This is a genomic window from Rubrobacter marinus (assembly GCF_011492965.1).
In the GTDB taxonomy this organism is placed as follows: Bacteria; Actinomycetota; Rubrobacteria; order Rubrobacterales; family Rubrobacteraceae; genus Rubrobacter_F; species Rubrobacter_F marinus.
On record NZ_CP045121.1, the window covers coordinates 165,214 to 222,106 of the forward strand.

At 71.1% G+C, this 56,893-nt stretch carries 55 protein-coding genes (2 of these 55 running past the window's edge); 32 read left to right on the forward strand and 23 right to left on the reverse strand.

The annotated features are described in order from the left end of the window. The 4 genes from GBA65_RS00950 to GBA65_RS00965 form a co-directional block, all read left to right on the forward strand. Window positions 1-469: the 3' portion of a hypothetical protein gene (locus GBA65_RS00950; protein WP_166394980.1), read on the forward strand. 89 nt of this gene lie to the left of the window's left edge; the window shows 469 of its 558 coding nt (coding positions 90-558); the start codon falls outside the window, past its left edge; it ends in the stop codon at window positions 467-469. A 264-nt stretch (window positions 470-733) separates the two neighbouring features. Further along, on the forward strand, window positions 734-1,444 hold the full coding sequence (locus GBA65_RS00955) for an AzlC family ABC transporter permease (RefSeq protein ID WP_166394982.1): 711 nt from the start codon (window positions 734-736) through the stop codon (window positions 1,442-1,444). Then, the gene (locus GBA65_RS00960; RefSeq protein ID WP_166394984.1) at window positions 1,441-1,749 is read left to right on the forward strand and encodes an AzlD domain-containing protein; all 309 of its coding nucleotides are present in this window, start codon (window positions 1,441-1,443) and stop codon (window positions 1,747-1,749) included. The genes GBA65_RS00955 and GBA65_RS00960 overlap by 4 nt, the downstream gene beginning before the upstream one ends. A 132-nt stretch (window positions 1,750-1,881) precedes the next feature. Next, entirely contained in the window at window positions 1,882-3,120 is a 1,239-nt protein-coding gene (locus GBA65_RS00965; RefSeq protein WP_166394985.1) for a cysteine desulfurase-like protein, read from the forward strand. A 55-nt stretch (window positions 3,121-3,175) separates the two neighbouring features. On the opposite strand, the gene GBA65_RS00970 is transcribed toward GBA65_RS00965, so the two are convergent. The 8 genes from GBA65_RS00970 to GBA65_RS01005 all read right to left on the reverse strand — a co-directional run bounded on the left by GBA65_RS00970 (window position 3,176) and on the right by GBA65_RS01005 (window position 9,094). Continuing rightward, a complete protein-coding gene (locus tag GBA65_RS00970) occupies window positions 3,176-4,057 on the reverse strand; it encodes a carbohydrate kinase family protein (RefSeq protein ID WP_166394986.1) in 882 nt (293 codons plus the stop codon). A 19-nt stretch (window positions 4,058-4,076) separates the two neighbouring features. After that, a complete protein-coding gene (locus tag GBA65_RS00975; RefSeq protein ID WP_166394988.1) occupies window positions 4,077-4,988 on the reverse strand; it encodes a pseudouridine-5'-phosphate glycosidase in 912 nt (303 codons plus the stop codon). 13 nt (window positions 4,989-5,001) lie between these two features. Beyond that, window positions 5,002-5,271, reverse strand: coding sequence for a hypothetical protein (locus tag GBA65_RS00980; protein WP_166394989.1), 270 nt, complete (start codon window positions 5,269-5,271; stop codon window positions 5,002-5,004). A gap of 85 nt (window positions 5,272-5,356) precedes the next feature. Then, window positions 5,357-6,295, reverse strand: coding sequence for an NAD-dependent epimerase/dehydratase family protein (locus GBA65_RS00985; protein WP_166394990.1), 939 nt, complete (start codon window positions 6,293-6,295; stop codon window positions 5,357-5,359). Then, complete coding sequence (locus GBA65_RS00990; protein WP_166394991.1) at window positions 6,292-6,873, reverse strand: cupin domain-containing protein; 582 nt, start codon at window positions 6,871-6,873, stop codon at window positions 6,292-6,294. Before GBA65_RS00990 ends, GBA65_RS00985 begins: the two co-directional genes overlap by 4 nt. Further along, on the reverse strand, window positions 6,870-7,667 hold the full coding sequence (locus tag GBA65_RS00995; protein WP_166394992.1) for a DUF4386 family protein: 798 nt from the start codon (window positions 7,665-7,667) through the stop codon (window positions 6,870-6,872). The genes GBA65_RS00990 and GBA65_RS00995 overlap by 4 nt, the downstream gene beginning before the upstream one ends. A gap of 11 nt (window positions 7,668-7,678) precedes the next feature. Further along, window positions 7,679-8,020 (reverse strand): hypothetical protein, encoded by a 342-nt coding sequence (locus tag GBA65_RS01000; protein ID WP_166394993.1) that lies wholly within the window; start codon window positions 8,018-8,020, stop codon window positions 7,679-7,681. 219 nt (window positions 8,021-8,239) lie between these two features. Continuing rightward, window positions 8,240-9,094: a MerR family transcriptional regulator gene (locus GBA65_RS01005; RefSeq protein WP_166394994.1), complete on the reverse strand. Its 855-nt coding sequence runs from the start codon at window positions 9,092-9,094 to the stop codon at window positions 8,240-8,242. Window positions 9,095-9,216: 122 nt separating this feature from the next. On the opposite strand from GBA65_RS01005, the gene mutS reads away from it, so the two are divergent. The 4 genes from mutS (at window position 9,217) to mutL (ending at window position 13,838) form a co-directional block, all read left to right on the forward strand. Continuing rightward, window positions 9,217-11,577, forward strand: a complete 2,361-nt coding sequence (mutS, locus tag GBA65_RS01010) for a DNA mismatch repair protein MutS (RefSeq protein WP_166394995.1) — start codon at window positions 9,217-9,219, stop codon at window positions 11,575-11,577. A gap of 66 nt (window positions 11,578-11,643) precedes the next feature. After that, window positions 11,644-11,796, forward strand: coding sequence for a hypothetical protein (locus GBA65_RS01015; protein ID WP_166394996.1), 153 nt, complete (start codon window positions 11,644-11,646; stop codon window positions 11,794-11,796). A 6-nt stretch (window positions 11,797-11,802) separates the two neighbouring features. Continuing rightward, window positions 11,803-12,237, forward strand: a complete 435-nt coding sequence (locus GBA65_RS01020; protein ID WP_166394997.1) for a type II toxin-antitoxin system VapC family toxin — start codon at window positions 11,803-11,805, stop codon at window positions 12,235-12,237. Continuing rightward, window positions 12,234-13,838, forward strand: coding sequence for a DNA mismatch repair endonuclease MutL (mutL, locus tag GBA65_RS01025; RefSeq protein ID WP_166394998.1), 1,605 nt, complete (start codon window positions 12,234-12,236; stop codon window positions 13,836-13,838). The genes GBA65_RS01020 and mutL overlap by 4 nt, the downstream gene beginning before the upstream one ends. On the opposite strand, the gene GBA65_RS01030 is transcribed toward mutL, so the two are convergent. Next, window positions 13,835-13,993 carry a hypothetical protein gene (locus GBA65_RS01030; RefSeq protein ID WP_166394999.1) on the reverse strand — a complete coding sequence of 53 codons (159 nt, stop codon included), beginning with the start codon at window positions 13,991-13,993 and terminating at the stop codon, window positions 13,835-13,837. The genes mutL and GBA65_RS01030 overlap by 4 nt on opposite strands. Before the next feature lie 85 nt (window positions 13,994-14,078). On the opposite strand from GBA65_RS01030, the gene ggt reads away from it, so the two are divergent. From ggt to GBA65_RS01045, 3 genes are all read left to right on the forward strand, one after another. Continuing rightward, window positions 14,079-15,707, forward strand: a complete 1,629-nt coding sequence (ggt, locus tag GBA65_RS01035; RefSeq protein ID WP_166395000.1) for a gamma-glutamyltransferase — start codon at window positions 14,079-14,081, stop codon at window positions 15,705-15,707. A gap of 130 nt (window positions 15,708-15,837) precedes the next feature. Continuing rightward, complete coding sequence (locus tag GBA65_RS01040; protein ID WP_166395001.1) at window positions 15,838-16,221, forward strand: calcium-binding protein; 384 nt, start codon at window positions 15,838-15,840, stop codon at window positions 16,219-16,221. A 337-nt stretch (window positions 16,222-16,558) separates the two neighbouring features. Beyond that, the gene (locus GBA65_RS01045) at window positions 16,559-16,741 is read left to right on the forward strand and encodes a hypothetical protein (protein ID WP_166395002.1); all 183 of its coding nucleotides are present in this window, start codon (window positions 16,559-16,561) and stop codon (window positions 16,739-16,741) included. Window positions 16,742-16,750: 9 nt separating this feature from the next. Here the strand turns inward: GBA65_RS01045 and GBA65_RS01050 are convergent, their stop codons facing one another. Then, window positions 16,751-17,410 (reverse strand): adenylate kinase family protein, encoded by a 660-nt coding sequence (locus GBA65_RS01050; protein ID WP_166395003.1) that lies wholly within the window; start codon window positions 17,408-17,410, stop codon window positions 16,751-16,753. Between the two features lie 259 nt (window positions 17,411-17,669). Between GBA65_RS01050 and queF the strand changes: the two genes are divergently transcribed. Both queF and GBA65_RS01060 read left to right on the forward strand, forming a co-directional pair. Beyond that, the gene (gene queF / locus GBA65_RS01055) at window positions 17,670-17,981 is read left to right on the forward strand and encodes a preQ(1) synthase (RefSeq protein ID WP_166395004.1); all 312 of its coding nucleotides are present in this window, start codon (window positions 17,670-17,672) and stop codon (window positions 17,979-17,981) included. Between the two features lie 86 nt (window positions 17,982-18,067). After that, the gene (locus GBA65_RS01060) at window positions 18,068-18,715 is read left to right on the forward strand and encodes a LysE family translocator (RefSeq protein ID WP_207956031.1); all 648 of its coding nucleotides are present in this window, start codon (window positions 18,068-18,070) and stop codon (window positions 18,713-18,715) included. A gap of 55 nt (window positions 18,716-18,770) precedes the next feature. Here the strand turns inward: GBA65_RS01060 and GBA65_RS01065 are convergent, their stop codons facing one another. Next, entirely contained in the window at window positions 18,771-19,460 is a 690-nt protein-coding gene (locus tag GBA65_RS01065) for a PRC-barrel domain-containing protein (RefSeq protein ID WP_166395005.1), read from the reverse strand. Between the two features lie 365 nt (window positions 19,461-19,825). On the opposite strand from GBA65_RS01065, the gene GBA65_RS01070 reads away from it, so the two are divergent. Both GBA65_RS01070 and GBA65_RS01075 read left to right on the forward strand, forming a co-directional pair. Next, window positions 19,826-22,408, forward strand: a complete 2,583-nt coding sequence (locus GBA65_RS01070; RefSeq protein WP_166398263.1) for an ATP-dependent Clp protease ATP-binding subunit — start codon at window positions 19,826-19,828, stop codon at window positions 22,406-22,408. 287 nt (window positions 22,409-22,695) lie between these two features. Beyond that, a complete protein-coding gene (locus tag GBA65_RS01075; RefSeq protein ID WP_166395006.1) occupies window positions 22,696-23,640 on the forward strand; it encodes a DoxX protein in 945 nt (314 codons plus the stop codon). A gap of 17 nt (window positions 23,641-23,657) precedes the next feature. Here the strand turns inward: GBA65_RS01075 and GBA65_RS01080 are convergent, their stop codons facing one another. Next, window positions 23,658-24,125 carry a MarR family winged helix-turn-helix transcriptional regulator gene (locus tag GBA65_RS01080; RefSeq protein WP_166395007.1) on the reverse strand — a complete coding sequence of 156 codons (468 nt, stop codon included), beginning with the start codon at window positions 24,123-24,125 and terminating at the stop codon, window positions 23,658-23,660. 73 nt (window positions 24,126-24,198) lie between these two features. Here GBA65_RS01080 and GBA65_RS01085 point away from each other — a divergent pair, with 73 nt between their 5' ends. Then, entirely contained in the window at window positions 24,199-25,167 is a 969-nt protein-coding gene (locus tag GBA65_RS01085) for a DNA-3-methyladenine glycosylase family protein (protein ID WP_207956032.1), read from the forward strand. Between the two features lie 171 nt (window positions 25,168-25,338). Here GBA65_RS01085 and glgP read toward each other — a convergent pair whose 3' ends face one another. From glgP to GBA65_RS01105, 4 genes are all read right to left on the reverse strand, one after another. Continuing rightward, complete coding sequence (glgP, locus tag GBA65_RS01090) at window positions 25,339-27,438, reverse strand: alpha-glucan family phosphorylase (RefSeq protein WP_166395008.1); 2,100 nt, start codon at window positions 27,436-27,438, stop codon at window positions 25,339-25,341. A gap of 108 nt (window positions 27,439-27,546) precedes the next feature. After that, a complete protein-coding gene (locus GBA65_RS01095) occupies window positions 27,547-28,290 on the reverse strand; it encodes a hypothetical protein (protein WP_166395009.1) in 744 nt (247 codons plus the stop codon). A 73-nt stretch (window positions 28,291-28,363) separates the two neighbouring features. Beyond that, entirely contained in the window at window positions 28,364-28,753 is a 390-nt protein-coding gene (locus tag GBA65_RS23845; RefSeq protein ID WP_228282033.1) for a J domain-containing protein, read from the reverse strand. A gap of 427 nt (window positions 28,754-29,180) precedes the next feature. Next, window positions 29,181-31,340 (reverse strand): PhoX family protein, encoded by a 2,160-nt coding sequence (locus GBA65_RS01105; RefSeq protein ID WP_207956034.1) that lies wholly within the window; start codon window positions 31,338-31,340, stop codon window positions 29,181-29,183. Window positions 31,341-31,631: 291 nt separating this feature from the next. On the opposite strand from GBA65_RS01105, the gene GBA65_RS01110 reads away from it, so the two are divergent. Genes GBA65_RS01110 through GBA65_RS01120 form a run of 3 tightly spaced genes read left to right on the forward strand, consistent with a single transcriptional unit; the run spans window position 31,632 to window position 34,002 of the window. Continuing rightward, window positions 31,632-32,051, forward strand: coding sequence for a calcium-binding protein (locus tag GBA65_RS01110; RefSeq protein ID WP_166395011.1), 420 nt, complete (start codon window positions 31,632-31,634; stop codon window positions 32,049-32,051). Then, entirely contained in the window at window positions 32,048-32,503 is a 456-nt protein-coding gene (locus GBA65_RS01115) for a hypothetical protein (RefSeq protein ID WP_166395012.1), read from the forward strand. Before GBA65_RS01110 ends, GBA65_RS01115 begins: the two co-directional genes overlap by 4 nt. 59 nt (window positions 32,504-32,562) lie before the next feature. Beyond that, window positions 32,563-34,002: an MFS transporter gene (locus tag GBA65_RS01120; RefSeq protein WP_166395013.1), complete on the forward strand. Its 1,440-nt coding sequence runs from the start codon at window positions 32,563-32,565 to the stop codon at window positions 34,000-34,002. Here the strand turns inward: GBA65_RS01120 and GBA65_RS01125 are convergent. Beyond that, the gene (locus GBA65_RS01125; RefSeq protein WP_166395014.1) at window positions 33,999-35,414 is read right to left on the reverse strand and encodes an MFS transporter; all 1,416 of its coding nucleotides are present in this window, start codon (window positions 35,412-35,414) and stop codon (window positions 33,999-34,001) included. The two genes, GBA65_RS01120 and GBA65_RS01125, sit on opposite strands and share 4 nt — an antisense overlap. A 163-nt stretch (window positions 35,415-35,577) precedes the next feature. On the opposite strand from GBA65_RS01125, the gene GBA65_RS01130 reads away from it, so the two are divergent. Genes GBA65_RS01130 through GBA65_RS01150 form a run of 5 tightly spaced genes read left to right on the forward strand, consistent with a single transcriptional unit; the run spans window position 35,578 to window position 39,080 of the window. Next, the gene (locus GBA65_RS01130; RefSeq protein WP_166395015.1) at window positions 35,578-35,988 is read left to right on the forward strand and encodes a PaaI family thioesterase; all 411 of its coding nucleotides are present in this window, start codon (window positions 35,578-35,580) and stop codon (window positions 35,986-35,988) included. A 10-nt stretch (window positions 35,989-35,998) separates the two neighbouring features. Further along, a complete protein-coding gene (locus GBA65_RS01135) occupies window positions 35,999-36,625 on the forward strand; it encodes a TetR/AcrR family transcriptional regulator (RefSeq protein WP_166395016.1) in 627 nt (208 codons plus the stop codon). Continuing rightward, the gene (locus GBA65_RS01140; protein WP_207956035.1) at window positions 36,626-37,183 is read left to right on the forward strand and encodes a PaaI family thioesterase; all 558 of its coding nucleotides are present in this window, start codon (window positions 36,626-36,628) and stop codon (window positions 37,181-37,183) included. Further along, window positions 37,180-38,181 (forward strand): quinone oxidoreductase family protein, encoded by a 1,002-nt coding sequence (locus tag GBA65_RS01145; protein ID WP_207956036.1) that lies wholly within the window; start codon window positions 37,180-37,182, stop codon window positions 38,179-38,181. The genes GBA65_RS01140 and GBA65_RS01145 overlap by 4 nt, the downstream gene beginning before the upstream one ends. Then, the gene (locus GBA65_RS01150) at window positions 38,178-39,080 is read left to right on the forward strand and encodes an alpha/beta fold hydrolase (protein ID WP_207956037.1); all 903 of its coding nucleotides are present in this window, start codon (window positions 38,178-38,180) and stop codon (window positions 39,078-39,080) included. Before GBA65_RS01145 ends, GBA65_RS01150 begins: the two co-directional genes overlap by 4 nt. Window positions 39,081-39,094: 14 nt before the next feature. On the opposite strand, the gene GBA65_RS01155 is transcribed toward GBA65_RS01150, so the two are convergent. Then, a complete protein-coding gene (locus GBA65_RS01155) occupies window positions 39,095-40,312 on the reverse strand; it encodes a lactate racemase domain-containing protein (RefSeq protein WP_207956038.1) in 1,218 nt (405 codons plus the stop codon). Window positions 40,313-40,526: 214 nt separating this feature from the next. Here GBA65_RS01155 and GBA65_RS01160 point away from each other — a divergent pair, with 214 nt between their 5' ends. The 3 genes from GBA65_RS01160 (at window position 40,527) to GBA65_RS01170 (ending at window position 43,579) form a co-directional block, all read left to right on the forward strand. Continuing rightward, on the forward strand, window positions 40,527-41,834 hold the full coding sequence (locus GBA65_RS01160; RefSeq protein WP_207956039.1) for an MFS transporter: 1,308 nt from the start codon (window positions 40,527-40,529) through the stop codon (window positions 41,832-41,834). Window positions 41,835-41,936: 102 nt separating this feature from the next. Beyond that, the gene (locus GBA65_RS01165; RefSeq protein WP_166395017.1) at window positions 41,937-42,665 is read left to right on the forward strand and encodes a lipoyl protein ligase domain-containing protein; all 729 of its coding nucleotides are present in this window, start codon (window positions 41,937-41,939) and stop codon (window positions 42,663-42,665) included. Beyond that, window positions 42,662-43,579 (forward strand): EamA family transporter, encoded by a 918-nt coding sequence (locus tag GBA65_RS01170; RefSeq protein WP_166395018.1) that lies wholly within the window; start codon window positions 42,662-42,664, stop codon window positions 43,577-43,579. The genes GBA65_RS01165 and GBA65_RS01170 overlap by 4 nt, the downstream gene beginning before the upstream one ends. 110 nt (window positions 43,580-43,689) lie before the next feature. Here GBA65_RS01170 and GBA65_RS01175 read toward each other — a convergent pair whose 3' ends face one another. The 4 genes from GBA65_RS01175 to GBA65_RS01190 form a co-directional block, all read right to left on the reverse strand. Continuing rightward, the gene (locus GBA65_RS01175; protein ID WP_166395019.1) at window positions 43,690-44,976 is read right to left on the reverse strand and encodes an esterase/lipase family protein; all 1,287 of its coding nucleotides are present in this window, start codon (window positions 44,974-44,976) and stop codon (window positions 43,690-43,692) included. Between the two features lie 32 nt (window positions 44,977-45,008). Continuing rightward, window positions 45,009-46,088: an alpha/beta fold hydrolase gene (locus tag GBA65_RS01180; RefSeq protein ID WP_166395020.1), complete on the reverse strand. Its 1,080-nt coding sequence runs from the start codon at window positions 46,086-46,088 to the stop codon at window positions 45,009-45,011. 381 nt (window positions 46,089-46,469) lie between these two features. Then, window positions 46,470-47,348, reverse strand: a complete 879-nt coding sequence (locus GBA65_RS01185; protein WP_166395021.1) for a M23 family metallopeptidase — start codon at window positions 47,346-47,348, stop codon at window positions 46,470-46,472. 85 nt (window positions 47,349-47,433) lie between these two features. Next, window positions 47,434-48,285 carry an alpha/beta fold hydrolase gene (locus GBA65_RS01190; protein WP_166395022.1) on the reverse strand — a complete coding sequence of 284 codons (852 nt, stop codon included), beginning with the start codon at window positions 48,283-48,285 and terminating at the stop codon, window positions 47,434-47,436. 296 nt (window positions 48,286-48,581) lie between these two features. Here GBA65_RS01190 and GBA65_RS01195 point away from each other — a divergent pair, with 296 nt between their 5' ends. From GBA65_RS01195 to GBA65_RS01210, 4 genes are all read left to right on the forward strand, one after another. Continuing rightward, window positions 48,582-49,070, forward strand: a complete 489-nt coding sequence (locus GBA65_RS01195) for a MarR family winged helix-turn-helix transcriptional regulator (RefSeq protein ID WP_166395023.1) — start codon at window positions 48,582-48,584, stop codon at window positions 49,068-49,070. After that, window positions 49,054-52,002, forward strand: a complete 2,949-nt coding sequence (locus GBA65_RS01200) for an efflux RND transporter permease subunit (RefSeq protein ID WP_166395024.1) — start codon at window positions 49,054-49,056, stop codon at window positions 52,000-52,002. Before GBA65_RS01195 ends, GBA65_RS01200 begins: the two co-directional genes overlap by 17 nt. Continuing rightward, on the forward strand, window positions 51,905-52,585 hold the full coding sequence (locus GBA65_RS01205; RefSeq protein WP_166394796.1) for an efflux RND transporter permease subunit: 681 nt from the start codon (window positions 51,905-51,907) through the stop codon (window positions 52,583-52,585). The genes GBA65_RS01200 and GBA65_RS01205 overlap by 98 nt, the downstream gene beginning before the upstream one ends. Before the next feature lie 63 nt (window positions 52,586-52,648). Beyond that, window positions 52,649-53,800, forward strand: coding sequence for an MFS transporter (locus GBA65_RS01210; RefSeq protein ID WP_166395025.1), 1,152 nt, complete (start codon window positions 52,649-52,651; stop codon window positions 53,798-53,800). 9 nt (window positions 53,801-53,809) lie between these two features. Here the strand turns inward: GBA65_RS01210 and GBA65_RS01215 are convergent, their stop codons facing one another. Next, window positions 53,810-55,474, reverse strand: coding sequence for a M14 family metallopeptidase (locus tag GBA65_RS01215; protein ID WP_166395026.1), 1,665 nt, complete (start codon window positions 55,472-55,474; stop codon window positions 53,810-53,812). Between the two features lie 177 nt (window positions 55,475-55,651). On the opposite strand from GBA65_RS01215, the gene GBA65_RS01220 reads away from it, so the two are divergent. Then, on the forward strand, window positions 55,652-56,893 hold the 5' portion of the coding sequence (locus GBA65_RS01220) for a protein kinase domain-containing protein (RefSeq protein ID WP_166395027.1). 186 nt of this gene lie beyond the right edge of the window; 1,242 of the gene's 1,428 nt are visible here — the first part of the coding sequence; its start codon is at window positions 55,652-55,654; its stop codon lies off the right edge, out of view.

The window sequence follows — 56,893 nt, forward strand, 5'->3', positions numbered from 1 at the left end:
TTTCACGACGGCCGGGTGGAGGGCGGAGGGTGCTGAAGGGTTGGGGATCGGCTCGGGGGTTGAGCGGTTGAGCGACGGGGCGATGAAGTGGGTTGTTGTCAGGCGGGCGGACGAGGGGCGTCCCGAGTTCGAGAGCTTCCTGACGGTCGACGTAAAGCACAGCAAGGCCTTGTGCGTCTTCGAGTCTATGGCGGCCGCCGAGGCGTTCCTGCTGCACGCCGGGATCCCGGGCGAAGGGTGGCGGACGATCGAGCAGGCGCCCGAGGACGTGGCCGGCCTGGTCGAGAGGCTCACGGACTGGGCCGACATGGGATACGTGGTCGTCAACCCGCTCCCCCGCAGGTTCGGACCGAGGTCCTTCAACCCCCCCGGCGGGGCATCTTCGGGGGAGCGGCGCAAGGCCGTACGGCCCACCCAGGGTGACGTGGAGACCGCCTGGGATTTCGCGAGCTTCTTGAGGGGACGGTAGGCCCGAAAGCAGCGACGATCGGGGGCGAACACCTCCCGATGGGTCGACGCGAAGATCGGTCGCGCGGCGCACCTCGGCGGCTCTGGTGCCCGCGAAGCCGATGCCGTTCGAGGGACCTGACGCATCGTCGTCCTGCCTGAACTGCACGCCGGCGCCCTCCAAGCCCGCCCGAAGGGGCGCGGAGGGCGCGGCCGCTCACGAGGCGCGTCGCTCTTCGACGGATGGCATCATATCGGGGAGGGTTATCCGACGGGAGGGGGAGGCATGGCCGAGGGTGCCGGTCGAGGCGAGGGTGCGGGGGCCGGACCGGCGGGGGATCACCGACCGTACAGGGCCGGGGCGCGGGCCGCGCTCCCGTTCGCGCTGGCGACCTTCGTGCTCGGGATCTCCTTCGGGGTGCTCGCCCGCTCTTTGGGTTGGGGCGTGGTGGCCCCGATAGTCTTCTCGGTGATCGCGTTCTCGGGGTCCGCCCAGTTCGCGGTCGCCGCGGTCCTGGGCGCGGGGGGCGGGGCGGTCGCGGCGACCCTGGCCGCCGTGTTGCTCAACGCGCGTTTCGGACCGATGGGGGTGGCCGTGGCCCCGTACCTGAAGGGCGGGCCGCTCCGGCGCGCGCTCGAGGGGCAGGCGGTGGTCGACGCGTCGTGGGCGCTCGCCAGCAGGGGAGGGGGCCGCTTCGACCGCGAGTTCATGATCGGCGCCGCACTGCCCCAGCTCGCGGCCTGGGTCGTCGGCACGGCCGCCGGGGTGCTGGGCGGGGACCTCATCGGGGACCCCGAGAAGCTGGGGCTCGACGTCGTCTTCCCCGCCTTCTTTCTGGCCCTGCTCGCGAGCGAGCTACGCGGCGGACGGATGGCGGTCGGCGTGGCCCTCGTCGCGGCGGTCCTTGCCCTCGTCCTGCTGCCGTTCGTGCCGCCGGGCGTGCCGGTGATCGCAGCGTGCGCGACGGCCCTGCTCGGTCTGAGGACGGCGCGTTGACGACGCTCTGGATCTCGATAATCTCCGTCGCCCTGGCCAGCGCCGCCATAAAGGCCGCCGGGCCGGTGCTTGTCGGCGGACGGGAGCCCTCCCCGGGCTTTCTGGCGGTCATCAAGCTGCTGGCGCCCGCCCTGCTCGCGGCCCTGGTCGTCACCGAGACCTTCGGCGACGACCGGCACCTGGTCCTGGACGCGAGGGCTATCGGCGTGGCCGTCGCCGCCGTCGCGCTCGCGCTTCGCGCCCCCGTTCTGCTCGCCGTATTCCTCGCGGCGGCCGCCACCGCTTTGGCCAGGGCGCTCGCCTGAGGGACCGGAACAAGCGGCGATCCTCCGCGTAGGGGTGCCGGTGGCGAAAAGCCCATCACCGGTCCGGGATGTAGACTGCTCCCGCAGACCCGTCTCGGGAAGACGAGGGGGTCATGGGACAGGGGGTGTTCTTTGGTTCTGGGCAGGAGGACGTTCGACGTCGAGGCGGTACGGGAGGAGTTTCCGGCGCTCGGGCGCAGGTACAACGGCCGCCGCGTGGCGTACCTCGACGGGCCCGGGGGCTCGCAGGTCGTGCGCGGGGCGATCGAGGCCGTCGCCGGGTACATGACGCGCGGCGGGGCGAACCTGCACGGCGCCTTCGTCACGAGCAGGGAGACGGAGGAGATCATCGCCGGCGCCCGCGCCGCCTCGGCCGCGTTCCTCGGGGCCGAGCCCGACGAGGTCGCCTTCGGCCACAATATGACCACGCTGACCCTCGCGATCTCCCGCGCCCTCTCGAAGGGATGGGACGGGAACACCGAGGTCGTGGTCACGGAGATCGACCACCGCGCCAACGTCGACCCCTGGACCCTCGCCGCCGCCGACAGGGGCACGAGCGTCCGCTGGATCCCCGTGGACGCCGAGACGCTGACCCTCGATCTCACGAACCTCGACGAGCTCGTAAACGAGCGCACGAAGCTCGTCGCCGTCAACCTCGCCTCGAACGCCGTCGGCACCGTCAACGACGTGGCCAGAATCTCCGAACGCGCCCGCGAGGTCGGGGCCGTCGTGGCGGTGGACGCCGTCCACGCCGCCGCGCACATCCCCATCGACCGCGACGCCTTGGGCGCCGACGTCCTGACCTGCTCGGCCTACAAATTCTTCGGCCCGCACGTCGGCGTAACGGCCATCCGGCGCGACCTCTTCGAGACGCTCGCCCCCTACAAGCTCGCCCCCGGCCCGAGCCACGCCCCGGACAAGCTCGAGACGGGCACCCAGAACCACGAGGGCCTCGCCGGGGTGGAGGCCGCCATCTCCTTCGTCTCGAGCCTGGGCGGCGGTACGACGCTGCGCGAGGGGATCGTGAGCGGGATGGAGGCCGTAGAAGCTTACGAGGCCGAGCTTGCGGCATCGGCGCGCGCCAGGCTTCGGGAGATGCCCGGCGTTACCCTCTACGCCTCCCCGGACGGCGTCCGAAAAACGCCGACGATCGCCCTCCGGCTGGAGGGCCGGAGCCCCCTGGAGGTCTGCGAGCACATGTCCGAGCGGGGCATCTTTGTAGCCGGCGGCGACTTCTACGCGACCACCCTCGCCGGCAAGCTCGGCCTCGACGGTAGCGGCGGCTTCGTCCGCGCCGGCCTCGCCCCGTACAACACCGCCGAGGAGGTGGACGCCTTCCTCGACGCCCTCGAGGAGCTTGCGGTCCCCTAGCCGCCCCGCCGCTCGGTGGCGTCGCCTCCGCCGTGCGGGACGCGCGGCACGGAGCTTATCGACCGGCCGGTCGCCCGCCTACCTTCCCGACCACCTCCGCCGCGAGCTCGACGCCCCCTCGCAGGGCCTCCTCCGGGCCCTTCCCCCGCAGCCAGGCCGCGAGGAAGCCCGCGCAGGCCGCGTCGCCCGCCCCGGTGGTGTCCACCACGCGCGCCGGAGATGCGGGGACGCGAACCCGCTCGCCGCCGGCCCCGGCGTATGCCGCGCCCCCCGCTCCGAGCTTGAGGACCACGTTCGCGTAGTGGCGGAGCAGCGTATTCAAGATTTGGTCCTCCTCCGTCGTCCCCGCGAGCACGGCGCCCTCGGCCCGGTTCGGGAACGCGAGATCCACGCCCGTGGTCCACCCGAGAAACTCCTCCGGGCCCAGGGCTTCGAGGAGCGTCGTGGAGGAGGGGTCCACGGAGGTTGTCATGCCGTTCGCGCGCGCCCGTTCGAGGGCGGCGAGGGCCGCCTCCCTGCGGGCGCCGCCGGAGAAGAGGTAGCCCGAGAGGTGGAGGTGTCCGCCGGGGCCGAACAGGTCTTCCGGCAGGTCCTCGGGGGACAGGTTCTCGCCCGCGCCCCTGTACGTGATCAGGGTCCGCTCCCCGTCCCCGTCGACGAGCGCGACCACCTTCCCCGTTTCTACCCCCTTATCCCGCGCCAGGCGGGCGACGACGCCGTCCCGCGCGAGCTCCTCGGCGAGCAGCCGCCCCAGCGGGTCGTCCCCGACGCGGGCGACGAAGGCGGTCTCCGCGCCGAGGCGGGCGAGCCAGGCCGCGGTGTTCGCCCCCGAGCCGCCGGGCTGGGCGTGGACCGGGGCGAAGAAGTCCGTGCCGAAGGCGAGGGGGCCGTCGAAGCGCGCGAGCACGTCGTAGATCAGGTCGCCCACGACCACCACCTGGGGCGCTCTCAGGACCCTACCCGCCTTCGAGCGCCGCCAGGGCAGCGGCTATGCGGGCGGCGAGACGGGCGTTGTTCAGGATGATCCTCTTGTTGACCTCCAGGCTCTCCCCGCCGGTCTCCTCGCGGAACCTGCTGAGAAGGAACGGCGTGACCTCCTTGCCGCGCACGCCTCCTTCGCGGAGGCCTTCGAGCCCGGAGCGCAGGGCCTTCTCGTGCAGGACCGGGTCGAGCTGCTCCGCCTCCGGGAGGGGGTTCGCGACGAGCATCCCGCCCGTCCCCAGGTCTCCGAGGGCCCGAACGGCCCGGGCGGCCTCCTCCTCGCTCTCCAGGGACCAGTCGAGAGGGCAGCCGGAGTTCGTCAGGTAGAAGCCGGGGAAGCGCGTGGTGCGAAAGCCCGCTACCGGCACGCCGAGCGTCTCCAGCGCCTCCAGCGTCGCCGGCACGTCGAGGATGGACTTGACCCCCGCGCAGACGACGGCGACCGGCGTCCGGGCCAGTTCGGCGAGGTCGGCCGAGACGTCCCACGAGTCGCGCGCCCCGCGGTGCACCCCGCCGAGGCCCCCGGTGGCGAAGATCCTCACGCCGGCCCTCGCGGCCAGGAACGCCGTCGCGGCGACCGTCGTCGCGCCGTGGCTCCCCTTCGCGGAGGCGAACGGCAGGTCCCGCGTCGAGAGCTTCGGGATGTCGTCCTCGTAGGCCAAGGTCTCCAGGTCCCCCTCGCCGAGACCGACCCTCGGGACGCCCCCGATCACGCCGACCGTCGCGGGGACCGCGCCCTCCTCGCGGACGATCCCCTCGGCCTCGAGGGCGAGCGCGAGGTTGTCCGGGCGGGGGAGGCCGTGCGAGATCAGGGTGGACTCCAGCGCCACCACCGCCCCGCCCCGCGCGAGCGCGCCCGCGACCTCCTCCCGGACCTCCACGCCCAAGCCGCCCCTACCTCTAACGGTTCGGTGAGATCTGGATCTTCACGCGCTCGACGCTCGACCAGGGGAGGAACTCGTACCCCCCCGGATCCCCGCTCGGGTCGCGAACGTCCAGCAGGATCCCGGCCGCGTCCCGGTCGCAGACGTAGCCCGAGACGTCGTAGCCGCTCCTGACGGTCACCGAGACGAAGCCGCCGCGCCCGAAGGCCTCCCCCAGCTCCGGGCTCCCGCTCCGCAGCCCTTGAGCATCGCCCCTGGAGCTCTCCTTGAACGTCTCCCTGTCCAACGCGCCTCTCCTCTTCGGTCGTCGTCCCCCGGCACAGCCCGGAGCCCCCGCAATACTACCCCGGATTCCGCCCCCGACGCGCCGCCTAGCGCCCCCTGAACCAGGCGACGGTGCGGGCGACGGCCTCCTCGTGCGGGGTCGCCTCGAAGGGGCCGAAGACGCGCCGGTACTTGGAGGCGTCGGCGGCGAAGGGCTCCTCGAACTGGTACGCGGTCTCGACGAGCTCGCGGAGGAAGGGCGAGAAGACGCCGAGAAAGCGCAGGACCGTCGTCGAGGTCACGCTCGTCTTCGCCGGTCTGCCTGCCTCGGCGAAGACGAGCTCCAGAAAGCGACGGCCCGTGATCGGGGCTTCGGCCGGCAAATGCCAGACCTCGCCGTCGGCCTCCTCGCTCTCCCCCAGGGTGACGAGCGCCCGGGCCATGTCGGGCAGGTAGTTGAACTGGTGGGGCACGTCGAGGGAGGCGGGCCACCGCACCGTCTTCCCGTTCAGAGCCGCCGCGAAGACGGTCTCGCCGGCGATGGTACCCGTCCCCCCGGGGCCGTAGTAGTCCGAAGAGCGGCCGATGGCGGCGCGCACCCTGCCGGAGCGGTGGGCGTCGAGCAGCCCTTCGGCCATTATGGCGCGGACCCTGCCCTTCTTGCCGCTCGCCCGCTGCGGGGTCTTCTCCGTCATGGGTTGGGGGCTGCCGGCGCCGTACATGTAGAGGTTGTCGGCGAAGACGAGCTTGGCCCCCGCCCGCGCGGCGCCCTCGATCACGGCGTCGGTCATGGGGGGAAACTCCTCGCGCCACCGCGTGTAGGCGGGCTGGGCGGCGTGGTAGACGACTGCGGCCCCCGCCGAAGCGGCCCGGGCGCCCTCCGGGGTCGAGACGTCGGCCCGGAAGCCTTCGGCGCCATCGGGGGCACCGCCTCCGCGGCTGACGGCTCGCACCCGACGACCGCGCCCCACAAGCTCCGAGACGATGGCCGAGCCCGTGCCGCCGCTCGCGCCGAGGACGACGTGCAGCCCTTCGTGGTCGGTCATGCCGGCCCCCTTCCGTCGTTCGTTGGTCCGTCGCCGTAATCGGGGTAACTGGCCCGGTAGCCGAGCAGGCGGCCGAGGAGCGCCAGCGGCGGCAGGAGCAGCTTCTGCAAGGGGATCGGGGGACCGGCGAGCCAGTTCTCGTACTCGACCGCTATGGGGGCCATCATGAGGGGGCTGGGGACGCGGTCCCGGACGAGGAGGCCGTCCCGCTGCAGGCCGAAGACCGTCTCGAAGAACCCCTCCGAGTTCAGGGCCGGCCGGAGCTCGACCACGTGGTGCAGCACCTCGCCCGTCCGGGTTGCGTTCCAGAACGTGTGGGGCGTGCCGGGCGGCACCACGACCTCCTCGCCCGCCTCCAGGACTCCCTCCTCTTCGCCCGACCGGACGCCCATCCTCCCGGAGAGGACCACGAACCGCTCCTCCTGGCGGCCGTGGACGTGGGCCGGGACCGGTGCGTGGTCCGGCCGGACGAACTGCTCGAAGCGCAAGAGCTCGCCGTTCGTGTCGGCCGCCGTCTGCAAGAAGACGAGCTTCGTGTCGGGGCTCTCGATCTCCTTGCCGGCGTGGGCCACGGTCACGCCCCCCGGCGGATGCGACGGAGGCGGAGCCCGAGTACGACGGCGAGGGCGAGCATCCAGATCAGGAGCACGTTCCCGCCGACGACCGCGAACAGCGACCCTACCTCCAGCCCGGCCACCGAGACGAGACCCGGGAGCAGCAGGGCGGCGGCCAGTAGACCAAGCCACCCCAGCCACCGCGGGAAGCGCCCCGAGCGCAGCATCGCCACCGAGGTCAGGCCCACCCACGCCGCACCCGTCAGCGCCACCCCCAGAAGCTCGCCGACCCCGCCGGCGTACTCGTTGAACGACGTGTAGGCCACCTCCACGGCCTCGCGGGTAGCGCCGCTCGTGGCGGGGTCGAGATAGACCTCCGCGAGCACCGGCATCAGGAAGAGCCAACGCACGATGCCGAGCGCCCTCGCGAGGGCGCTGATCGCGCCCACCGCCGCCGCCACCGCCAGCAGCGGCGAGGAGGCCCCGCGCCGCCCGAGCGCGAAGTACAGCAGCACCGAGAGCGGGAGGATGAGCAGCGAGTACTCCAGGTAGGCGCCGTAGCCCAGTACCATCGCGCCCCTCTGCTCGGCCACGAGGGGCAGGTTCACGCTCGCCGGCTCGTCCAGCGACGACGGCCAGTTTATGGAGGAGCTCAGCACGAAGAACGCCGCGTACATCAACAGGGGCTCGAGGACGAGCAGTGCCACCGTCCACCGCAGCAGGCCGTTCCCCCTCCCCCCGGTCTCCTCACCCGCCCGGCTCGCCTCCGTCATCACCGTCATCCCGATGCTCCTCTCCCGCCGATCTTCGCCGTCCACGCGCCGGTCCCTCAGAACTCGGGTCGGAAGCCCGCCCGTTCGCACGCCTGGGCGGGCTCGTGGACCACGAGTGCCCGTCCCGAGAGCTCCCGCCAGTCCCACCGCTGCTGAAACACCTCGAAGCCGACCATCCCGGTCGTGCAGTTCACGTACAGGTCGACCACGTAGCCGTCCTTGAAGAAGCCCTCTTCGGTTACGTGGGCCGCCCCCCAGTCGATGGGTTCGCCGGTGTAGTCGGTGTAGGGCGGCTCGTCTCCGCCGCTCGTCCGGTCGAAGGAGAGCCCGTCGGCGACGAGCCCAGCCGCCAGCGCCGCCAGCAGCACGAACCCCGCCACCGCCAGCGCCCGGACCACCCACCTGCCGAACCTCGTGAACCGACCCCCTCGCTCACCTTGCCCGCCCTCGCCGTAACCGCCACCGCCAAGCTCCCTTCTCCCGCCTCCGACGATCCATTCTCCTCGCACCACAAAGCATCGACCCTCACGCAGCGTGAGGGTCAAGGGGTGAGGGAAATTTTTTGGAAACGCTTTCTAGGGCGCCGCGTTCGGTGTCTGGGGCCGGGGTCTCGCTCCCTAGATCCCCTGGACCGGCAGCTGGATCTCGACGAGGACCGAGCCGACGTTGGAGGGGTCGGCGCGGAAGAGTTCGTTCTCGCGCCCGTAGAGGTGCAGCTCGCGGTACGGCCCGGCCGGCGCGTAGCCGTTGGCCCCGACCCAGGAGAAGAGCGCGGTGACCGCCTGCGGGATCTCCCACGCGCTGCCCCGGTGCACGACGCTCGCCATCTCCGGGACGGCGGGCAACTCGCGGAAGGTCAGCCCGTCCGCGCCGGGGGGCGTTTCGGGGGATGTGTCCACGGCCACGGCCGCCTCCATGTCTATGTCCCGGTCGAGGTACTCGACGGCATGGTAGAGGGCGTACTCCGGGTCCTTCGGCTGGATGCGGAGCCGCTCCAGCCCGTCGTAGAGCTCGTCGTAGAGGTCGCAGCGGCAGGCCGGCATGTCGTCGAGCGTCGGCACCGTCGCGCGGGTAGAAGCCACCGTCCGGGGCGCGGTCTTCTTCAGCACGACCTCGTAGGGTGACGGACGGCCTTCCCGCTCGATCTGCTTCAGGCGCGCCTCGACCCGCATCAGGCGCGTCCGTCCCTCCGTGAGCTGGCGCTCGATCTCGGCCTGCTTGAGCATGAGCATCCCGCGCAGCTTCTCGGCGGGCACTTCGTCGGCGAGAACCTGCGAGATCTGGTCGAGCGAGAAGCCCAGGTCCTTCAGGGCCAGGATGCGGTTGAGGCGCGGCAGCTGCTCGACGGAGTAGAAGCGGTAGCCGGTCCAGTCGTCGATCCTGGCGGGCTTCAAGAGCCCACGCTCGTCGTAGTGGTGCAGCGTCCGCACCGACACCTGGCCGAGCTGCGAGAAGTCCCCGATCTTGAACACCAGCCACCTCCCGGCCGCAAGCCACTCTGTGTGCCGGACCCGACGTTGCACCCGCGTCTACGCACGGCGACGCCGGATGTTTCGGGGCTGACGGGTCGGGGATCGGGCCGTAGAATACCCGTATGCTCGGACGCCACGCGGAACTCAAGGCCCAGTTGCCGCCCGGAACGATCCTCTTCTACCAGGTCGGCACGTTCTTCGAGACGTTCGAGGAGGACGCCAAGAAGATCTCTCAGGCCCTCTCCATCCGCCTCACGAGCCGCGAGGCGTCGGGCTACGCCGGGGGCCGCGTCCCGCTCGCGGGCGTCCCCGCCCACGCCCTCCAGGAGCACCTCGCGACCCTCATCCGCAAGGGTCACTCCGTCGCGGTCGCCGAGCAGCGCCAGCACCCGACGAAGCCCAAGCAGTTCACGCGCGAGGTCACCCGCATCCTGACCCCCGGCACGGTGATCGAGGACAACGTCCTCCCCGCCGGGGAGTCCAACTACCTCGCGGCGGTCCTGGTGCGCGACGGGACCGCGGGCCTCGCCGTCGTGGAGGCCTCGACGGGCGAGTTCACGGGGACGGAGGTCCCCGAGGAGGAGCTCGCCGCCGAGCTCGAGCGGTGGTCCCCGCGCGAGATGGTCGTCCCCGAGCGGACCGCCGCCGAGGACCTGCCCAAGATCCGGGCGACCTTCAGCCCGGCCCCGCGGTGGACCTTCGAGCCCTCCGCCGGCGAGCAGGCCGTGAAGCGCCACTTCGGAGTCTCGAGCCTGAAGGGGTACGGCCTCGACGGCAGGCCCGCGCTCGTCGGGGCGGCGGGGGCGCTGTTGCAGTACCTCGCGTCTTTACGCGGCGGGAGCCCGCCCGAGCAGATCGTGACCTTCAGGCCCTACTCGCCCGGATCGTCGATGGTCCTCGACGCCGCGACGAGGCGCAACCTCGGGCTGGAGGAGCTTATAGGGGCGATAGACCGGACCAGGACACCGATGGGGCAGCGGGCGTTGAGGCGCTGGATCGAGCGACCCCTGTTGGAGGTCGAGCGCATCGAGCAGCGCCTGGAGGCCGTCGACGCCCTGGCGGCCGACTATATGCTCCGCGAAGAGGCCCGCGAGAGCCTCTCGCGCATCCCCGACGTCGAGCGGATCGCGACCAGGATAGTGCGCCTCTCCGCCTCCCCGAACGATCTGCTCTCCCTGAGGGGCGCCCTCGACGCCATCGGCCCCCTGAAGGAGACGCTCGGGCCCGCCGCGGGGGAGGGCGGGCTGCTGGCGCGGGTGCTCGGGGCGATGGAGGAGCCGCCGGGGGTGAGGGAGCTCATTACGGCCGCGATCTCCGAGGAGGAGGGCGAGATCATCCGCGCCGGCTACTCCCAAGGGCTCGACGAGGCCCGCGAGTTCCGCGACGGCGCCCACGACTGGCTGACACGCTTTGAGGCCGACGAGCGCCTCAAGACCGGCCTGAAGAGCTTGAAGGTCGGCTACCGCGACGGCGAGGGCTACTTTATAGAGATCGCGGGGAGGGAGGCCGGGTCGGTCCCGGAGCACTACCAGCACCGCAAGGCTCTCAAGAACAACGCCCGCTACGTCACCACCGAGCTCAAGGAGCACGAATCCAGGATGCTCGGGGCGCGCGACGAGGTCGAGCGGTTGGAGAAGGCGATCCTCGCGGAGGTCCGGTCGGCCGTCAAGGAGGCCGCCCCCGGGCTCCAGCGCGTGGCCAGGGCCGTCGCCGTCGTCGACGTCGTCGCCTCCTTCGCGTCGAGCGCCTCCGAGCTCCGGTACTGCCGCCCGACCCTCACCCGCGAGCGGGGCCTGCGCGTCGTCGACGGGCGCCATCCCGTCGTAGAGCACGGCCTCGAGACGCCGTTCGTCCCCAACGACTCCGAGATAGACGGGGACTCGCGGCTCCAGATCATCACCGGCCCCAACATGGCCGGAAAGTCCGTCTACCTCAGGCAGGTCGCGATCATCGCCCTCCTGGCCCAGGTCGGCTCCTACGTCCCCGCCGACGAGGCGACGCTGGGGGTGGTCGACAGGATCTTTACGAGAGTAGGGGCCGAGGACCGGCTCGCGAGCGGGGAGTCGACGTTCATGGTCGAGATGACGGAGGCCGCGAGCATCCTCAACTCGGCGACGGAGCGGAGCCTCGTGATCCTGGACGAGGTAGGGCGCGGCACCTCGACCTACGACGGGATGAGCCTCGCCTGGGCGATCGCCGAGTTTCTCCACGACGACGTCCAATCTCTCACCCTCTTCGCGACCCACTACCACGAGCTCACGCGCCTCGCCGAGCTCCTCCCCGGCTGCAAAAACTACAAGGCGGCGGTCGAGGAGGTCGGGGACGAGATCGTCTTCCTCCACCGCATAGAGCCTGGCGCGGAGTCCTCCTCCTACGGCGTCCACGTCGCCCGCCTCGCCGGTCTCCCCAAGGGCGTCACCGACCGCGCCACAGAGATACTGACCCGCCTGGAGGCCGAAGGGGTACAGAACTTCGCCGGTTAGGAGACTACCCACGGGTGTTAGGATTGATGCATGGAGATGCCGAAGACGCGCGGAGAGCGCCGAAAGTTGATCAAGAAGCTCGCCAGCTCGGGGAAACCGGAGGACATCAGGCCGGGCACCGGCAAGATCCCGGACGAGTTCTGGACGATGCCCCGTCCGAAGGACCCGGAGGGGTTGTTGCTAAAGGCCCTTCTGGAGGATCGAAGAGAAGGCCGCTAGCGCTCCTTGAAGTTCTGGGATGGCTCGGCGACGGTGCCGCTACTCTCGCAGGAGACGCCCTCATCTACCGTAACGGCCCTGCTGCGAGCCGACGGCGGCGTTGTCGCGTGGCGGGGTACGTGGACGGAGTGCGCCGTAGCCATCAGCCGCTTGAGGCGCGAGGGTACGTTGAGTCCGGAGGGTGAAGAGGGGGCGCGAGCGGTACTGGACCTTCTCGCCGGCACCTGGATCGAGGTCGAACCTGCCAGAGACCTACGCTTGCTCGCCTCCCTGCTCTCGCGCGACTACCCTTTGAAAGCCGCTGATGCCCTTCAACTTGCCGCGGCTCTACGCTGGTGCGAAGGGAACACGATCGGCGCAGAGTTCGTGTGTTTGGACAAGCAGTTACGCCGCGCGGCCTTGGAGGAGGGCTTCGACGTGCTGCCCGAGGAGACCGTTTGAAGCTCTTCCCGCGCGTCGTCTCCGAGGCCGAAGCTCCTTACGGTGCTCCCACGAGCAAGGTCCGCGTCCTGCCGCCGGAGGTGGCGCACAGGATCGCCGCGGGCGAGGTCATAGAGCGTCCGGCCTCGGCGGTGAAGGAGCTCGTGGAGAACGCCCTGGACGCGGGGGCGACGCGGGTGGAGGTCGAGATCGAGGGGGGAGGGACGCGGCTTTTGCGCGTCCGCGACGACGGCTCGGGGATGACACCTGAGGACGCCGAGCGCGCCGTCGCCCGGCACGCGACGAGCAAGATCGAAACGGCCGAGGACCTCGCCGTGGTCGCCTCCCTGGGCTTCCGGGGCGAGGCCCTGCACGCCATCTCCGCCGTCTCCTCCCTTACCCTCACGACGGGCCGGCCGGGCGCCCCCCACGGCACCCGGGTACGCGTGGTCGCGGGCGGACCGGCTAGCTCCTCCTCGGCCTCCCACCCCGCCGGCACGACGGTGGAGGCGCGCGACCTGTTCTTGAACCTGCCGGTGCGCCGGGGCTTCCTCGGGACGGAGAGGGCCGAGGCGAACGCGGTCGCCTCCGTCGTCGAGGCCCTGGCCGTGAGCCGTCCTGAGGTGGGCTTCTTTCTCCGGTCGGAGGGGCGGGGGCTCCTGGCGCTGCCCGCCGCCGCGGATCTGCGGGAGAGGGTGGCGCAGGTGCACGGGCTAGCGCTCGCGCGGGGCCTCGTCGCGCTCGGTGGGCCGGGCGAGCTCGTGTGGGGGCTGGTCAGCCCGCTCTCCGTGAGCTTCCCGACGCGCCGCTACCTGCACGTCGCGGTGAACGGCCGGGTGGTGGACACGGACTCCTTCGCTCCGGCGGTCTCCAAGGCCTACGCGGACCTGCTGCCCAAGGGGCGCCACCCCGCCGCGTTCCTGCGCCTCGATCTCGGCCCCGGCGAGGTGGACGTGAACGTGCATCCGGCGAAGAGCGCGGTGCGCCTGAGGGGCGGGCGCTCGGCCTACCCGCTGGTCGTCGGCGCCATCCGCGCCGCCGTCTCCCCGGAGCGCGAGGGGGGAGGGGACGCCCCGCCGGAGGAGAGGGCCGGGGGCCTCGCCCCGATCGGACAGTTCGCGGGCCGGTGCATCGTCGCCGAGGAGGGCGACGAGCTTATCGTCCTGGACCAGCACGGGGCCCACGAGCGCATCCTCTACGAGAAGCTGCAGGGGACCCTGCGCGGCACCCCGAAGGAGCTTCCTTCTCCGGTCGTCGTCCGGCTCTCGCCGGAGCTCGCCCCCGAGGTGTGGAACTTCGAGGCCGAGCTCGAGGCCCTGGGGTTCGCCGTCGAGCCGTTCGGGTCCGGCGCGGTGCGCGTGCTGGCGCTGCCGGAGGGGATGGGCGATGCGGAGGGGGCCCTGCTCGGCGCGGTCGAGGCGCTCGCGGGCGGGGAGGACCTCGCCAAGGCCCTCGCCTGCCGCGGCTCCACGAAGTTCGGGGAGAACCTCTCGCGGGCGGAGATGGAGGCGCTCCTCGAAGAGTGGGCGGCCTGCGAGTTCAGGGAGATCTGCCCCCACGGCCGCCCGATCGTCAAGCGCGTCACGCTCGCGGAGCTTCTCCGCGAGTTCGGCCGGGTCTAGTCCTCGTCGACGAGGGTCTGGCCCAGGTTCAGGATCGTCGGGGCCCAGAGGCCGACAAAGATCGCCAGGTTCTGGCGCCCGCTCCGGTAGAACGAGATCGAGACCAGGATCGAGGCGAGCGTGGCCCCGATGTAGATTGCCTTGCCCGTACCCATGCTTTTTCCTCCTTCGGTTTCTTCCACCGTCGATCCCTATACTAGGCACCCGCCAAGCCTGCAAACCGTAAGAGGGGTGACAAACGTGTTCCCAGGAGAAGGCGCCTCCGTCCCGACCACCCGTCGCCCCGACGGCGGCGGACGCTCGACGGTCTTCGGCATCCGGGGCGCGGTCGCCTGCGAGCACCCCCGGGCCGCCCTCGCCGGCATAAGGGCCCTCGACGCTGGGGGGAACGCCGCCGACGCGTGCGTCGCGATGGCCGCGTGCCTCGCCGTCCTCGCCCCCATGACCACCGGGATGGGCGGCGACGCCTTCCTGCTCTTCTACGAAGCCCGGAAGGATGGCCCGGGCCGGGTCCTCGGCGCGTCCGGCGCGGGGGGTGCCCCGCGCGCGGCGACGATCGAGGGGCTCCGCGACCTCGGGCTGAGCGAGATGCCCGTGCGCGGCGGCCCGACCGTCACCGTCCCCGGGGCCGTCCGGCTCTGGGAGGACGCCGCGAACCGCCTGGGCAGGATGCCGCTCGCGGCGCTGCTCGAGCCGGCGCGCGAGCTCTCCGAGTCCGGATTCCCGGTCTCCGAGGTCGTCGCCCGCTACTGGGAGGCCGGCGAGGGGCTGATGAGCGGGAGCGAGGCCGCGGCGTCCGCCTTCCTGCCGGAGGGCCGGGCCCCGAGGACCGGGGAGATCTTCCGGCAGCCGGACCTCGCCCGGACGATCGCCGCGGTCATCGAGGGCGGGGCCGACGCCTTCTACGGCGGCGAGGTCGCCCGCAGCATCGCGCGCTCCGTCGGGGAGGCGGGCGGCCTGCTCTCCGAGGCGGACCTCGCGGTCCACGAGACTCTCTGGGTCGAGCCCATCTCCACGGACTACCGGGGCACGAGGGTGTACGAGATCCCGCCGCCCGGCCAGGGGATAGCGGCGCTCCAGATCCTCAACGTCCTTGAGGGCTTCGACATGCGCTCCCTCGACCCGTTGGGGGCGGAGCGCGCCCACCTCGAGGTCGAGGCGAAGAAGCTCGCCTTCCGGGACCTCCACGAGAAGATCGGCGACCCCGCTCTCGCCGAGGTGCCGACCGGCGAGCTCCTCTCCGAGGGGTACGCGGCCGGCCTGCGGGCCCGCATCGACCCCTCCCGCGCCGGCCCCTCCGTCTCGCCCGCCCTCGGGGACGACACGGCGTACCTCTGCGCCGTGGACGAGGAGGGCAACGCCTGCTCGTTTATCAACAGCTTGTACATGGGCTTCGGGAGCGGCGTCGTCGCCGGGGGGACCGGCGTCGCGCTCCAGAACAGGGGCACCTCGTTCCGGCTGGACGAGGGCCACCCGAACGCCCTCGCCCCCGGTAAGCGTCCCCTGCACACGATCATCCCGGGCCTGATGACGCGCGACGGGGACCTCTGTGCCGTCTTCGGCAACATGGGCGGCCCGATGCAGCCGCAGGGCCACGCCCGGATCGTCGGCAACCTCGTCGACCACGGCATGGACCCCCAGGAGGCCGTGGACCACCCGCGCCACTTCCACAACGACGGCGTGCTCCTCCTGGAGGGACGCTTCCCGCGGGAGGAGGTCGAGGCCCTGCGGGGGCTCGGCCACGACGTGGCGGTCGGGCCGGACTACGCCGTCGCGACCGGCGGCGCCCAGCTTATCCGCGTCCTCGAGAACGGCGTGCGCGCCTGCGGCAGCGACCCGCGCAAGGACGGCTGCGCCCTGGCGCAGTAGAGGGACCTTCCGGCGCCCCGGAGCGCCTTCGGCAATTGTTTCGCGAATGGTGCGCGCGAGCTGTATGCAAGCCTTGCTTCTTCGGATATGTTCGAGGGGAAGCGTTCCGGGTCGAAAGGAAGGAGTGGGCGTGAGGAAGACCGTTTTGCTGCTGATGATCGTGGGAGCGATGCTTGCCCTCACGGCGAGCGTGGCGTTCGCCGTGGCGAAGGAGGGCGGGAACGGCGACGATACCCTGAGGGGAACCTCGGGGCGCGACGCGCTAGCCGGAGGGCCCGGTGACGACGTCCTGAGGGGCCTCGGGGGCCGCGACGCGCTCGCCGGAGGCTCCGGCGCGGACGACCTCTTCGGGGGCAGCGGCCGCGACGCGCTGGCCGGCGGCAGGGGCAACGACTTCATCGACGACGGCAACGACGGTGTCGCGGACGCCATCGCGTGCGGCCCCGGGATCGACACGGTCAGGGCCGACGGCGTGGACGAGCTCGAGGACTGCGAGAGGGTTACCCGCCGGTAGCGTCTCACGCTCCGCGAGCATCGCGGCGGGGCCGGGGTCCTTCGGGGCCCCGGCCCTCGTTCGTTGCGTTGAGGGGTGGGGGTCGGCGACCGGGGAGAGAACGGACTGGCCGTGTCCGAACGCCAGGCGTTCGGGGCCACCGTGCGACTTCCCTCCGTGGTCGAGCGCCGGGGTAGAATGCGCGCGAACCAGCGAACGGGGGTAGGCGTGGCGAAGGAGAAGAAGGACAAGGGCAAGAAGAAGGGCCGCGAGGGGGCAAGAAGGAGGAGGTCGCGCAGAACGGATCGGTTGAGGCTGCGGCCCAGGAGCGGCGGGAGCCGGGGCGCCGGAGGCCTGGGTGGGCCGCGGGGTCAAGCTCCGGCACCCGGTCAACCTGAACAGCTCCTTCGCCGTCGGCTCCTCGGCCGGGACGCTCGAGGAGGCGGGCGAGAGGGGCGTGGTCCTGCTGAAGAGGGACCAGCGGTACTTCTACCCCTGGAGCTCCATCTTCTTTATCTCGCTCGACGAGCGGGCGGGGTAGGAGCGGGGGCTACTCCGTCGTCTGCTGCGGCGGGTTGTTGATGGCGTCGAAGATGTCTTCCGTCACCTTCTCGATGGGCTGGCGGGCGTCGATCAGGGCGAGGACACCCCTCTTGCTGTAGTGCTCCTTGAGTTCGTCGGCCTCCTTGCGGTAGGCCGCGATGCGCCGCCTCAGTACGTCCTCCTTGTCGTCCGGGAGACGGACGAACGGGCCGGGGTCCGTCTGCTGCTCGGGGCCCGGCGGCGGGGCGTACTTCTCGTGATAGGTGTAGTTGGTGGTCTTGCTGACGAGGCGTCCGCCGAGGACGCGCTCGACGAGCTCGTCGTCGGTGGGGCCGTCGAGCATGAGCACGCGGCTCGGGCCGCCGTGGCGCTCCTCGAAGGCCGCGTCGAGGGCGCGGGCCTGCGTCATGTTGAGCGGGCAACCGTCCAGGATGAAGCCGCCACCCGGGAAGAGCAGGGGCACCACCAAGCGCATGATGATGTTGTCCGGGACGGGCTCGCCCCGGTCTAGCAGGTCCTTCATCTGCTTGCCCAGCGGCGAGCCCGCCTCGACGTGGTCCCGGATCAGGTCCCCCGTCGAATGGCGGCTGTAGTGCAGACGCCACGAAATGGCCTGGGCCTGCGTCCCCTTGCCCGAGCCGACCGGGCCGATTATTACCAGCTTCATCTCGTCTCCCTCTCTTAAACCTCTGCATGATAACGCCTCGCGCCCCCGCAACCGCCCGGGGGCAAAGTACGTCACCCGATTCTGTCTCTACCCGGGTCGGGCCCCGCGTAAGCCTCCCGAGCACGCCCCACCCGTCGGTTAACATCTGTCGGGTCGTTGCACCGGAGGTCGGAAGGAGCCGTGATGCGGCAGGACGAGAAGGGATTGCTCGGGCGCGAGACCCGGGGGCCGATAGGGCGGAGAGCCTGGAGACGGTGCCGTGGAGCCACCCGGCGCGGACGCGACCGTGGAGTTCACGACGGACGAGCTCACGGCGATCTGCCCGGTCACGGGGCAGCCCGACTTCTACGACCTGAAGCTGAGCTACCGCCCGCGCCTGAAGCTCCTGGAATCCAAGGCGATGAAGCTCTACCTCTGGGGCTTCCGGGACAGGGGCGCCTTCGCCGAGGACCTCGCGGCCACGCTCCTCGAAGATCTCGTCGCCGCCTGCGACCCCGAGGAGATGACCGTCGACCTGACGCAGCAGGTCCGCGGCGGGCTGAAGATCCGTGCCGTGGTCCGGCACGGCTAGCACCCGGCGGAGGAGGGCTCACCGGGCCGCGCACGACCCGCCCCCCGTACCTACAATGTGATGGGCAAGCAGCCGAGCACGCCGAGATGGGAGATCTGATGCCCGACGCCACTACCCTCGTCCTGTTCTTCGTCGCCGCGTCCGTCGTCGCCGTCACGCCGGGCCCGGGCATCTTCTACGTGCTTACGCGCAGCTTGAAGGGCGGACGCGGCGAGGGGATCGCCTCCAGCCTCGGCAACTCGGCCGGCGGGCTCGTCCACGTCGCCGCGGCCTCCCTCGGCCTGTCGGCCGTCTTGATGGCCTCGGCCACGGCGTTCACCGCCGTGAAGATAGCGGGCGGCATCTACCTCGTCTACCTGGGCGTCCGCACGCTGCTGGACCGCGCCGACCACGGGGATGCGCCCGAACCGGCCGCCCCGGCCCGGCGGCACGGAGACGCCTTCCGCCAGGGGGTCGTGGTGGAGGCGTTGAACCCGAAGACTGCCCTGTTCCTCCTCGCCTTCCTGCCGCAATTCGTGGACCCGCAAGGCAACGTCGCCGCCCAGATCCTGCTGCTCGGCTGCCTAAGCGTCTCGCTGAACACGGCGGCGGACCTCGTCGTCGCGTACTTCGCGGGTCCGCTGGGCAGGAGATTGAGGGAGAGCGCCCGCTCGAGGCGCCGGCAACGCCGCTTCACCGGCTGCGCCCTCATAGGGCTGGGCGCTTACGTCGCGGTGGCCGGCGACGAGGGGTAGCGAAACCCGCCTCCACGACGCCTTTCCGCCAGGGGCCTGACAGGCTCGACGCTACCTACCCGACGGTCACGTCCGTCGAATCCACGTCGAGGACGCCGTCGAGGCCCATGATCTCCGCTACCGATTCGTCGAGGTCGTCCTGCGTCGCCGCCCTCCCCGTGAGCTCGACGACGCCGTCTTTCGCGGCGCGAACGTCGAGCTCCGTGCCGTTGACGAGGTCCTCGACGTCGTCCTTCAGGGTCTCGTTGTCTTCGAGGGCGGGGTCGGTCTCCTCCTCGCCGGTCTCCGGGTTTATGTACACGTCGTTGCGCGGGTAGCCGGACTCCGGGGTGGTGGAGCCCTCGTCCTCGTAGCCCGACGCCTCCGACGCCTCCGTGGAGGCCTCCTGCGTGGGGTCGGCGGCCTCGTGAGCGTCGGTCGGGGAGGTCACGAACTGGCCCTCGTGCTCGGCGTCGTCGACGTCGGACTGGCTCGGCGCGTAGCCCTGCGGCTCGACGTCGTCGCCGGCGTGGTCTCCGGGCTCGTCGTCGGAGGCGTCGGCGTCGAAGGCAGCGAAGTCCGCGTCCGGATCGAGCGTAATCTCCGAGATCGGGACCTCCGTCCCCTCCTCCCCGTCGCGCTCGACGAGGACGTGCGTCACCTCTCCCGTCTCCTCGTCGGTGATGACCTCGGAGATCCTGCCCAAGACCTCGGTCCCGTCCGAAGATCTCGCCTCGAGCCCTACAAGCCCCTGCTGCTCTTCCACTCCGCAACCTCCAACCGCGCTCGTAATCGTCCAGAACGTGCTCACGCCACAGGTTACCGCAACACCCCGAGGTCCACGTCGGTCGCCTTGATCTAACGGACAGAGGGTATAAAATATGAGCGTTCCAGACTTAGATGTTCGTGGTTAGGGCATTCGGGGTTACGGGAACAAAACGTGGGAGATTTTTATACGTTTGGGAGGCTTTGAACCCATTGATTTGCGAGAACTGCAATATCAGACCGGCGGGCGTGCAGGTGACGCAGCAGCAGGGTGGCCAGCGGGCCAGCCTTTATTTGTGCATGCAGTGCGCGCGGGAGCTCGGCATGGTCGGGGGCGGCGGTCTCGGCGGGGGCAACCCGTTCGAGATGCTCCAGAACCTCATACAGCAGCAGAGCGGCCAGGGACCGGGGAACTTCTTCGAGGCCCTGAGCGGCGAGGCGCGGGAGGCCGTGATGCGGGCGCGCGAGGCCTCGGCCGGGACGACTCGGACGAACGCCATCGGGACGGACCACCTCCTCGCCGGGATCGTGACCGGCGACAACGTCGCGACGGAGGCCCTCGGGCGGGCCGGCGCGAACGTGGAGGGGATGCGGACCACCTTCGGCGAGCAGCGCGGGGACCCGGGCGACGCCGTCTACACGTTCACGCCCAGCGCGAAGCACGCCCTGCAGCTCGCCTTCCAGGCCGCGAGGCAGATGGGGAGCGGCCAGATCGGCAGCGAGCATCTGCTCCTCGGCCTGCTCGGCGAGGGCGACGGCAACGCGTACCAGATTCTCGCCCGCAACGGCGCCAACGACGCGGAGGCGCTGAGGCGTGAGATCGCGCGGCTCCTCCAGCAGCGCGGCGGCGCGGTCCCCGGCGCCGGCGGCCCGGCCGGTGGCGGCTTCGGCGGCCAGGGCGGCGGCTTCGGCGGGGGCAACTTCGGCGGTGGCGGCGGCGGCTTCGGCGGCCAGGGCGCAGGACAGCCCGGCCAGCAGAGCTCGACGCCGACCCTGGATCAGGTCACCCGCGACCTCACCGAGGCGGCGAGCAACGGCGAGCTCGACCCGGTGATGGGCCGCGCCGAGGAGATAGGGCGCGTCATCCGCATCCTGAGCCGCAGGACAAAGAACAACCCGGTCCTGATCGGCGAGCCGGGGGTCGGCAAGACCGCCATCGCCGAGGGCCTCGCGCAGCGCATCCTCTCGGAGGACGTGCCGGAGAGCCTCAAGGGCAAGCGCGTCCTCGCGCTCGATACCGGCTCGCTCGTCGCGGGCACCCGCTTCCGCGGGGACTTCGAGGAGCGGATGACCCAGATGATCCGGGAGCTCCAGAACGAGGAGAAGAACATCGTCCTGTTCATCGACGAGCTGCACACGATCGTCGGGGCCGGCGGTGCGGACGGCGCGGTCAACGCCTCGAACATGCTCAAGCCGGCGCTCGCGCGCGGCGAGCTGCAGGTCGTCGGCGCGACCACGCTCGACGAGTACCGCAAGCACGTCGAGAAGGACCCCGCGCTCGAGCGCAGGTTCCAGCCCGTGCTCGTGAGCGAGCCGACCGTGGACGAGTCGATCGGGATCCTCTTCGGCCTCAGGGACCGCTACGAGGCGCACCACCGCGTGCACATCTCGGACGACGCGATCATCGCGGCCGCACAGCTCTCCGACCGCTACATCACCGACCGCTACCTGCCGGACAAGGCCATCGACCTCCTCGACGAGGCCGCGGCCGAGGTGAGGCTCCGCGCGACGGTGCCGCCGGTGGACGTGAGGCGCATCGAGGAGGAGATCTCGCAGCTCGAGCGCGAGAAGGACGACGCCGTACGCAGCGAGGACTACGAGAAGGCCGCCGGCTTCAAGCAGCGCATAGAGCAGCTCCGGCAGGAGCTCGACCAGCAGCAGCAGGGCTGGGCCGGCTCCCGCGAGACGAACGCCCCCGAGGTAGACCGCGAGGACATCGCGCGCATCCTAGAGGAGTGGACGGGCGTCCCCGCGACGAACATCGTGCAGGAGGAGGCCGAGCGGCTCCTGAACCTCGAGGCCGTGCTCCACGAGCGCGTCATCGGGCAGGACAAGGCCGTAAGCGCCGTCGCCGAGGCGATCCGCAGGGCACGCGCCGGGATCAAGGACCCCAACCGACCGGTCGGCTCCTTCATCTTCCTCGGGCCCACGGGCGTCGGTAAGACCGAGCTCGCCCGAACGCTCGCCGAGTACCTCTTCGGCGAGGAGGACGCGATGATCCGGATCGACATGAGCGAGTTCCAGGAGCGGCACACCGTCTCCAGGCTCGTCGGGGCGCCTCCGGGCTACGTCGGGTACGAGGAGGCCGGGCAGCTTACGGAGGCCGTGCGTAGGCGGCCGTACAGCGTGGTCCTGTTCGACGAGATCGAGAAGGCCCACCCGGACGTCTTCAACACGATGCTCCAGCTTCTCGACGACGGGCGCCTGACGGACTCGCAGGGTCGGACGGTGAACTTCCAGAACACGGTCATCATCATGACCTCCAACGTCGGGAGCCAGCACCTCGTCTCGACAAAGCAGTTCGGGTTCACCTCGCATGACGGCGTGGACTTCGGGGAGACGCAGCGGCGGGCTATGGATGCCCTCGAGCGGTCCTTCCGGCCGGAGTTCCTCAACCGGATAGACGAGATCATCGTCTTCGAGCCGCTGACCCGCGAGGACGTCCTCAGGATCGTCGACACGATGCTGAACCGGCTCAACAAGCACCTCGAGAGCCAGAAGGTCGCCGTCGAGGTCACCGAGGCGGCCAAGGGCTTCCTCGCCGAGACGGGCTACGACCCGAAGTTCGGGGCGAGGCCGCTGGCGCGGGCGATCCGGCGCTACATCGAGAACCCGCTCTCGAGCCGCATCATCGGCGGCGAGTTCGACCCGGGCGACACGATCATCGTGGACCGCGCCGAGGGCGAGGAGGGCCTGACCTTCCGCACGAAGGTCGCCGCCACCCAGTAAGGTAGACGCAACCACTCGACCCTCCAGGGCCCCCGCACGGGGGCCCTTTTTCTTGCCCCGAGGGGGCCGGCGGTGCCCCCGATCACCGCCGATTCCGGCCTCCGAAACGATAATAGGAGCATAAGCAGCGGCGGGCTCGTCCCCCGCCGCGAGCCCGAAGGAGGTACCGTGATGCGCCGCATAAGCTCCCTGTTTGGTGTCGGTATCCTCGCCGCCGTGCTGCTGGCGGCGACGGGGGATGTGGCCTACGCCCACGTGAAGTGGTTCGAGGAGGCGGCGGAGTACCCTTGCGCTGGGACCTCTTCTTCCGGCCGCTCCCCCTGGCGTTCGTCTCCGCCGTCGTGCTGGTCACGCTCGCGGCCGGTCTGCTGTGGCGGAGGCGGGGGCGCGGCTTCGTGCCCGGCCCCGAGGCGTTCGGCGCGGGGGAGGGGGGGCGGAGCACGCTGTACGGGCTGCTGCCCGCGATCCTCGGGGTCCACGTCGCCGTCCCGCTGCTGTTCAACGGCGTGCAGGGGAACCTCTTCTCGCCGGACAACGTCATGCCGAGCCCCTGGTCGAACTTTCTCGGCCTCTTCGAGACGGGCGTCGCGCTGTCGCTGTTCTACGGCGGCTTCGCCCGGATAGCCGCGGGCGGGCTGGCCGCCCTGTGGCTCGCCGGGGTGCCCCTGCTCGGCCTCCAGCCCATGCTGGACAACGCCCTCTTTCTGGGTTTCGCCGCGTTCTTCTTTCTGGCCGGGCGCGGGCCGGTCTCGGTGGATCGCCTGCTCTTCCCGCGCCTGGAGCCGCCCGAGAGGTTCGCGAGGTACGCCGTCCCCGCCCTGCGCGTCGGCCTGGGCCTGAGCTTCGTCTTCGTCGCGTTCACCGAGAAGTTCGCCAACCTCCCGCTCGCGCAGACCTTCCTCGACCGCTACCCGCTCAACTTCACGGGCGCCCTGGGGCTACCCCTCCCCGACGAGGTGTTTATCCTGTGCGCCGGGTCCGTCGAGCTGATGGTGGGGCTCTTCCTCACGCTCGGCATCTTCCCGCGCGAGACCGTCATCTTCGCCCTCGTCCCCGTCAACCTCACGCTGACCGTCTTCAACTACACCGAGCTTCTGGGGCACCTCCCGATCTACGGCGTTCTCGCCCTGCTCCTGATCTGGGAGCCCGGCCGGAAGAACCTCGCCCTGTGGCTGCGCGGCCTGCGCGAGGGCCCCCGAACCTCCCTCTCGACGGACGACGCCAAGACCTGACCGGGGCCGGGGAGTACTTACGACGCCTCCCCACCCGTCCGGCCCCGCTCCCCGGCGCCCAGCGAGTCCGCGCAGCTCTTCAGCGCCTCGAGCAGGCGCAGGCGCTCGCCCCGCTCCATCCCGGAGAGCATCCTCTCCTCGATCCCCACGACCGCCTGATGCGCCCGGAGAAGGAGATCCCGCCCCTCCCGCGTGGGGTAGGCCTGCAACACCCGCCCGTGCTCGGGATGCGCCCGGCGCGAGAGAAGCCCCGCGCCCTCGAGCTTCACCAGCACGCCGTTCATCGTCTGCGGCGTGACGAAACACCGCCGCGCGACCTCCGCCCCCGACAGACCCGTCCCCTCCGCCAGCACGCTCAACGCCGCGTACTGCGGCGTCGTAAGCCCCAGCCCCCGCAACGCGTCGTCCATCTCGAGCCGCAACGCGTGCTGCGCCCGCTTCATCTGATACCCGATCCTGCCTCCCAGCGTGTCCCCCGGCTCCAAAAAATCCCCCTCGTGATGTAAGGATACTGATATAATATAAGGACTCTGATAATTCTAGCAGGAGAGGAGATCCATGGCGTACGTAGCTCGGGGTGAGGCGGGAGCTCTTGTGGACCCTTCCGGGGTGGGGGAGGGCGTGACGGGTTCGTTCGAGCTCGTGCCGCGGGGGCCGTACTCGCTCGCGGCGAGCGCGAGGTTCCTCGAAGGGTTCGCCCCGGCCGCTTACGACGGAGGTGGTGCCGACGATCTGCGGCTGGCCTTCGTCGCCGACGGGGGAGAAGAGGCTGCTGGCGTGCACGTCCGCGAGGAGGAAGGGAGGGTCGTCGGTGAGGTCTACGGCGGGGCGGACGCGGGGGTAGTCCGCAGGCAGGTCGCCCGCATCCTCTCGTTGGACGTGGACGGCAGCCGTTTCCCGGAGGCCGGGGCGCGGGATCCGGTCGTCGGGCGGCTGCAGGTGCGTTACCCGGGGCTCAGGCCGGTCTGCTTCTACTCGCCCTACGAGGCGGCGGCGTGGGCGATCATCGGGAACCGGGTCCGGATCGTGCAGGCCGCCAGGATCAAGGCGGGCATGGCGCGAGAGCTCGGGCCCGTCGTGGAGGTGCGCGGGGAGCGTGAGTACGCCTTCCCGGGTCCGTTGCGGCTCGCGGCGCTGGACGGCTTCCCCGGGCTCTCCGGCCGGAAGGCGGAGTATCTGCGGAGCCTGGGAGAGGCGGCCGTCGAGGGCAGGCTCGACGCCCCGCGGCTGCGTTCCCTGCCCGTCGAGGAGGCGCTGGAAGAGTTGAAGAAGCTGCCCGGCATAGGGCCGTTCTCGGCCGAGCTGATCCTGCTGCGCGGGGCGGGCGAGCCGGACCACCTGCCGACGAACGAGCCGAGGTTGGGGAGGGCCGTCGCCCTCGCCTACGGGTTGGATGGGCCGCCGGCGCCCGGAGCGTTGCGCAGGGTCTCCGAGAGCTGGCGCCCGTACAGGACCTGGGTCGCGTTGCACCTGAGGGCGGCGCTGGAAGAGGAGACGGGCGAGATCCTCGGGGGCGGCAGAGGTTAGATCCCCTTCCCGCAGCGCAAGCTGGGCGCCCGGGATCGTGCCGGCGAATCGATCGAGGATGGATCAAAGAAAAAGAGGCTCCGATCACGGAGCCCCCTGGATCTTCTGAATAACAAGAGCCGGCGAGCACGCAGGGTATGCTCGCCGAGGACGGAGGTTGGGGAGAGGGGGTTATCCGGCCCTGTTGGCGCGCGGGACGTAGAGCTTGTGGACGTAGTCCTGGACCATGCGCTGGGTGGAGAAGGTCGGGGCGACCGTCTGGATGGCCTCCTTCATCACCCGGACCCAGCCGAGGGGGACTCCCTCGGCGTCCCTGTCATAGAACAGCGGGACTAGGGAGTTCTCGAGGGTGGAGTAGAGAGACTCGGCGTCGACGCGGTCGCCCTCCTCCTCGGAGGCGTACTCCACGGGCTCGCCTACGGCCCAGCCGTTCCTGCCGTTGTATGCCTCGGGCCACCAGCCGTCCAGCACGCTGAAGTTGGGGGCGCCGTTGAGGGAGGCCTTCTGGCCGGAGGTGCCGCTCGCCTCCAGGGGGCGGCGTGGGTTGTTCAGCCAGACGTCCACCCCCTGCACGAGGTGGCGGGTGACGTTCATGTCGTAGTCCTCGAGGATGACGAGGCTCCCGGCGAGGTCGTCCTCCTCGGAGGCCCAGTAGAGGGCCTCGATGAACGCCTTGGCGGGCTCGTCGGCGGGGTGGGCCTTGCCGGCGAAGACGAACTGCACGGGGCGGTCGGCGCCCCCGATGATCGCGCGGAGACGTTCCGGGTCGGAGAGGAGGAGGGTGGCCCGCTTGTAGGTCGCGAAGCGGCGGGAGAAGCCGATGGTGAGGGCCTCGGGGTTTATCTCCTGCGGCACGTCCCTGCCGGTGCGCTCCTTCTGGAGCTCCAGGCGGGCGTTGACGAAACGGGCCATCCCCCGCTTCGTCCCCTCGTGGGCGCGCCAGAGCTCGCCGGAGGGGATGCCCGCGACAAACGACCAGGCGGCGGGGTTCTCCACCTCGCGGCGCCAGGCGCGGCCCCCGCAGTGGCGGTCGAAGAGCTCGGCCAGCTCGGGGGCGAGCCAGCTCCAGGTGTGGACGCCGTTGGTGACGGCCAGGATGGGGTCCTCGCCGTCGGGGCGCTCGGGGAAGAGGTACTTCCACATGTCGAGGGAGACGTCGCGGTGGAGCTTGGAGACGGCGTTGCGGCCGCGGGAGAGGTTGAAGGCGAGGACGGTCATGTTGAAGGCCTCGCCCCAGTCCTCCCGCTTCCGGCCCAGGGCCCAGAGCCCCTCGCGGTCCGTGCCCAGCTCCCCGGGCCAGTCGCGGGCGAACTCGTCGAAGAGATCGGGGGCGAAGGCGTCGTGGCCGGCGGGGACGGGGGTGTGCGTGGTGAAGACCGTGCTCCCGGCGACCTTCTCGGTGGCGGCCTCGAAGGTCTCGCCGGCGGCGACGAGCTCCCTTACCCTCTCGAGGCCCAGGAACGCGGCGTGGCCCTCGTTCATGTGGTAGACGTTCGGGCGGAGGCCGAGGGCGCGCAGGGCCCTGACGCCGCCTATCCCCAGGATCATCTCCTGCGAGATCCTGGTCCGCTGGCCGCCCCCGTAGAGGCGCGCGGTGAGGAGCCTGTCCTCCTCGGAGTTCTCCTGCAGGTCGGCGTCGAGCAGGTAGATGGCGGTCCGCCCGACCTCGACCTTCCAGACCTTGAGGGAGAGCTCGCGGCCGGGCAGCGCGATCCCGACGATCACCGGGGCCCCGTCGGGGGAGAGCGCCGGGCTTATGGGGCGGCTCTCGGGCTCGAAGGGCTCGTAGACCTCCTCCTGGCGCCCCTCGGCGCTTATGCGCTGGCGGAAGTAGCCTTGCGCGTAGAGGATGCCGACCCCGACGAGCGGGAGGCCGAGGTCCGAGGCGCTCTTTACGTGGTCGCCGGCGAGGACGCCCAAGCCCCCCGAGTAGATCGGCAGCGACTCGTGCAGCCCGAACTCGGCGGAGAAGTAGGCGACGCGCGCATCCGTCCGGGGATAGACGTGCCCCGCCCAGGTGCCCTGCCCGTCGAGGTAGCGGTCGAGGTCCTGCACGGCGAGATTGTAGAGGGCGACGGTCGCCGGGTCCTCGGCCGCGCGCCCGAGGTTCTCCGTCTCCCGCAGGAGGCGGACCGGGTTGTGCTCCGTGCTCTCCCAGAGCTCCGGGTCGAGGCGCGAGAAGAGCGCTTGCGTCCCGGGGCGCCAGGTCCAGAGGATGTTCCGCGCCAGCTCCGGCAGCCTGCTCAGCCTCTGGGGTACGCTCTCTCGCATGGCAAGTCCTCTCAATCTGTAACTCTCGAACTCGTACGGCGGACAGCGCATTCTATGACCTGAGCGTCCGCGTGCAAGCCGCCCCCGGCGGGCGGATCGAGAACGGGCCTACCCCCGCGGAGCGGAGAGGTCGTCGAGGAGCTTCCTGAGCCTCGGGCCAAGCTCCTCGACCTCGTCGGCGGTGCAGCGGACCTGCACCTGTATAACCACCCGCGCCTCGACCCCGCGCGAGGCGTCCACGGAGACGCTCCCCGAGACCTCCGCCGGGGCTTCGCCGCCGGGGGAGGGGATGGTGACGCCCACCTCCCCGTCGGGCTCGCCCCGGGGCTCCTCGGAGAGGTCGTCGTCGGGGACCGGGGGCTCGCCGAAGTTCGCGACGAGGCGGTCTTCGTTCTCCCTCAGGAGGCCCGAGGCTTTCAGGATCTCGACGACGGCCGCGGCGCCGGACATCGTGGGCTTGTTGCGGGGCACGCGCGCGGCGTTGGCGATGTAGGCGAGCAGGGCGTGGCGCGTCATGCCGTTGCGCAGCTTTACGGCGGAGACGATGTTCTGCAGGAACTCGTCCTTCGCGACGATCTCGCGCCACTGCCTGCGCGCCTCCTCGGGGGTGCCCCGCCACAGCGCGCGGGCCAGGGCGCGCCCGTCGCCCGTGACGAGCTTCTTGTCCCCGCCCCTCAAGACCCCTATGCCGGTCAGAAACGCGTTGTTGCGGGTGGCGCTCGCCTGGTGGGCCGGATCGAGCTTGCCGACGTCGCCCGGGTTGGAGGCCCCGTCGCGCGTGCCGTAGGCCACGATGATGTTGACGAGCTCCGCGTAGCCCGAGCCGGGTAGCCGAAAACCTTCCTCCGCCAATACGCTCCTCCGATGCTCCGCGATCCTCAAAGGCCCCTCCCGGGGCCATTCTGCACCCCGGAGGGGCCCCGCACTACCTCGCGCCGGTGCTCTTCTTGCGCTTGATCTCGCCGTAGGCGGCGTTTATCTCCTTCATCCTGAGCTCCGCCATCTCCCGGACCTCGGGCGCCAGGGAGGCGACCCGATCGGGGTGGTACATCCGCGCCTTCTTTTTGTAGGCGGCGTGGACCTCCGCCTGCGACGCTCCGGGCTCGACCCCGAGGACCTTGTACAGGGTCTCGTTCTTCTCGGCCTCCGCCTCGGCGTTGCGCCGCGCCCTGGCCTCCCGGGCGGTGCGGGCGTCCCCCCTCGGGGCCTCCTCCTTGCCCGACCCGAACGGCCGCGCGAACCGGACCGCCCTCGCCTTGTTCGAGACCAGGAGGCGCGTCGTCTCCCCCTCGGAGATCCCGGTGATCGCCAGCATCCCGTACGCTACGACGGAATGCTCCGAGCCCCGTCTGCCCCGCCGGGTGCCGTTCGTCCCTAGGAGGCTGCCCGCCTCCCCGAGCACCTCCGCGTCGGACGGCACCTCGCCGTCCTCCGCCCGGCGAGACTGGCTGTAGACCACGCCGAAGGAGTCGTAGGAGACGGGCTCGTACCGCTCCCCGCCGTAGGAGAGCACGCACTCCGGCAGGAAGAACAGCCGCGTCTCGCCGCCCTCGATCCCCCAGATCTCCACGTTCGCCGAGAAGTCGGGCGTCTCCGCCTGGCCTATCGAGACGGGCTGCCTGTCGCCCACCGGGGCCGCGGCCCCCTCGACCTCGACCCCCTCGCCGTCGACGCGCCAGACCTTCTCCGACCCGGCGAGCGCCTCGCAGGCCTTCTGAACTTCCGAGAAGCGCGCCTTGGCTTCAGCGTCGAGGTTGTAGAAGAGCTCGACCCTGGGGGCCCCGGAGCCCCTCCTGCCGAGCAGGAAGGCCACCGCGAGCCCCAGCAGGAGGACCGCCGCGCCGAGCGCGTAGGAGACGAGCAGGCCGGCGGCCACGGCCGCGACCGCCGCCCCGAGCGCCGCGTACAGCGCCACGCTTCGCCCCCTGGGGCGCGAGGAGCTGCGCGAGTTTATCGCCGCAAGTTTCTGTTTGGTAAGCATTAACATCATTATCGGACGGAACGCCCGAACGCTTAAGCGCCCCCGCTCGGGGGGAGCGGGGGCGCGCTTGCGGGGTGGGGGAGGGACGCCCCCGCTTACTCGAAGCCGGTGATGGCGACGACCGCGGGGCGGGGATGTCGCCGTCGGGCCAGACGCTCGTCGGCTCGTCCACGTTCTCGGTCTCCTCGCCGGGGTGCTGGACGGCGAGGAAGAGGGTCCTGCCGTCGGGGGTGAAGTACGGGCCGGTCAGCTCGGCCTGCACGGGCCCGCTCGCGAACTGGAGGACGTCGCGGTTGGCCCCCCCGGCGCCGCCCGGCATCACGAAGGCCCCGTTGTTCTTGAAGGTCCTGTAGATGCCGTCGTTCAGGGAGCTCGAGGAGATGTCGGTCACGACCCAGAGGTTGTCCCGGAGGTCGAAGGCGAGGTTGTCGGGGCTCGCGAAGCCGGACTGGGGTCCGCCGGTCGCGAAGACCTCGAAGGTGAACTCCTCCGCCTCCGCGTCGCCGCCGGATTCGGCGATCCTCAGGATCTGGCCGTAGAAGTTGCCGTGGTCGGTGTTGTTGGTGAGGGAGGCGTAGACGGTGCCGTCGGGCGCTACCTCTATGTCCTCGCAGCGGTCCATCGGGGTCCCTATGGGGTCGCCGTCCTCCTCCTCGGCGAGGGCCGCGGCCTCGGGGGCGCGCACCAGGACGTCGGCCTGGCCCGCGAAGCCGTTGTCGCGGAAAAGGGGGTTGTTCTCGAAGTCGAGGGCCACCCACCGGCCGTTGGCGAAGTCGGCGACGTAGAGCATCCCGTCCGAGAGGAGGTCCATGTTGGCCTCCCGGTCGTCCGGCGAGTAGGTGCCGGAGGAGATGAACTTGTAGATGCACTGGTCTTCTTCGTCGTGGCCGGTGTAGACGACGACCCTGCCGCCCTCGGAGACGCGGATGGCGGCGTTCTCGTGGCGCAGGCGCCCGAGCCAGGTGTGCTTTCTGGGCTTGGACTCCTTGTCGAACGGGTCCACCTCCACCACCCAGCCGTAGTGCTCCGGGGGCTGCGCCGAGGCCGGGTCGTCGAGCCAGCGGTAGGTCTCCGCGATCTCGAGCCCTTCGGGCTGGTCGTCCTCGCTCTCCCCGGCCTCGTCCTGGCTGCCCTCGGAGCGCTCGCCGTAGTAGTCTTGGAAGTTCTCCTCGCAGGTGAGGATGGTGTTCCACGGCGTCACCCCGCCGCCGCAGTTGGCGAGGGTGCCTATAAACTCGGTGGCCCCGCCGACCTCCTCGGCCCCCGCGGCGGGCCCCGTGACGTCCATCGGCGTCGTCGCGTCTATGCGCCGGTTATAGCGCTCGTCCTCGACGAAGGCCCAGGAGTTCCCCTCCTTGCGCACCAGGAAGACCGAGCCGCCGACCACGGCCTTCTCCCTGGCGATCTGCGCGGGGGTCTTGGTGGTCTGGCTCTCCGGGTCCTGATAATCCGAGACCCACTTGGCGTCGGGGTACTCGTGGCCGACGTAGAGGATACCCTCCTCGCTGTTGTCCCCGCCCTCGAGGGCGTCTATCGGGAGGTAGGCGACGAAGTCGTTGTTGTAGCCGTACGGCGCGCCCGGGGCGACGTCGTCGCCCCACTTGCGCACGACGTCGTAGCGGAAGCCTTCGGGCAGGATCAGCTCGTCGGCGTCGCTGGCTTCTATGGGCGTGAAGAACGACGCGTCGCCGCTCGCGGCCTGGCCCTGCGCCTGGGCGCCGGAGTCGTTCCGGGCCCCTCCCTCCTGCCCGCCCTCGGCGCCGCAGCTCGTGAGGACGCCCGCGCTCCCGGCGGTTAGGGCCGCCGATCCCGCACCGAGAAAGGTCAAGAAGCGCCGCCGCGTCATGCCCGCGGGGGCGGGCTCCGGGCGCCTGTCGCGCTTCTCCTGCTTGATCCTCTGCACGTCCGGACCCTTCTTCACGCCCGGTACCTCCCACGCTAGACCACGGTGACTGGCGCTCATAGTAGGGAAGCCCGCCCCGGCCCTGGTTTCACGCGCGTGAACGTATCGTTAAATAGCGGTGCAAGCGGGGCGTAAGGGCGGGGATCGGGGCCCCCGACCGGTTTAACCAACCTTTAAATGCGATGTTTCGCCGCTTTAACCACGGCCGCGACGCGCCCCCCTACAATCGTTGCAGGTATGGAGCAGCGCGCCACACCTCGCCGCATCGCCCCTCCTGGCCTCCCACCCCCTCAGCCCAAGGAGCACGCCGTGAGCTTGACGCAGGAGAGGCACGCCGTCCCTCGGGACCCCGCCGGAGCGCCGCGAGCCGGAGAGCTCGCGGCCCGCGACAGCCGTGCCTCCTGGGCGGCGGTGCTGCTCGTCGCCGCCGGTCTCCTGCTGATGGCCCCCACGGCGGCGCAGGCGCTGGTCTCCGGCGTGTACGGCTCCGAGGACGGCGAGGTGCTGCGCGGCTCGGACTGGGACGAGAGGGTCACGGGCCTCGGGGGGGAGGACGAGCTGTACGGCGGTCCGGGCGCGGACAAGCTCTCCTCGGGCGCCGGGGACGACTTTCTGGAGGCGAGCGACGGGGAGCGCGACCTCGTGAGCTGCGGCCGCGGGGTGGACGTCGCGAGCGTCGACTTCGTAGACCTCGTCGCCGACGACTGCGAGAGGGTCTACCCCGGTTGAGCCGGCTCGCCCGACCCCCGTACGCCGCAGAGCCCCGCTCCCCGGCGCCGGGCGACCCCGGGCGGCGCGACGCGACGGGGCGGGCGGTCGCGCCCGCGGCCCTCGCCCGGCGGGCCGTCGTCGCGGAGCCGTGTCCCCGGCTCAGGGCCGCCATCGAGCAGGCTCTGCGCGGCGAGGGGTACCGGGTGGTGGACGGAGGCCTCCCCGGCGGCTCGGAGGGGACGGTGATCCTGCTGGCGGGGGACGGGGACGGGCTCCACGTCCTCGAGGCGCGCGACGTCGCCGGCGCCCTGGTGGACCTCTGCGGGGGCCAGGGTATGCCTCGCGGCGTGAAGTCCCCCGCCCTCGGCATCCACGCCTTCCTGCCGAGGCCCTTCGGCGCGGCGGACGTCCTGCGCGTGGCGCGGGCCGTCGGCGGCTTCGACCCCAGGCGGAGGGCGCCCGAACCTTAAAGCCCGGCGCGAGCTTCGTGCGCGTCTCCCCTCCCCGGCGGGTGCGAGAATGGTCCCCTATGGACCGTGCCGCGCAGAGAGAGCCCGGGGTCGAGGTCCCGGACTTCCCGTTCCGGGCGCTGCTGGCGGTCGTCGCCTTCGCGGTGTTCGTGATCGTCATGAACGGCTCGATGACGAACGTCGCGCTCCCGACGATCGGGGACGAGTTCGGGGCGACGGAGGCCGAGGCGGGGTGGGTGATCACGGGCTACCTCCTCGTCTTCGCCGTCGGCGTCCCGCTCTACGGGCGGCTCTCGGATGTCTACAGCGTGCGCAGGATCTTCTGCGTCGGCCTCGCGGGCTTTGCCCTGGGCTCGCTGGTCTGCGCGTTCGCGCCGAGCCTCCCGGTGCTGGTCGCCGGACGCATGCTGCAGGCCGCCGGGGGCGCGGCGATCCCGGCGCTCTCGAGCACCTCCGTCGCCCGCCTCCTGCCGCCCGGGAGGAGGGGCGGCGCCCTCGGCCTGATCGTCTCCAGCGTCGGGGTGGGGGGCGCCGTCGGCCCGGTCGTGGGCGGCATAGTCGTGCAGTTCGCGGGATGGCACGCCCTCTTCTACGGGACGCTCCTCCTGGGCCTCCTGCTCATCCCCGCCGCGCTCCGCGTCCTGCCGGAGACCTCCCCCGAGGGGGGCGCCTCCTTCGACCTCCCCGGCGGCCTCCTCCTCGCGCTCACCGCGGGGCTCGCGCTCTTCGCCGTCACGGAGGGGCAGCCCCTCGGCCTCTCCTCGCCCGTCCTGTGGGGGTCTTGCGCGGGCGCCCTGCTCTCGGGGGCGGCGTTCGCCCGCCGGATCACCAGGGTTCCCGCGCCCTTCGTCTCCCCGCGCCTGCTCACGAACCGGGCGTACCTGGCGTGCTCGGCGGTGGGCTTCTTCGGGATGCTGGCGAACCTGACGAGCATCGTCTTCGTGCCGCTCCTCCTGCTCGACGTCAACGGCCTCGGCGCGGGCGCGGCGGGGCTCGCGCTCGCGCCCGGCGCCGTGGCCGTGGCCCTCCTCTCCCCGCTCGCCGGGAGGGTCTCGGACCGCACGGGCCCCGGGCCCCCGATCGTGGCCGGGATCCTCGCCCTCTTCCTCTCCCTGCTCGTCCTCTCGACCTTCGGGGCCGGCGGCTCCTACCTCGTCGTGACCCTGGGGATGCTCGGCGTCGGGGTGGGCTTCGCCGGGTTCACCTCCCCGAACACCAACGCCACCGCCAACACGCTCCCGCGCGAGGAGATCGGGGTGGGCCTGGGCATCTACCAGATGCTCTTCTTTCTGGGCGGTGGCGCGGGACCGGCGATCGTCGGCTCCTACTTCGCCGCCCGGTCCCCGGACGCCCGCGCCCTCAACCCCTTCTACGCCGGGACCCCGAACGCGGCGCCATTCTCGGACGCCTTCCTCCTGCTCGCCCTCTGCGCCCTTTTGGCGCTGGTAGCCGCCGGGTCCGGACTGCTGTCGCGGCGGCAGCCCGGGGACAGGGGCTAGGGGGCGGCCCTCGCCGGCGCCTCCTCCGACGCCGCTTCCTTGCGCGGAGCGCGGACGTACAGGAGCGAGACCGCCGCCCCCGCCAGCAGCACGAGGGCGCAGATGATTCCCGCGAGGCGCAGCCCCTCGGCGAACGCCGCCCCTCCCTCGCCGGCGACGAGGGAGCCCAGCAGGGCGACGCCGAGTACGCCGCTCGCCTGCCGGCTCGCGTTGACGATGGCCGAGGCTATCCCGGCGCGCTCGACGGGCGCCGAGGAGACGACCGCGGCGGTGGCCGGCGGCAGGATGAGCCCGCCTCCGGCCCCGACGAGCAGCAGGTTGGGCAGGAGGGCCGCGTACGACACGTCTTCTCCCGCGAGGACGAGGAGGAGCGAGCCCACCCCGGCCAGCCCGAGACCGGCGACCAGAGGCGTCCGCAGCCCCAAGCGCGCCACCAGCCTTCCGGAGACGACCGAGGCCCCGAACGTGACGAAGGCGAGCGGCAGGAAGGCGAGCCCGGTGGCGACCGCCCCGTACCCCAGTACCTCCCCGAAGAAGAGCGAGAGCAGGAAGAGCTGCCCGTAGACGCTGAAGGTGAGCGAGGCCCCCGCGAAGGTGCCCGCCGAGAAGGTCGCGTTCCCGAAGAGCCCGAGCGGCAGCATCGGGCTCGCGCCGCGCCGCTCGAGGCGGCGCTCGACGAGGACGAAGGCCGGGGCGCAGACGGCGAAGACCGCGAACGCCAGGAGCACGGACGTCCCGCCCCACCCTCGGCCTCCGGCCTCGATCAGGGCGTAGGTCAACGAACCGAGCGCGAGGATGCCGAGCGCCTGCCCGGCGAGGTCCACCCCCCGGCCCGGAACGAGCGCCGAGCGGGGGACGAAGCGCACGGCCAGCGCGGCGACGACCACCACGAGCGCCACGTTGAGCCCGAACACGCTCCGCCAGCCCAGGGAGCCGGCCAGCAGCCCGCCAAGCAGCGGGCCCATCGCCACGCCGAGACCGGCCGTCGCGGACCAGAGCCCCACCGCCCGAGCCCTCTCGGCGGGCTCCCGGAAGGCGGCCGAGATCAGGGCGAGCGTCGCCGGGACGACGAGCGCCCCCCCGACACCGAGGAGCGCCTGGAGCGGGATCAGGACCGCGAGCGTCGGCGCCAGGGCAGAGAGCCCAGAGGCCAGCGCGAAGAGGCCGAGCCCCCACAACAGCACCCGCCGCGCCCCGAGCCGATCCGAGAGCGCCCCCGCGGTGAGGAGCAGGCTCGCGAAGACGAGCGTGTACCCGTTCAAGACCCACTGCAGCCCCGAGAGCCCGCCGCCGAGGTCCGCCCGTATCGCGGGCAGCGCCGTGTTCACGCTCGTGGCCCTCAGAATCGCCACGAAGAACCCCAGGCAACTCGCCAGCAGGACGAGCTTCTTCATCCTATCCCCGTCGCGCATGACCCTCCCCCGAATTGCGGTCGAGTCGCCGTCCACGTCGAGCTTCGCGCCCCAGCTTCACGGCTACCCTCTCCTCTCGCTCTTGACTCCACGGACGAGGGGAACAATAATACCGACCAGTTGGTTTGTAAATAGTGGAAGCTGGCGGAGGGAGAGACGGGCGATGAAGACGGATCAGATCGAGGACCTCAAGGAGAGGGAGGGGCTGGTCAGGGACCTGGGGATCGAGTACGTGGAGCTGAGCCCCGAGAGGGTGGAGATGAGTATGCCGGTGGATGCGCGTCACGTGCAGCCCCTCGGATTCCTGCACGGCGGGGCGAGCGTGGTCCTGGCCGAAACCGTCGCGACCACGGGGGCGTGGCTCAATTGTCCCGACGGCAAGGTCGCGTTCGGGTCGGAGATCAACGCGAGCCACCTCAGGCCCAAGCGCTCCGGGACCCTGGTCGCGGTCGGGACGCCGTTGCGCAGGGGGAGGAACAGCCAGGTGTGGCAGGTCGAGATCCGGGACGAGGGCGACAAGCCCGTCTGCGTCTCGCGCTGCACCCTGGCCGTAGTAGACGTACCGGAGGGGTGAGGACGCCGTGGTGACGAAGGGCGAGAGGACGCGGCGCCGGATCGTCGAGCGCGCGGCGCCCGTCTTCAATACGAGGGGGTACTTTGGCGCCTCCATGGGCGACCTCGTGCGGGAGACGGGTCTAGAGAAGGGCGGCATCTACAACCACTTCGGCAGCAAGGAGGAGCTGGCCCTCGCCGCCTTCGACTACTCCGTAGGCGTGATGAGCGAGCGGTTCGACGAGGCGCTGGAGGGACGGATGGGGACCCTGGAGAAACTCCTCGCCGTCGTCGGCGTGCTCGGGGGCATGGCCGAGGACCCGCCGGTCAGGGGCGGCTGCCCCGTGCTCAACACCGCCATCGAGGCGGACGACGCGCACCGGGCGCTCAAGGAGAGGGCGCGGGGGGCGGCGACGGACTGGCTCCGGCTCGTCGGGAGCATCGTGAAGGAGGGCGTGGCGAGCGGGGAGCTGGAAGGGGGGACCGACCCTCGAAAGGTAGCCAGCGTGGTCGTGGCTACGCTGGAGGGCGCGCTGATGCTCAGCAAGCTCAACGACGACCCGGCGCACATGGAGCGGGCCGTGGAGCACCTGGAGGAGTACCTCCGCTCGCTGTCGCGCCCCGATGCGGGGAGCGCGCAGGCGGGGAGGGGAAGCTAGGTGGGCGTAACCGCGAACCGCAGCCGCACCGTGAGCTGGCAGGACCCGCTCGCGGGTGCTGAGGCGGCGAAGGAGATGAGCGGGCTGGAGTTTCTGCGCTCGATGGGCCGCGGGGAGCTTCCCGGCCCGCCCATCGCGGAGCTCATGGGCTTCGGGGTCGCCGAGGTCGAGGAGGGCCGGGTGGTCTTCGAGTGCGTCCCCGCCGAGTACCACTACAACCCCATCGGGACCGTCCACGGCGGCCTCGCCTGCGCCCTCTTCGACTCCGCGATGGGCTGCGCCGTCCATTCCGAACTCCCCGCCGGGGTCGGCTACACGACCGTCGAGCTCAAGGTGAACTTCCTGCGGCCCATCGGCATTCGGACCGGGCGCGTCCTGTGTGAGGGGAAGACGATCCACGTCGGCGGGCGCATCGCCACCGCCGAGGCGCGGCTCCTGGACGAGGGGGGAAGACTCTACGGCCACGCGACCACGACCTGTATGATCTTCCGCGGCGAGAACGGCGGAAACGACCGCAAAGACGCCGGCCCGGTCGGCGAGGGGGAGGGAGCTAGTTGAGCGAGACGATGAGGGCCGCGCTCGTGCGGGAGTTCGGGGGACCGGAGGTGCTGCGCGAGGAAGAGGTTCCGCTCCCCGCGCCCGGGGAGGGCGAGGTCCTGATCGAGCTGGAGGCCGCGGGCGTCAACCGGGCCGACGCCCTGACCAGGAGCGGCCGCTACCACGCCGCCGGACAGCCCCCGATAGTTCCGGGCTTCGAGGGCAGCGGCGTGGTCCGTCAGACCGGCGCGTCGGTGACGGACGTGGGCGTCGGGGACCGCGTGTTCGCCTTCGGCGGCAGGCCGGGCTTCTACGCCGAGTACGCCGCCGTCCACGAGGGGCGCGTCGTACGCATGCCGGACGGCCTGGGCTGGGATGCGGCGGCGGCCCTCCCCGTCGCCCCGCTCACGGCCTTCTACTGCCTGAGGCGACTGGCCCGCGTCGAGCCGGGGGAGACGGTGCTCGTGTGGGCCGCGGCCAGCGGGGTCGGGGACGTGGCCGTGCAGCTCGCGAAGGCGGCGGGGGCTACCGTCATAGCCACGGCCGGCTCGGACGAGAAGCTCGACTGGGCGCTGGGGAACGGCGCGGACCACGGGGTAAACCACTCCGGCGAGAGCGTCGTGGACCGGGTTCTGGAGCTGACCGGCGGGGCGGGCGCCGAGGTCGTGCTCGATACGGTCGGGGGCGCCCGTTTCGGGGAGAGCCTGAAGGCGGCCGGCCACGGCGGCCGGGTCGTGGCCCTCGCGAACGTCGCTTTGGAGGAGAGCGTGATCGACACGCGCGACTTCTACCCGAAGAACGTGGCGATCTACGGCTTCCAGGTCACCAACCTCATGCAACGCCTCGGCTACGACCCGAGGGAGGACCTCGCGGAGCTGGCGAGCGCCGTGGTAGCGGGCGACCTGAAGGTCCACGTTGACCGGACTTTCCCCCTACGTGAGGCCGCCGGGGCCCACCGCCACCTCGAAGGCCGTCTGAACCGGGGCAAGGTCATGCTCCACCCCGGGGAGCGAGGGTGAACGACCCTCTCGGCGGTTTCCCGAAGCCCTCGCCGCCCCCCGCCCCGGTCACCACCGACCTCTCCGGCTTCGAGGAGAGCGTCGAGCACCGCTACGCGGAGAACGACGGGGTTCGTCTGCACTACGCGGCTCTCGGCGAGGGGCCGCTCGTCGTCATGCTGCACGGCTTCCCGGACTTCTGGTACACGTGGCGGCACCAGATGGCGGGGCTCGCCGGCGCCGGCTATCGCGTCGCCGCGGCCGACCTGCGCGGCTACAACCTCTCCGACGCGCCGCAGGGGGCGGGGAGCTACGGCATGCGGGCGCTCCTCGGAGACGTGAGCGCCGTGATCCGGGCCGAGGGCCGACAGGGCGCTACGGTCGTCGGCCACGACTGGGGCGGCGCCATCGCCTGGCAGTTCGCCACGAGGGTGCCGGAGATGATCGGGGCTCTCGCCGTCCTCAACCTCCCGCACCTCTCGGGCCTCACCCGCGAGCTCGCCGAAAACCCCGAGCAGTACGAGGCGAGCGCCTACACGCGCCGCTTTCAGGAGGAGGGCGCGCACGAGGAGCTCGACGCCGTGACGCTGGCGCGCTGGGTCTCGGACTCGGAGGCGAGGCCCCGGTACGTTGAGGCCTTCGAGCGGTCGGACTTCGAGGCGATGCTCTTCTATTACAAGCGCCACTACCCGCGCGAGCCCTACCGGGCGGCGGGACCGCCGGAGGCGCGGGTGGGATGTCCGGTGCTCCAGATCCACGGCCTCGAGGACCCGTACCTGCTCCCCGGCGCGCTGAACGGGACCTGGGAGTGGGTGGACGGCGTGCTGACGCTCGTCACCGTCCCCGGGGCTGGCCACTTCGTGCAGCAGGACGCCGCCGACCTCGTGACCCGCAGGATCCTGGCCTGGCTCCCCCGGTGAGGCCGGGGCGCTCCTCAGGCCTGGGCCCGGGCGCGTTCGGGGTACGGGACGGTCATCGGGCCCTCGGGGAGGACGGCTATGGGGGCGTCCGGGCCGATGCGGTCCAGCTCCTCCCGGATGCGCGCCGTAATGTCGGCGACCGGCTCGATGTGGACGCGGCGGACGGCGTCGGGCTCGATCTCGCTGTACAGCCCGACCCTGGCCTTCTGCAGGATCAGGGCGAAGAGCTGCACCTGCCACTGGTCGTACGTCGAGAAGCCGGGGGAGTAGATGGTCTCCAGCATCGCCTCGGGCGAGTCGTGCTCCAGCAGCATCTTCCGGAAGTTGCCGTGGTCCGGGAAGCCGTCGTTGCAGCGGGAGGCGACGAGGATGAGGCCGCCCTCGGAGACGATCTGGGCGGCGGCGGACATCCCCTTCACCGCCTGGTAGAGGTTCTGGTCCAGGGGATAGCCGCCGTTAGAGGTGACGACTATGGGGTACTCCCGCTCGCAGGCGACCATCACGGAGGCGAGCGAGGCCTCACATCCCCTCGCGTGGGCCGCCAGCGTCTCGCCGCAGAAGAAGCCCGTGATCTCGCGGTCTCGGTTCTGCGTCACGTTGATGCAAAAATCGACGGGCAGCAGCGAGCCGTTGGCCCGGATACGCTCCTGGGTCGGGTTGTCTTCGAGGACGCCCCAGTTGCTCCTGGCGTGGCCGATTATGGGGGCGCTGTGGTAGTCCATCACGGAGTTGATGTCCGCCACCGCCGGGAAGATGCCCTTGTACCCCCCGGAGAACCCGGCCATGAAGTGCGGCTCGATAAAGCCCATCACGATCCTGCGGTCGGCCTCGACGTACTCGCGGTTCATGTAGACGTCGCGCCCGCTCACCGGGGAGGTGCCCGCGAGCTCCATGGTGGAGGGGTCGTGGGCGTTGTGGTTGACGACCCGGTACCTCGCGTACACCTCCGGCCCGACCATCGCCTCGAGCTCCTCCTCCGTGTTCGCGCGGTGGGAGCCGGTGCCGTTCACGATCACGACGTTCTCGGGCGGCACGTGCGCGAGCTCCTCGAAGAGCCACGGCAGCAGGCGCTCGCGAGGGAGGGCGCGGGTGCCGTCCGGGATGACCACGGCGAGCTTCTCGCCGGCGCCGACGATCTCCTTCAGGGGGCGGGCGTCGATGGGCTGCCTCACCGCCTCCAGAAACGCCGCCCTCTCGTCCGGCAGCCCCGGCTCGGGCTTGGGCGCCAGCACGGTGACGTCGTCCGAGGGTATCTCTACCCCGAGCTCGCCCCGCCGTATTGCAGATGCGTCAACATGATCTCAAGACCTCCTCGCGGCGCTCCCTCCGCGGAGACGCGCCGCCACCGTTCTCCCGACGTACGGGTCATTGTGTACCAGGGCGCGCCTTCCCACACGCCCGCGGAGGACGTCGCGGTAAGATGGCCCTTCAAGGAAAGGAGACGGCTTGCAGAAGGCGATCGGCGGGCGGTTCTACTACGGCTGGGCCGTGGTGGCCGTCGTCTTTCTGGCGCTCCTCGTCTCGGCGGGGGTGCGGGCCGCGCCGGCGGTCTTGATCAACCCGCTCGAGATGGAGCTCGGCTGGAGCCGGGCCGCGATCTCCTTCGCCGTCTCCATCGGTCTCCTCCTCTACGGCCTCTCCGGTCCGGCCGCCGGCTGGCTTATGGACCGCTTCGGCCCCACGAGGGTCGTGCTCTTCGGCCTCGTCGTGATCGGGGGGAGCACCCTGATGGGCGCCGCCATGACCCAGCTCTGGCAGCTCAACCTGTTCTGGGGCGCCCTGAGCGGCATCGGCACGGGCGTCGTCGCCCCCGTCCTCGGGGCCACCGTCGCCAACCGCTGGTTCGTCGAACGGCGCGGCCTCGTGCTCGGCATCCTCGGGGCCGCAGCCTCCGCCGGACAGCTCGTCTCCGTCCCGGCGCTGATGTGGCTCGTCGTCGCCGTCGGCTGGCGCGAGGGGACGGTCTACCTCGCGATCGTGACGCTCCTCATCCTCGTCCCCGTCCTCCTCTTCATGCGCGACGACCCGTCCCGGATGGGGCTCCGGCCCTACGGGGAGGGGGAGAAGGGGGCGAACGCGGCCGAGGAGAGCCCGGCCCCCGAGCCCGGAACCGCCGTCGCGAACGCCGAGCGCGAAGAGGGGGGAGGGGTGCTCCGGCGGGCCACGAGGGCCCCAGAGTTCTGGCTGCTCTCGGGGAGCTTCTTTATCTGCGGGGCATCGTCCAACGGGATCATCGGGGTCCACTTCGTCCCCCACTCCATCGACCACGGCATCCCCGAGGTGACGGCCGCGAGCGTGCTGGCGCTTATGGGGGCGATGAACTTCGTCGGGACGATCGCCTCCGGCTGGCTCACGGACCGCTACGACCCGAGGACGCTCCTCGCGGTCTACTACTCCCTGCGCGGCCTCTCGCTCCTCCTCCTGCCGTTCGTCGACGCGTTCGCGGGGCTCGCCATCTTCGCCATCTTCTTCGGCCTCGACTACATCGCCACCGTCCCCCCGACCGTGGCGCTCGTCGCGGACCGCTTCGGCCGGGCGCACGTGGGGACGGTCTTCGGCTGGGTCTTCTTCGCCCACCAGATCGGAGCCGCCCTCGCCGCCTACCTCGGCGGCGTCGCCCGCGACTCCCTCGGCGACTACACCGCGGCCTTCCTCGCCGCGGGGGTACTCGCGATCCTGGCCGCCCTCATGGCGAGCCGCGTGAGCCGTGCGTCCCTCCCGCCGGCGGGCGCCGGGGCGCGTGGCGCCGCTTGATCCCGGCTGTAGACTAACCACCGACGTAACGGGATCCTCGAAGAGAAAGCGAAGGCGCACGCCATAGACCTCCTGACGCCGAAAAGGTTCGAAGACCCCGGGGTGGCCTACGCCTACCAACGGGCCGTCTTCGAGGCCGTCGCGTCGGGCGAGAGGCCCCCGACGGTCTCCATCACCCCCACCGCCCTCCACGTCGGCGTTACCAGGCGCGACACCCGCCGCCGCGGCTTCGAGGGGGCGGTGCGGGCCGCGAACGAGGAGGGCTACCCGGTCCTCGTCCGGGGCGCGGGCGGCGGCGCGACCGCGGCCGGTCCGGGAACTCTGGGCTTCTCCATCATCCGCCCGTCGCGGCCGGAGGACGCCCGGCGCGGGGTCGGGGAGCGCTACGACGAGGCCGCTTCGTTCGTGCTCGCCGCCTTCGCGCGCCTCGGCTTCCGCGGGGCGGAGGTCGGCGAGGTCCGGGACGAGTTCTGCCCCGGCGACCACAGCATCAGGGTGGGATCTTTCGAGGGCGGCATGAAGCTCGTCGGCATCGCCCAGCGCCTGACGAGCCGGGCCGCGAGCGTCGGGGGGATCGTGCTGGTGCACGGCGAGGGCGACCTGGCGCGCGTCCTCGGCCGCGTCTACGGTGCTCTCTCCCTTCCTTTTCGCGCCGGGAGCGTCGGGAGCCTGAGCGCGGCCGGGTGCGGCGCGAGCGTCGAGGAGGTCGTGCGGGCCTTCGCGGAGGAGGCCGGGGCGCGGTACGGGGCGACCCCCGTGCCCGTGGACGGGCGGCTCATGGACCTCGCCCTCGCCGGACGCCTGGACCACCTGGTGCGTCTGCCCGCGTGAGCGCGCCTTCGCGCGGGGCGGCGGAGCCGTCGAGGCCGCCCCTGGCCCCGATAGGGCTCGTGCTGGGCTCCGTCTGCTCGGTCCAGATCGGGGCGGCCATAGCGAAGGGGCTCTTCGAGGACCTCGGGCCCGCGGGGACGGTCTTTCTGAGGACGGGCTTCGCGGCGCTGGTCCTGATCGCGATCTGGCGCCCCTGGCGCGCCCTGCGCACGGCCAGGCTCTCGAAGGACCCCGCCGAGCGCGGCTCCATCCCGACCCTCCTCGCGTTCGGTCTCGCCCTGGCCGCTATGAACCTCTGCTTCTACGCGGCCCTGAGCCGCATCCCCCTCGGCATAGCGGTGACGCTCGAGTTCACGGGCCCCCTCGCCGTCGCCGTCGCGGGCTCGCGCCGCGCCCTGGACGTGTTGTGGGTGACGCTGGCCGCCGCCGGCATCCTGCTGCTCGCGCCGCTGGGCAGGCTCTTCGGGGCGTCATCGGGCGGCGTGGACCCTTTAGGCGCGGGGCTCGCGCTCCTCGCCGGGGCGTTCTGGGCGGCGTACATCCTGCTCGCAGGAAGGACCGGGCGCGCCTACCCCGGCGGGGCCGGGCTCGCGCTCGCCATGGGCCTCTCGACCGTCCTGCTCCTGCCGGTGGGCGTATGGGACGCGGGGGCGGCCCTGCTGAACCCCGTCCTGCTCGCCGCCGGCTTCGGGGTCGCGATGCTCTCCTCGGCGATCCCCTACTCGCTGGAGATCGAGGCGCTCCGCCGCCTCCCCGCCCGCGTCTTCGGGGTCCTCATGAGCCTGGAGCCGGCCGTGGGGGCGGCGGCGGGCTTCGTCGTCCTCGGCGAGACGCTGAACGCGAGGAGCGCCACGGCCATCGCCCTCGTCGTCGCCGCGAGCGCCGGCGTCTCCCTCGTCCGGAGCAAGGCGTGAGGACGGCCCGGGGCGCGCGAGACGGACAGCTCTCGCGGAGGGTGGTGCCCAGGCGAGGACGCCCTCCGGGAGCTAGCCGCCCTGGGCGCGGTTGGGGAGCGCCCGCCGTTTCACCTCCCGAGCCAGGCTACGACCTGATCCTTGGAGGCCGTCCCCCATCCCAGTTCCAGGTGGTTCAGGTAGACGGTGGTCCTTCCGGCGACGGTCCCCACCCCCTGGGTGCTCGACGAGCTGTTCGCGAACACGACGCCGTCCGAAGGGCCCGTGTGCTCGTTGTGGATCGTCGGTATATCGGCCTGGTTGCCGGAGAGCAGGTAGGTCGGGACGGAGGCGGGGATGCCGGCGTTCAAGATCGGCGCGACGAGAGACCCTTCGGCTATGGCGCGGTCTATGCCGTAGCCGTAGGTGTAGACCCCCTGCCCGCCGTAGTACGTCGTGTACCAGTCCTGCTCGTAAGTGGGGAGCCCGTAGACGCCGTCCCAGCGGGCGAGCATCTGTCGCTGGCCGGGGTAAGGGTCTCCTTGCGGGGTCCTGAAGATGGAGAGCTCGGGGTGGTTGCGGTTCAGGCCGTAGCAGACCATCTCCGTGTGCGGGGCCGGGGCGTTCACCGAGCCGCCGCACTCCGGGAAGATCTGGAAGTCGTGCGACCAGCCGTGCCGGAAGATGTAGTCGAAGCCGCGGTTGGGGTTGCCGATCAAGACGAGCTTGCGGACGTCGCCGCCGTAGGCCGTCCCCCAGCTCTTCTTCACGGAGGAGGCGTACATCCTGGCGGCGAAGGCGCCCTTCGACCAGCCCACGACGTCTACCTTCGAGGCCCCCGTCTTTTGTTTGATGATCTTGACGGCGTCCCCGATCTGCTCGGACCAGTAGTAGTTGTCGCCCTGCTTGTGGGGGAAGCCGATGGCGAAGACCTCGTAGCCCCTGCTCGAGAGGTGCTGCATCATCCCCGTGGACGGGCAGGAGATCGCGCCGCAGCCGTAGGAGCCTAGCTCGTTCGGGTTCGCCCATGCCCTGTCCGGGTTGTCGTTGGCGCCGTGCACGAGCAGCACCGGCGTGGGGACCGTCCCCGTCCTCCATCCCGGGGCGTGGTACAGCAGGAAACGGCTGGAGTGCGGCTGCTTGGCGTTGCCGAAGAAGGTAAGCCTCTGGCCGTCCTGGTTGCCCCGCCCGTCGGGCGGGTAGTCCTCGGCGAGAAAGCCGGAGCCGTCGTCTTTCCATCGCTCCACCCGCTCCCAGCCGTTCGCGACGGAGGTGTAAGTGGCTTCGAGGGTGCGCGAGGAGGTAGCCTCCGCCCCCCTCTGCGCCGGGAGGACCGCGAGAAGCGCCACAACGGCGAGGAGGAGCGAGGCCAGGAGCGAGATCAGCCTCGCCCCGTTGCTTGCATCTGCCTTTTGCACGTTTTCTCCTTGCGAAGGACCGGGGCAGGGCGCTACTTCGAGGTCGCGGCGTCGAGGAAGCCGACGAGGAGACGCCGGAACTCCTCGGGCTTCTCGACGTGCGGGGTGTGCCCGCACTCCTCCAGGACCTCCTCGCGGTAGGAGCCGCCGGCGGCGGCGTAGGCCTCGAGGACGGCCCTGGTCTGGGAGACCATGGGTTGGGGCGGGAACTTATCTTCCCCGGGCCACCCGGGTACGGCATCCATCTTGCCCAGGGTGCCGAAGTCCAGGTACGAGCCGTCGGAGACGATGGCGTCCTCGGCGCCCCGGATCCAGAGCACCGGCGGCTTCGGCTCGATGCGCGCGAAGCCCGAGAGGTCGCAGTATTTCGGCGAGATCGCGTTGTTCATGCCCCTCGTCCCGGGCGCGACGCCGGGCCAGTTGTCCGAGGTCGTCATGTCGCCGGGGTAGTTCTCCTCCCCGGTCTGCGTGCTCAGCACGGAGGAGAGAAACACCTCCTCGCGCTCGGGTTGCGCCCTGAAGGATCGGGCGAAGTAGAAGCTGTTCATGACGTTTCTGGGCGAGTTGGGGTCGTCCTCGGTCCGGTCGTTCGCGCCGAGGCGCCCGACGAACTCGGGGTTGGCCGTCCCGCCCCCGCTCCCCGCGAAGTCCGGCCAGCACGGGGCACCCGACTCGTCCTTTGTTCCGCCGAAGCCGTAGGGGCTCATCGGGTTGATCAGGGCGAGCGAGGCGACCGCGTCGGGGTGCTCGATGGCGTACTGCATCACGACGCTGCCCCCGGCGGACCAGCCGACGAGGTGGACCTCTCCAAGCTCCAGAGCGTCCACGAGCGCGCGCAGGTCTTCGGAGAAGTCCGCCAGGCCCCGCGTAGCGTCGAGCGGCTTCGTCTCGGAGCCGCCGAACCCGCGCAGGTCCGGCGCCAGCCCACGGTAGCGGCCGAGCGAACTCAGCGCCGCGAGCGTCCCCTCGAAGAACCGCGAGGACGAGGCGTTGCCGTGAACGAAAACCACCGGGACGCCGTCTTCCGGACCGCTCTCCAGGAGTCGGGTCCTCAACCGGCCGGTGTCGGCCGTCCTCGAAGAGACCCCTTCGAGCAGAACGTCTTGCGCCATGCGTACTCCTCCCCACTCTACGCAACCCCCGAAGCCCCGGGCTCCAGAGCCCCGACACGAAGGGCATGCGCCGGAACCGCGCGTGCCCGATCACCCCGGGCCACTCTACCCGAGGCGCAAGGCCCATGCCACGGGAGACGTCCGTGCCTTCGGCCGAGCCGCGCCTGCCCTCCGGCGCCCCCTCCCGACCGGAGCGTGCTCCGCGATCGGCCGTAGCCTCTCGGTACGGTCCTCGCCCAGGACCCGGGGGAGCGCCGGACGAGGCCGGTCGCGGCGCCGGTGGGCGGAGACGGCGATCCGAGGGCCCGGAGCGTCGAGGCCGCATCCCGCGTAGAGGAGGCGCCCCGTTCCCCCCGCAGGACGAGGACCTCGACCGCGGCGTCAGGTGCTTCGAACGCGTGTGCCTCGCCTCGGGTAGAGCCGCGACGCGGGCGCCTCGCCGTCGAGCGAGACCCCGTCGAACGCGACGGGCAGGCCGGCGGCTTGGAAGAAATCGGCGCGGTCTTGCACGTGGAAGTGCAGGTGAGGCTCCGTGGAGTGGCCGGAGTTGCCGCAGCGGCCGATCTCCTGCCCCGCCTTCACCCGCTCGCCGACGGCTACCCGAACGCTGCCCGGGATCAGGTGCGCAAGGAAGCCGTACTCCCCCTCGGCGTGCCGGATCGTGACGAAGTTCCCCCGGAAGTCGTCGGTGAGGAGGTCCACCCATCCCGTGCCCGCACCCGGTGCGTCGCGCACGCCGTCGCGCAGCTCCACGACCAGGCCGTCGGCCGGAGCGAGGATGGGAGCGCCGTAGCATCGGTAGTCTTCCAGATGCTCCCCCGCCCGAGACCAGCGCCGCAGCGATCCGTCGACCATGACGAAGTCGTAGGCGTAGCGCTGGGCCACCACGTCCCAGGAGTGAGACGTCGCCTCGTCGGGGCCGCCGTTGTAGACGTACCACTCCCCCCGGAAGGGGAGCGAATAGCGCGCCTCCTGCCGATACGCGGCCGGTTCCGCGACGGCGCGAGCGGCGGCGCTGCTGTTGCCCGAGATCTGGCGCGCCGCCTGCCGCCGCATGGACGGTACGAAGAGCATCGACAGCACGGACGCCATATAGCGCGCCTGGAACGCCCACCTCCCCCGCGCGGCGGGCGGCAGCGGCGGCTCGGGCCGCGTGTCCCCCCCGCGCCGCCCGGCGAGGAGCAGCCAGGCCAGCAACGCGAGAAGCACGGCCGACCCTGCGTACCTCCACCGTCCCGACCCCGGGTTCCTCCTGCTCATCCCTCTCCTCCCGCGGACCTGCGCCGGGTCGCGTGACACCTCCCGAAGCACGCGACGCGATGGCGCCGAGCCGGTCCTGCCGCGGCTACGCGCCGACTTGGCCTGCCTTCGCCGCCTTGCCGCCCAGCAGAAACCTCCGTACCTCCTCGTTGAAGGCCTCCGCCCGCTCGTCGTGGGGCAGGAGGGCCGCGTCCCGGAAGACCCGTAGCTCGGCTCGCGGGTTGCCCCTCGTGAAGACCTCGGCCTGCCTCAGGGGCGTCGTCCTCGCCTCCTGGCCCCAGGCGAGAAGGGTCTTCTGGGGCACCCGCGACCAGAGCCCCTTCAGCCCGAAGTTGAGCTTGCCGGAGACGAACGCCGCGGCGAGGTGCTTGGCGCCGGGCTGGTGACCCGTCCGGTAGTAGTCCCACACGAGATCCTCGTCGACGAGCCCCCCGTCGTGGTACGCGATCCTCCCGAGGTAGTACCGGATGCCGGCCTTGGAGACGATGGCGTTGTATAGCCCGTCGCCTATTACGGGCGCCCGGAACGACGCGTGTATCGCGTCCCCGAGCCGACCGCTCGGCCGATCGAGGCTCCCGAAGCCGGTCGGGCAGATCAGGACGAGCCTCCCGAAGAGCCTCGGAGAGCGTACCGCCACGGGCACGATGAGCGCGGCCGAGAGCGAAGAGGCGACGAGGTGCGTCCTCGCCCCGATCACGTCCCTCGCGAAGCCCTCGACCTGCTCCGCCACGTCGTCCGGCCCATACCCGCGCTCCGGCCTCTCCGAGGCCCCGCAGCCCAGGAGATCGATCGCGTAAACCCGGAAGTCCCGCGAGAGCGCCTCGAAGTTCCTCCTGAACTCGAACGACGAGGCCCCCGCGTACACCCCGTGCACCAGCAGCACCGGCGGAGCCCCGGCCTCACCGGCGACCGCGTACGCGAGCTCCCCCCTCGCCAACGGTAGCGCCCCTCCTCGCCCCCGAGCCGCGCCGGCTCCCCGACCTTCTCCAGCCTCCGGTTCGCCACCGCGAGCCCGCCGGCCAGAAGCCCCGCGACGCCCAACACCCTCCGCAACCTCATCGCCCCGCCCGCACCCCCTCGCCGGAGAGGCGGGACGGTGCCCCAGCGCACCCCCCGGCCCCAGCCCGCGTGCTAGAAACCGACAACTCCCTATCTTAGCCGTTGACAACCACCCTTTTGCGAATAATATTTAAGCGGTTTAAATAAGTTGCTTAAATATGTAGGAGAAGTTGCTTGGATCGGGAACGGTTGGTCGACGAGGTTCTGATGCTGTTGCCGGTTCTGGCGCGGGGGCTTGGGAGGCCGGATCCCTCGGAGGTGGGAGAGTTGGCGCGGCGGGGCATCCCCGTGGACGCGACGCTCTCGCCGGGGCACGTGCAGGTTCTCATAGCGCTGGGTAGGGGCCCGCACTCGATCGGCCGTCTCGCGGAGGCGGTGGGGGTGACGCCCCCGGCCGCTTCGCAGCTCGTGGATCGGCTCTCCGAGCACGGGATGGTCGAGCGGCGCCCGGATCCCGCCGACCGCCGGGTGGTGCTCGTGGACTACGTTCCGGGGATGCAGGATATCGCGCGCAGGATGATGGAGGGGCGCGGCCGGAAACTCGGCGAGGTGCTCGGCCGTATGACGGAGGACGAGGTGCGGGCATTCTTGAAAGGCTTGAGGCTGTTGGTGGAGAGCTTCGAAGGGGCGCACGGAGAGGAGAAGCATGAGTCGCATCGTTAGCTGGTGTTTGAGGAACAAGTCCGTCGTCTTTCTGGCGACGCTGTTGCTCATAGGAAGCGGCGTCTTCGCGACCACGCGCCTCAACCAGGAGCTCCTGCCGGACATCGAGTTCCCCATCATCACCATCTCCACCCCCGTCCCCGGCGCCGGTCCCGAGACCGTCGACGAGACGGTCACCCAGCCCCTGGAGAGCGCCATCACCGGCGTGGAGAACCTGGAGGGCGTCCAGGCCAACTCCGCGCAGGGCTTCAGCGTCGTCATCGCCGAGTTCAGCCTCGACGCCGACACCGAGGAGGCCGAGGCGGAGCTCCAGAGCGCCATCGAGGGGGTCGGGCTCCCCGAGCAGGCGCTCGAGCCCGAGGTCCGGCGCCAGTCCGCCTCCGAGTTCCCGATCATGAACGTCTCCCTCGCCGCGGGCGACGGGGACCTCGCCGCCCTCACGACGTACACCGAGGACGAGGTCGTCCCGCGCATCGAAGAGGTCGACGGCATCGGCCGGGTCGACGTGGTCGGCGGCTCCGAGGAGCGCATAGAGGTCGAGCTCGACCCGGCGGCCCTGGAAGAGAACGGCCTCCCCGCCGCCGCCGTGGTCGGGGCCATACAGGGCGCAAACGCGAACTCGCCCGTCGGCTCCGTGGAGGTGGAGGGCCTCTCGACCCCCGTGCGCGTCGCCAGCGAGGTCGGGGACGTCGAGGCGCTCAGGAACCTGCCCATAAGCGCCGCCGCCGGAGCCGCGCCGGGAGGCGCATCCGGCGGGGCTCCGAGCGGGGGAGCGCCTCCCGGCGCCGCGGCCGGGGCGCCCGCCGGGGCCTCCCAGTACGCCGCCGCTCCGCCAGCGCCGGTGACGCTCGGCGAGATAGCGGACGTGCGGGTCGCGGACGCGAACCTCTCCGGTATCGCGCGCACCAACGGCGAGCCGAGCCTCGGGCTGAACATAACCAAGGCCCCCGACGCCAACACCGTGGACGTCGCCGCCGGCGTCGAGGAGGCGCTGGCGGGCGCTCGCGAGGAGCTCGGGGAGGATCAGGTCCAGGTCGTCTTCAACTCCGCCGAGGACGTCAAGGAGTCCATCAACAGCCTCATCGAGGAGGCCGCCATCGGCGCCCTGCTCGCGATCTTCGTGATCTTTTTCTTCCTGCGGTCCTTGAGGGCGACCCTCGTGACGGCCGTCTCCCTGCCGACCTCGGTCCTCGCGGCGCTCCTCTTCTCCTGGGGCTACGACCTGACGCTGAACATCCTCACGCTCGCCGGTCTAACCATCGCCGTCGGGCGCGTGGTGGACGACGCGATCGTGGTCCTGGAGAACTCCTACCGTTACGTGCAGCAGGGCTACGACCCCGAGGAGGCGGCGCTCAGGGGGACCACGGAGGTGGCGAGCGCCATCACCTCGTCCACGCTCACGACCACGGCTGTCTTCCTGCCGCTCGCGGTGGTCGGCGGGATCGTCTCGAAGTTCTTCGTCCCGCTCTCCCTCACCGTCGCCCTCGCCCTGCTCGCCTCCCTGATCGTCTCCATCACCATCATCCCCGTCCTCGTCAGCGTGTTCATCAGGCGCGAAGGGGCGGGCCGGGCGTCCCGCGAGCACGATGGGTCCGCGCAGGACTCCTCCAACGAGGACGCCCCCGACGCCCGGCCCGGCAGCCGCCGCGCACGCCGGGCCGAGAGGGGGGGCGGAGGCGGCCTTCTCCGCGTGCTCGTCGGCGGGATCGTACTCCTGGTCGCGTCGGCGGTCGCCTTCGTGGTGGCCGCCCGGGCGGGGCTTCTGGACGGCGTCCCCGGAGTCCCGGCGGGCCTCCTCGACGCCGCGACGGGGCTGGACCTCGGCTCGCTGGCCGTGATCGCCACGGCCGCGGTCCTCGCGACGCTGCTCGTCGTTGGCATCGTGCTGCTCGCCGCGCGGGCCTCCCGCCGGTCCTCCGAGCGTCCCTCCGGGGACGGGGAGGACGGGTTCCTCGTGCGCTTGTACACCCCGATGCTCCGTTGGGCGCTCAGGCACCGGGCGGCCGTGCTGGTGCTCGCGCTGGTCGTCTTCGTCGGCGGGCTCGCGGCCATCCCGTTCCTCCCGGTCAGCTTCTTCCCGGCCGGCGAGGAGAGGATCGCGCAGGCCAGGGTGGAGCTCCCGCCCGGCGCCGGGCTCCAGCAGACCGACGAGGCCGTGCGCCCGTTCGAGGAGTTTCTCCAGAACGACCCCGACGTGCGCAACTACCAGATCTCCATCGCCGGCGAGGACAACTTCGACCCCAACTCGCCCATACGCTCGGCCAACCAGGCCCAGGCGTTCATCAACATCGAAGAGGAGGCCGAACCGCAGGAGACCATCCAGCGCATCAGCGCCGAGGGGCGCGAGATCTTCGGGGAGGAGCAGTTCCAGGCCGAGATCCTCCAGAACGGCCCGCCCCAGGGCGAGCTGCAGGCGATCATCACCGGCGGGACGGAGGCCGAGCGCGAGGACGCCGCCGGCATCGTCACCGACGAGATATCGAGCATAAACTCCGTCATCAACGTCCGAAGCGACGTCTCCGGCGGCACCCCGAGATCGTGGCGGAGGTCGACCCCGCGCGCTCCGCGGAGGCCGGCCTCTCCCCCAGACGGTCTCGGGCGCCCTCGCAACCCTCCTCGGCAGCGGCTCCGGCGCCCCGGTGGCGGAGCTCCCGGCGGCGCCCCCGGTGCCCCGGCGGGGCGCCGAGCGTCGGCGGGGATCCGGTCTCCGTCAGCCTGCCCCCGAGGCGACCGACACCGTGGACGAGGTCCGCGCCCTCTCCCTCGCCCCCGGCCTCACCGTCGGCGACGTCGCCGAGGTGACCCAGGTCGAGGCGCCGGCGGCGAAGAGCCGGGTGGACGGGGAGCCCGCCGTAACGGTGAACGCCCGCATCGTCTCCCAGGACACCCAGACCGTCTCCGCCGAGGCCCAGACGGCGCTGGCGGAGCTTGACCTGCCGGGCGACGTCGAGGTCAGCGTCGGCGGCGAGAACGAGGACATCGAGGAGAGCTTCAGGAACCTGTTCTACTCCATCATCGTGGCGCTCGCGCTCGTGTTCCTCCTGCTCGTCGTCTTCTTCGGCTCCGTCCTGATACCGCTCGTGATCCTGCTGGCCGTCCCCCTCACGACCGCGGGCGCCTTCGGGGCCCTGCTCCTGACGAACACCGCCCTGAGCCTCCCGAGCCTCCTCGGCATCCTCCTGCTCATAGGTATCGTCGTCTCGAACGCCATCCTGCTCGTGGACTTCGCCATAAAAGCCCGCGGGCGCCACGAAGACGGCGACGAGGCGGTGGTCGAGGCCGGCCGGGCGCGCCTCAGGCCCATCCTCATGACGGCGCTGGCCACCATCTTCGCCCTCCTGCCCCTGGCCCTGGGCCTCGCGGGCGGCGGCTCCGGCCTGATCTCCGCGAGCCTCGCCATCACCGTTATAGGCGGCCTGGCCACCTCGACCTTCCTCACCCTCCTGGTCGTCCCCGTGGGCTACTCCCTCCTGGAGAGCGCCCGGAGCCGCCGCAAGAAGAGGCGGTACGCTTAGGGGTACGGGACGACATCGCGGCCCCGGGTCCCGGCCCGGGGCCCGCCGGTACGGAGGGGTGCCTTGAGGGACGAGGGGAGAACGCTGCTGACGGGGGCGATGCTGGCCCTGGTCTCTTCTACCCTGGCCAGCCTCGTCGGGTTCAACCTGCTGCTCTCCGTCGTGCCGCTCTACGCGAACGAGGTGGGCGGCGGGAGCACGGGGGCGGGGTTCGCGACGGCCGCTTTCATGCTCTCGACGGTCCTCGCCCAGACCCAGATGCCGCGCGCCCTCTCCCGCTTCGGCTACCGGCCGGTCCTCGCCGCCGGCCTGCTCTCCCTTGGCCTCCCGGCGTTCGCGTACGCCACGGCCGACGGCCTCCCGGCCGTCCTCGCGGTCACGCTGGCGCGCGGCGTGGGCTTCGGCATCGTCACCGTGGTCTTCGGCGCGGTCGTCGTGGAGATAGCGCCGGCGGAGCGCAGGGGGGAGGCCCTGGGGCTCTTCGGCATCGCCATCGCGCTCCCGGCCATCTTCTGCAACCCCTTGAGCCTCTGGCTCGTGGAGCGCTCGGGCTACGAGCCCGTCTTCCTTCTCGGCGGCGCGGCGCCCCTGCTCGGCTTCGTCTCCTTTCTCGGTCTGGGGTCCGTGCGGGGCGGCGGGCGCTCGGACGGGGCCGGGTTCCTCGAAGGCCTCGCGCGCCCCCCGCTCTTGCGGCTGGTGGTGATCTTCGCCGTCTCAACGATGGTCGGCGGGGTGCTCGTGACCTTTCTACCGCTCGCCGCCCCCGGGGTCGGCGTCTTCTCGGCCGCGACCGCCATCCTCGCGCTCGGGATCTCCGTAACGCTCGGGCGCCTCTGGGCCGGACGGTTCGCCGACCGCAACGGTCCGCGGGGCCTGCTCGCCCCCGGCCTCGTCCTCGCCGCGCTCGGCGTGGCGACCCTCGCGCAGGGTGGGCCCGCGCTCCTTGTCGGGGCCGCGCTCTTCGGGCTCGGGTTCGGGGCGCTCCAGAGCGCGACGCTCGTCATGATCATGGCCCGCGTCTCCAAGGAGGAGTACGGGCTCGGCAGCACCCTCTGGAACGCCGCCTTCGACGCCGGGACCGGCCTCGGCGCCTTCCTCTTCGGCTTCGTCGTGGGGGCGAGCGGCTTCTCGATCGCCTTCTACCTCTGCGCCGCGCTGCTCCTCGCCGCCCTCGTGGTCGTCAGGCTCGACCGCGCCGCGACCGGGCCCGCCTAGAAAAGCCCCCTACCCCTCGAGCCGGACCGTACCCGCCTTCTCGCTCCGCACCTCGACCCTCACCGGACCGTCCCCGCGCAGCACCCACAGGGCTCGGGCGGCGTAGTCCGAGGGCAGGCCCGCGAAGAACGCCGGGCTCTTCCAGGAGTTCCCGGCGAGCGCCGAGCGTCCCGAGAGGTGGCCGAGGTCCACCTCGGCCTCGCCAGAGACGAGGCTCGCCCCTTCGGGGGGCGTGATCTCGGCCCTCACGGGCTTCGTGACGCCCTTCTCCTGAGCGATCTTCGTCACGCTCGTCGGCAGGTACCCCGTGTTCCTGACCCGGACCTCGACCCTGCGGAGGCCGTCCGCGAGTTCCTCGACCTCCAGCTCCGCCTCCAGACGCGGGGCGCAGGAGGCGTGGGCGAGGGCGAAGCGGGTCAGCTTCTCGCACTCGGCCTCGAGCAGACCGGGAGGCGGGTTCTGGAAGGTGAACTTCGTCTTCCAACCCCCGATCTCCACCTTCCCGAGCTGCGGGTGCTCGAAGGGCTTCCAACGGACGAAGCCCTCGCCCCCGAGGGCCTCGTCGTTCCAGCGGAGCATCGCGAGCGACGCCTCCTCGGGCGGGTCCCGAAAGAACGCTATAAAGTCCTCGACCTCGACGCCCGCCGCCCGCGCCAGCGACCAGAACTCCACCGTGTACGCGAAGACGCCGTACGCGGAGTACGCCCAGTCGTCGAAGGCGCCGGTGATGACCTCGTTCGGGGCGTAGCGGAAGTCGTGGTAGACGGAGATGTTCGGGTAGCCGGTCAGCTCCGTGCCCCGCTCCCCCAGCGCCTCGAAGACCGCGAGGTCGTGCTCGGGCATCTTCCCGTCCTCTTTGTCCGAGAACGGGCGCAGGATGGCGCCGCAGAACGTGTGGTAGGTGTGGAGCGAGAACACGTTCCTGCGCGCGAGCAGGGCCTCCACCTGCGCCCTGGACTCCGGCTCGGAGAGCGGGTAGGGGCCGGCGCCCTGCTGCTCGTGGTCCTCCCGCCAGCCGTAGGGGTATTGGCGGTTCATATCCAGGCCGTACAGGGGGCGCGCGATCTTGCGCTCGAAGCCGTCGTAGTCCTTGAAGAGGCCCTCGCGGTACACGCGGTAGTACCTCCCCCCGGACTCGTCGGGACGCCTCCGGACCATCAGCCTCGGGTCCCCGTCGGAAACGCGCCACTCGCCCGCTTCGTCCTCGACGCGCATCTGCACGATGTGGCCGTCGCCGTCGAGGTCCTCGGGGTGGAGGCCCGGCTCCTCCTCCGGCTCGGGCCAGGGGCGGGTGCTCGCCCTGAGGGTGTGGGGGGTGGTGAGGTAGCGCTCGGCGCCGTCGGGGGAGAGGCGGGGGAGGACGTAGAACGTGCCCTCGTCCAGGAGGCGGGTCACCAGGTCGTCCTCGCCGTGGCGTTTCAAAAGGGTCCGGATCAGGTACAGCGCCGCCATCGAGCCGGTCACCTCGCCGGCGTGGGTGTTGCCGTCGACCCAGAAGGCCGGCTTCTCGGAGGCCGGGCCGGTCTCGCCGTTCGTGATCTCGGCCAGCAGGATCCCGCGCCCCTCCCTGCTCTCCCCGATAGAAACGACCTTGCACAGCCCGGGGTACTCTTCCGCGTACCCCCTCAGCTCCCCCGCCAGTTCCTCGTAGCCCAGGTACCGATCGAACCTCAAGCCCTACCCCTCCTCCGTCCCTCCGGCCTGCCCCGGACCATTATGCGCGAAGCCGCGTCCCCCGGAGCCGTCCCGGATACCAAATGTTGCGGCCTTTTTTGCTAACCTGCACCATGTTGAGGACCAGGACGGTCGCCGCCTCGCGGGCGTGTTTGGCCGCAGACAGGGGTTATATAATTGCTATTCGGGGACAGAATCGTCGGAGGTGATGAGGCGCTGGACGCCCAGGTCGGAACCGTTCTAGGGGGACGCTACAGGATCCTCAGCACCCTGGGCACGGGTGGCATGGCCGTGGTGTACAAGGCGGAGGATGCAATCCTCGGTCGGCGCGTGGCCTTGAAGACGCTGCACGAGCGGTACGCCGAGGAGGACTCCTTCCGGTCGCGCTTCAAGCAAGAGGCGCGGGCGATGGCCTCCCTCGACCACGAGAACGTCGTCAGGGTCTACGACATCTCCGGGGAGGGCGAGGTGCCGTTTATCGTGGCGGAGTACGTCGGCGGCGGGGACGTCGGGGGGATGCTCAGGCGCGCCCCCGGTGGCCGTCTGGACGTGCGCTCAGTGCGCGAGATCGTGGGCCAGCTCCTTCGGGCCCTGGCCTACGCGCACCGGCGCGGGGTCATCCACCGCGACATAAAGCCCTCCAACATCCTCCTCACGGAAGAAGGCAAGGTCAAGGTCGCGGACTTCGGCATCGCCCGCATCGTGGAGGAAGAGGAGTCCGCCGGGGACCCCGGCGAGATCATCGGCAGCGCCCGCTACATGTCCCCCGAGCAGCTCCGCGGCGACGAGACCACCCCCCGCAGCGACATCTACTCCGTCGGCATCCTCCTCTACCACTGCCTCACCGGCCGCCCCCCCTTCTCCGGGGACGCGAGGAGCGTGGCGCGACAGCAGATGCACGACGACCCCACGCCGCCCCGCGACCTCAAGATCGCCATCCCCTCGCACCTCGAAGCGGTGATCCTCAAGGCCCTCTCCAAGGACCCGGGGGACCGCTACCCCTCCGCCTCCGCGATGCTGGAGGACCTCCAGCGCAACCTGCGTGAGAGCGGCTCGCGGGCGGACCGGGGCCCGCGCCGGGTGCGCCTCGGCGGGCTCCGCCGGGGCCGCGCGAGGGCGCTCGTCGCCTCCGGCGTCCTGACCCTCCTGCTCGTTCTCGGGATCGGGACGGCCTCCTCGGCGGGCTACGTCAACCTGAGCTCCCTCACGCCCGGCGGCGGCGAGGAAGCGGCCGCGCCCGTCCAGCAGCCCCCGGCCCTGCAGGCCCCCGAGCCCCCGGCGGAGCCCGGCGCGGGCGACGAGTCAGCCTCCGGCACCGCCTCGATCCCCGAGACGACGGCCACGCAGCAGGCCCAGGTGAGCGTGCCGGTGCCCAACGTGAACACGATGTTCGACTACTACGCCAGGGACCTGCTGCGG

Excerpts from the sequence above, each read along its gene's own strand:
- GBA65_RS00955 (WP_166394982.1), top strand. The coding sequence starts at position 734 with ATGGCCGAGGGTGCCGGTCGAGGCGAGGGTGCGGGGGCCGGACCGGCG.
- GBA65_RS00985 (WP_166394990.1), bottom strand. The coding sequence starts at position 6,295 with ATGACCGACCACGAAGGGCTGCACGTCGTCCTCGGCGCGAGCGGCGGC.
- mutS (WP_166394995.1), top strand. The coding sequence starts at position 9,217 with ATGCTCGGACGCCACGCGGAACTCAAGGCCCAGTTGCCGCCCGGAACG.
- GBA65_RS01030 (WP_166394999.1), bottom strand. The coding sequence starts at position 13,993 with ATGGGTACGGGCAAGGCAATCTACATCGGGGCCACGCTCGCCTCGATC.
- GBA65_RS01050 (WP_166395003.1), bottom strand. The coding sequence starts at position 17,410 with ATGAAGCTGGTAATAATCGGCCCGGTCGGCTCGGGCAAGGGGACGCAG.
- GBA65_RS01060 (WP_207956031.1), top strand. The coding sequence starts at position 18,068 with ATGGGAGATCTGATGCCCGACGCCACTACCCTCGTCCTGTTCTTCGTC.
- GBA65_RS01070 (WP_166398263.1), top strand. The coding sequence starts at position 19,826 with ATGCTCCAGAACCTCATACAGCAGCAGAGCGGCCAGGGACCGGGGAAC.
- GBA65_RS01085 (WP_207956032.1), top strand. The coding sequence starts at position 24,199 with ATGGCGTACGTAGCTCGGGGTGAGGCGGGAGCTCTTGTGGACCCTTCC.
- glgP (WP_166395008.1), bottom strand. The coding sequence starts at position 27,438 with ATGCGAGAGAGCGTACCCCAGAGGCTGAGCAGGCTGCCGGAGCTGGCG.
- GBA65_RS23845 (WP_228282033.1), bottom strand. The coding sequence starts at position 28,753 with ATGCTGGCGATCACCGGGATCTCCGAGGGGGAGACGACGCGCCTCCTG.
- GBA65_RS01120 (WP_166395013.1), top strand. The coding sequence starts at position 32,563 with ATGGACCGTGCCGCGCAGAGAGAGCCCGGGGTCGAGGTCCCGGACTTC.
- GBA65_RS01125 (WP_166395014.1), bottom strand. The coding sequence starts at position 35,414 with ATGCGCGACGGGGATAGGATGAAGAAGCTCGTCCTGCTGGCGAGTTGC.
- GBA65_RS01130 (WP_166395015.1), top strand. The coding sequence starts at position 35,578 with ATGAAGACGGATCAGATCGAGGACCTCAAGGAGAGGGAGGGGCTGGTC.
- GBA65_RS01180 (WP_166395020.1), bottom strand. The coding sequence starts at position 46,088 with ATGGCGCAAGACGTTCTGCTCGAAGGGGTCTCTTCGAGGACGGCCGAC.
- GBA65_RS01185 (WP_166395021.1), bottom strand. The coding sequence starts at position 47,348 with ATGAGCAGGAGGAACCCGGGGTCGGGACGGTGGAGGTACGCAGGGTCG.
- GBA65_RS01200 (WP_166395024.1), top strand. The coding sequence starts at position 49,054 with ATGAGTCGCATCGTTAGCTGGTGTTTGAGGAACAAGTCCGTCGTCTTT.